The sequence below is a fragment of the Paenibacillus sp. FSL F4-0087 genome (assembly GCF_038020215.1).
GTDB classification, from domain to species: domain Bacteria; phylum Bacillota; class Bacilli; order Paenibacillales; family Paenibacillaceae; genus Paenibacillus; species Paenibacillus taichungensis.
This window is the reverse complement of sequence record NZ_JBBODJ010000001.1, coordinates 6,459,207-6,516,877: the sequence shown is the minus strand read 5'-3', so window position 1 is coordinate 6,516,877 and position 57,671 is coordinate 6,459,207. Positions and strand designations below refer to the sequence as shown.

53 protein-coding genes and 1 pseudogene (2 of these 54 cut by a window edge) are annotated in these 57,671 nt (G+C 44.7%); 45 read left to right on the top strand and 9 right to left on the bottom strand.

The genetic code is table 11. The annotated features are described in order from the left end of the window. From MHB84_RS29530 to MHB84_RS29520, 3 genes are all read left to right on the top strand, one after another. On the top strand, positions 1 to 75 hold the end of the coding sequence (locus tag MHB84_RS29530) for an antibiotic biosynthesis monooxygenase (RefSeq protein WP_053782285.1). Its footprint begins 255 nt before the window's first position; only the last 75 of its 330 coding nucleotides appear in the window; its start codon lies beyond the left edge, outside the window; it ends in the stop codon at positions 73 to 75. A 205-nt stretch (positions 76 to 280) separates the two neighbouring features. Next, positions 281 to 1,057: a class I SAM-dependent methyltransferase gene (locus MHB84_RS29525; RefSeq protein WP_083678832.1), complete on the top strand. Its 777-nt coding sequence runs from the start codon at positions 281 to 283 to the stop codon at positions 1,055 to 1,057. 131 nt (positions 1,058 to 1,188) lie between these two features. After that, positions 1,189 to 1,539 (top strand): MmcQ/YjbR family DNA-binding protein, encoded by a 351-nt coding sequence (locus MHB84_RS29520; RefSeq protein WP_076288445.1) that lies wholly within the window; start codon positions 1,189 to 1,191, stop codon positions 1,537 to 1,539. A 150-nt stretch (positions 1,540 to 1,689) separates the two neighbouring features. On the opposite strand, the gene MHB84_RS29515 is transcribed toward MHB84_RS29520, so the two are convergent. Continuing rightward, entirely contained in the window at positions 1,690 to 2,238 is a 549-nt protein-coding gene (locus tag MHB84_RS29515; protein ID WP_076288446.1) for a TetR/AcrR family transcriptional regulator, read from the bottom strand. Positions 2,239 to 2,442: 204 nt separating this feature from the next. Here MHB84_RS29515 and MHB84_RS29510 point away from each other — a divergent pair, with 204 nt between their 5' ends. Further along, positions 2,443 to 3,618 (top strand): MFS transporter, encoded by a 1,176-nt coding sequence (locus tag MHB84_RS29510; protein ID WP_076288447.1) that lies wholly within the window; start codon positions 2,443 to 2,445, stop codon positions 3,616 to 3,618. Between the two features lie 86 nt (positions 3,619 to 3,704). Continuing rightward, positions 3,705 to 4,175 carry a GNAT family N-acetyltransferase gene (locus MHB84_RS29505; protein ID WP_076288448.1) on the top strand — a complete coding sequence of 157 codons (471 nt, stop codon included), beginning with the start codon at positions 3,705 to 3,707 and terminating at the stop codon, positions 4,173 to 4,175. A gap of 93 nt (positions 4,176 to 4,268) precedes the next feature. On the opposite strand, the gene MHB84_RS29500 is transcribed toward MHB84_RS29505, so the two are convergent. Beyond that, the gene (locus MHB84_RS29500; RefSeq protein ID WP_240321389.1) at positions 4,269 to 4,865 is read right to left on the bottom strand and encodes a TetR/AcrR family transcriptional regulator; all 597 of its coding nucleotides are present in this window, start codon (positions 4,863 to 4,865) and stop codon (positions 4,269 to 4,271) included. Positions 4,866 to 4,994: 129 nt separating this feature from the next. Between MHB84_RS29500 and MHB84_RS29495 the strand changes: the two genes are divergently transcribed. The 10 genes from MHB84_RS29495 (at position 4,995) to MHB84_RS29450 (ending at position 16,269) form a co-directional block, all read left to right on the top strand. Beyond that, positions 4,995 to 5,576 (top strand): cysteine hydrolase family protein, encoded by a 582-nt coding sequence (locus tag MHB84_RS29495; RefSeq protein WP_076288449.1) that lies wholly within the window; start codon positions 4,995 to 4,997, stop codon positions 5,574 to 5,576. Positions 5,577 to 5,611: 35 nt separating this feature from the next. Continuing rightward, entirely contained in the window at positions 5,612 to 6,874 is a 1,263-nt protein-coding gene (locus MHB84_RS29490) for a cytochrome P450 family protein (protein ID WP_076288450.1), read from the top strand. A 227-nt stretch (positions 6,875 to 7,101) separates the two neighbouring features. Next, positions 7,102 to 7,317 (top strand): hypothetical protein, encoded by a 216-nt coding sequence (locus MHB84_RS29485; protein ID WP_076288451.1) that lies wholly within the window; start codon positions 7,102 to 7,104, stop codon positions 7,315 to 7,317. A gap of 105 nt (positions 7,318 to 7,422) precedes the next feature. Continuing rightward, positions 7,423 to 8,352, top strand: a complete 930-nt coding sequence (locus MHB84_RS29480; RefSeq protein WP_076288452.1) for an ArsR/SmtB family transcription factor — start codon at positions 7,423 to 7,425, stop codon at positions 8,350 to 8,352. A gap of 198 nt (positions 8,353 to 8,550) precedes the next feature. Further along, positions 8,551 to 9,843 (top strand): ABC transporter substrate-binding protein, encoded by a 1,293-nt coding sequence (locus MHB84_RS29475; protein WP_076288453.1) that lies wholly within the window; start codon positions 8,551 to 8,553, stop codon positions 9,841 to 9,843. An 87-nt stretch (positions 9,844 to 9,930) separates the two neighbouring features. Continuing rightward, complete coding sequence (locus MHB84_RS29470; RefSeq protein WP_076288454.1) at positions 9,931 to 10,821, top strand: carbohydrate ABC transporter permease; 891 nt, start codon at positions 9,931 to 9,933, stop codon at positions 10,819 to 10,821. Continuing rightward, positions 10,821 to 11,627 (top strand): carbohydrate ABC transporter permease, encoded by an 807-nt coding sequence (locus tag MHB84_RS29465; RefSeq protein WP_062318999.1) that lies wholly within the window; start codon positions 10,821 to 10,823, stop codon positions 11,625 to 11,627. The genes MHB84_RS29470 and MHB84_RS29465 overlap by 1 nt, the downstream gene beginning before the upstream one ends. Before the next feature lie 50 nt (positions 11,628 to 11,677). Beyond that, positions 11,678 to 13,444: a glycoside hydrolase family 2 protein gene (locus MHB84_RS29460; RefSeq protein WP_076288455.1), complete on the top strand. Its 1,767-nt coding sequence runs from the start codon at positions 11,678 to 11,680 to the stop codon at positions 13,442 to 13,444. A gap of 17 nt (positions 13,445 to 13,461) precedes the next feature. Next, positions 13,462 to 15,246, top strand: a complete 1,785-nt coding sequence (locus MHB84_RS29455; protein WP_076288456.1) for a glycoside hydrolase family 2 protein — start codon at positions 13,462 to 13,464, stop codon at positions 15,244 to 15,246. A 12-nt stretch (positions 15,247 to 15,258) separates the two neighbouring features. Next, complete coding sequence (locus MHB84_RS29450; protein ID WP_256716774.1) at positions 15,259 to 16,269, top strand: aldose 1-epimerase; 1,011 nt, start codon at positions 15,259 to 15,261, stop codon at positions 16,267 to 16,269. Between the two features lie 105 nt (positions 16,270 to 16,374). On the opposite strand, the gene MHB84_RS29445 is transcribed toward MHB84_RS29450, so the two are convergent. Genes MHB84_RS29445 through MHB84_RS29435 form a run of 3 tightly spaced genes read right to left on the bottom strand, consistent with a single transcriptional unit; the run spans position 16,375 to position 19,114 of the window. Further along, the gene (locus MHB84_RS29445; RefSeq protein WP_076288457.1) at positions 16,375 to 16,905 is read right to left on the bottom strand and encodes a chromate transporter; all 531 of its coding nucleotides are present in this window, start codon (positions 16,903 to 16,905) and stop codon (positions 16,375 to 16,377) included. A 24-nt stretch (positions 16,906 to 16,929) separates the two neighbouring features. Beyond that, positions 16,930 to 17,583 (bottom strand): chromate transporter, encoded by a 654-nt coding sequence (locus MHB84_RS29440; RefSeq protein WP_076288458.1) that lies wholly within the window; start codon positions 17,581 to 17,583, stop codon positions 16,930 to 16,932. After that, the gene (locus tag MHB84_RS29435; protein ID WP_076288459.1) at positions 17,576 to 19,114 is read right to left on the bottom strand and encodes a sulfatase family protein; all 1,539 of its coding nucleotides are present in this window, start codon (positions 19,112 to 19,114) and stop codon (positions 17,576 to 17,578) included. Before MHB84_RS29435 ends, MHB84_RS29440 begins: the two co-directional genes overlap by 8 nt. Positions 19,115 to 19,237: 123 nt before the next feature. On the opposite strand from MHB84_RS29435, the gene MHB84_RS29430 reads away from it, so the two are divergent. The 7 genes and pseudogenes from MHB84_RS29430 (at position 19,238) to MHB84_RS29400 (ending at position 29,342) form a co-directional block, all read left to right on the top strand. Further along, positions 19,238 to 20,092, top strand: a complete 855-nt coding sequence (locus MHB84_RS29430; protein ID WP_076288460.1) for an AraC family transcriptional regulator — start codon at positions 19,238 to 19,240, stop codon at positions 20,090 to 20,092. Between the two features lie 74 nt (positions 20,093 to 20,166). Next, a complete protein-coding gene (locus MHB84_RS29425) occupies positions 20,167 to 21,966 on the top strand; it encodes a sensor histidine kinase (protein WP_076288461.1) in 1,800 nt (599 codons plus the stop codon). A 3-nt stretch (positions 21,967 to 21,969) separates the two neighbouring features. Continuing rightward, on the top strand, positions 21,970 to 23,661 hold the full coding sequence (locus tag MHB84_RS29420) for a response regulator (RefSeq protein ID WP_076288462.1): 1,692 nt from the start codon (positions 21,970 to 21,972) through the stop codon (positions 23,659 to 23,661). A 158-nt stretch (positions 23,662 to 23,819) separates the two neighbouring features. Continuing rightward, positions 23,820 to 25,388, top strand: a pseudogene (locus tag MHB84_RS29415) (extracellular solute-binding protein). A 33-nt stretch (positions 25,389 to 25,421) separates the two neighbouring features. After that, a complete protein-coding gene (locus MHB84_RS29410) occupies positions 25,422 to 26,384 on the top strand; it encodes an ABC transporter permease (RefSeq protein WP_076288463.1) in 963 nt (320 codons plus the stop codon). 16 nt (positions 26,385 to 26,400) lie between these two features. Continuing rightward, a complete protein-coding gene (locus MHB84_RS29405) occupies positions 26,401 to 27,294 on the top strand; it encodes a carbohydrate ABC transporter permease (protein ID WP_076288464.1) in 894 nt (297 codons plus the stop codon). A gap of 32 nt (positions 27,295 to 27,326) precedes the next feature. Further along, positions 27,327 to 29,342 (top strand): alpha-L-arabinofuranosidase C-terminal domain-containing protein, encoded by a 2,016-nt coding sequence (locus tag MHB84_RS29400; RefSeq protein ID WP_076288881.1) that lies wholly within the window; start codon positions 27,327 to 27,329, stop codon positions 29,340 to 29,342. A gap of 138 nt (positions 29,343 to 29,480) precedes the next feature. On the opposite strand, the gene MHB84_RS29395 is transcribed toward MHB84_RS29400, so the two are convergent. Together MHB84_RS29395 and MHB84_RS29390 are read right to left on the bottom strand one after the other, a co-directional pair. Continuing rightward, on the bottom strand, positions 29,481 to 30,716 hold the full coding sequence (locus MHB84_RS29395) for an MFS transporter (RefSeq protein WP_076288465.1): 1,236 nt from the start codon (positions 30,714 to 30,716) through the stop codon (positions 29,481 to 29,483). A gap of 150 nt (positions 30,717 to 30,866) precedes the next feature. Then, positions 30,867 to 31,340, bottom strand: coding sequence for a MarR family transcriptional regulator (locus MHB84_RS29390; protein ID WP_076288466.1), 474 nt, complete (start codon positions 31,338 to 31,340; stop codon positions 30,867 to 30,869). 199 nt (positions 31,341 to 31,539) lie between these two features. On the opposite strand from MHB84_RS29390, the gene MHB84_RS29385 reads away from it, so the two are divergent. The 8 genes from MHB84_RS29385 to MHB84_RS29350 all read left to right on the top strand — a co-directional run bounded on the left by MHB84_RS29385 (position 31,540) and on the right by MHB84_RS29350 (position 39,728). After that, positions 31,540 to 32,886, top strand: a complete 1,347-nt coding sequence (locus MHB84_RS29385; protein WP_076288467.1) for a spore germination protein — start codon at positions 31,540 to 31,542, stop codon at positions 32,884 to 32,886. Further along, positions 32,879 to 33,949: a GerAB/ArcD/ProY family transporter gene (locus tag MHB84_RS29380; protein ID WP_076288468.1), complete on the top strand. Its 1,071-nt coding sequence runs from the start codon at positions 32,879 to 32,881 to the stop codon at positions 33,947 to 33,949. The genes MHB84_RS29385 and MHB84_RS29380 overlap by 8 nt, the downstream gene beginning before the upstream one ends. Beyond that, positions 33,946 to 35,046: a Ger(x)C family spore germination protein gene (locus tag MHB84_RS29375; protein ID WP_076288469.1), complete on the top strand. Its 1,101-nt coding sequence runs from the start codon at positions 33,946 to 33,948 to the stop codon at positions 35,044 to 35,046. Before MHB84_RS29380 ends, MHB84_RS29375 begins: the two co-directional genes overlap by 4 nt. Positions 35,047 to 35,371: 325 nt before the next feature. Further along, positions 35,372 to 36,097 carry an SAM-dependent methyltransferase gene (locus MHB84_RS29370; RefSeq protein ID WP_076288470.1) on the top strand — a complete coding sequence of 242 codons (726 nt, stop codon included), beginning with the start codon at positions 35,372 to 35,374 and terminating at the stop codon, positions 36,095 to 36,097. Between the two features lie 58 nt (positions 36,098 to 36,155). Beyond that, on the top strand, positions 36,156 to 37,310 hold the full coding sequence (locus tag MHB84_RS29365; protein ID WP_076288471.1) for an NAD(P)/FAD-dependent oxidoreductase: 1,155 nt from the start codon (positions 36,156 to 36,158) through the stop codon (positions 37,308 to 37,310). Positions 37,311 to 37,501: 191 nt separating this feature from the next. Continuing rightward, a complete protein-coding gene (locus tag MHB84_RS29360) occupies positions 37,502 to 38,686 on the top strand; it encodes an aminotransferase-like domain-containing protein (protein WP_076288472.1) in 1,185 nt (394 codons plus the stop codon). A gap of 16 nt (positions 38,687 to 38,702) precedes the next feature. Beyond that, the gene (locus MHB84_RS29355; protein ID WP_076288473.1) at positions 38,703 to 39,011 is read left to right on the top strand and encodes a hypothetical protein; all 309 of its coding nucleotides are present in this window, start codon (positions 38,703 to 38,705) and stop codon (positions 39,009 to 39,011) included. 213 nt (positions 39,012 to 39,224) lie between these two features. Continuing rightward, positions 39,225 to 39,728: a GNAT family N-acetyltransferase gene (locus MHB84_RS29350; RefSeq protein ID WP_076288474.1), complete on the top strand. Its 504-nt coding sequence runs from the start codon at positions 39,225 to 39,227 to the stop codon at positions 39,726 to 39,728. A 107-nt stretch (positions 39,729 to 39,835) separates the two neighbouring features. Here MHB84_RS29350 and MHB84_RS29345 read toward each other — a convergent pair whose 3' ends face one another. Beyond that, positions 39,836 to 41,110 (bottom strand): stalk domain-containing protein, encoded by a 1,275-nt coding sequence (locus tag MHB84_RS29345; protein ID WP_076288475.1) that lies wholly within the window; start codon positions 41,108 to 41,110, stop codon positions 39,836 to 39,838. Positions 41,111 to 41,292: 182 nt separating this feature from the next. Between MHB84_RS29345 and MHB84_RS29340 the strand changes: the two genes are divergently transcribed. The 13 genes from MHB84_RS29340 to MHB84_RS29280 all read left to right on the top strand — a co-directional run bounded on the left by MHB84_RS29340 (position 41,293) and on the right by MHB84_RS29280 (position 53,612). Beyond that, entirely contained in the window at positions 41,293 to 42,522 is a 1,230-nt protein-coding gene (locus tag MHB84_RS29340; protein ID WP_411836163.1) for an aminopeptidase, read from the top strand. 50 nt (positions 42,523 to 42,572) lie between these two features. Continuing rightward, positions 42,573 to 43,247 (top strand): TetR/AcrR family transcriptional regulator, encoded by a 675-nt coding sequence (locus MHB84_RS29335; protein WP_076288477.1) that lies wholly within the window; start codon positions 42,573 to 42,575, stop codon positions 43,245 to 43,247. 182 nt (positions 43,248 to 43,429) lie between these two features. Next, positions 43,430 to 44,206: an ABC transporter ATP-binding protein gene (locus tag MHB84_RS29330; RefSeq protein ID WP_076288478.1), complete on the top strand. Its 777-nt coding sequence runs from the start codon at positions 43,430 to 43,432 to the stop codon at positions 44,204 to 44,206. A gap of 54 nt (positions 44,207 to 44,260) precedes the next feature. After that, positions 44,261 to 45,271, top strand: a complete 1,011-nt coding sequence (locus tag MHB84_RS29325; RefSeq protein WP_076288479.1) for an aliphatic sulfonate ABC transporter substrate-binding protein — start codon at positions 44,261 to 44,263, stop codon at positions 45,269 to 45,271. Between the two features lie 42 nt (positions 45,272 to 45,313). Next, positions 45,314 to 46,159 carry an ABC transporter permease gene (locus tag MHB84_RS29320; RefSeq protein WP_076288882.1) on the top strand — a complete coding sequence of 282 codons (846 nt, stop codon included), beginning with the start codon at positions 45,314 to 45,316 and terminating at the stop codon, positions 46,157 to 46,159. Beyond that, a complete protein-coding gene (locus tag MHB84_RS29315; RefSeq protein ID WP_076288480.1) occupies positions 46,156 to 46,968 on the top strand; it encodes an ABC transporter permease in 813 nt (270 codons plus the stop codon). The genes MHB84_RS29320 and MHB84_RS29315 overlap by 4 nt, the downstream gene beginning before the upstream one ends. Before the next feature lie 32 nt (positions 46,969 to 47,000). After that, positions 47,001 to 48,362: an LLM class flavin-dependent oxidoreductase gene (locus MHB84_RS29310; protein WP_076288481.1), complete on the top strand. Its 1,362-nt coding sequence runs from the start codon at positions 47,001 to 47,003 to the stop codon at positions 48,360 to 48,362. A 239-nt stretch (positions 48,363 to 48,601) separates the two neighbouring features. After that, a complete protein-coding gene (locus MHB84_RS29305) occupies positions 48,602 to 49,132 on the top strand; it encodes a sigma-70 family RNA polymerase sigma factor (protein ID WP_179087141.1) in 531 nt (176 codons plus the stop codon). Next, positions 49,129 to 49,980 carry a hypothetical protein gene (locus MHB84_RS29300; RefSeq protein WP_076288482.1) on the top strand — a complete coding sequence of 284 codons (852 nt, stop codon included), beginning with the start codon at positions 49,129 to 49,131 and terminating at the stop codon, positions 49,978 to 49,980. Before MHB84_RS29305 ends, MHB84_RS29300 begins: the two co-directional genes overlap by 4 nt. Before the next feature lie 319 nt (positions 49,981 to 50,299). Continuing rightward, positions 50,300 to 51,454 carry an alanine racemase gene (gene alr, locus MHB84_RS29295; RefSeq protein WP_076288483.1) on the top strand — a complete coding sequence of 385 codons (1,155 nt, stop codon included), beginning with the start codon at positions 50,300 to 50,302 and terminating at the stop codon, positions 51,452 to 51,454. After that, positions 51,420 to 52,226: a D-alanyl-D-alanine carboxypeptidase family protein gene (locus MHB84_RS29290; RefSeq protein ID WP_076288484.1), complete on the top strand. Its 807-nt coding sequence runs from the start codon at positions 51,420 to 51,422 to the stop codon at positions 52,224 to 52,226. Before alr ends, MHB84_RS29290 begins: the two co-directional genes overlap by 35 nt. 52 nt (positions 52,227 to 52,278) lie before the next feature. Beyond that, the gene (vanG, locus tag MHB84_RS29285) at positions 52,279 to 53,331 is read left to right on the top strand and encodes a D-alanine--D-serine ligase VanG (protein ID WP_076288485.1); all 1,053 of its coding nucleotides are present in this window, start codon (positions 52,279 to 52,281) and stop codon (positions 53,329 to 53,331) included. Positions 53,332 to 53,450: 119 nt separating this feature from the next. Beyond that, positions 53,451 to 53,612, top strand: a complete 162-nt coding sequence (locus MHB84_RS29280; RefSeq protein WP_326101752.1) for an alpha/beta hydrolase — start codon at positions 53,451 to 53,453, stop codon at positions 53,610 to 53,612. A gap of 130 nt (positions 53,613 to 53,742) precedes the next feature. Here the strand turns inward: MHB84_RS29280 and metE are convergent, their stop codons facing one another. Continuing rightward, positions 53,743 to 56,034, bottom strand: a complete 2,292-nt coding sequence (gene metE / locus MHB84_RS29275; RefSeq protein ID WP_076288486.1) for a 5-methyltetrahydropteroyltriglutamate--homocysteine S-methyltransferase — start codon at positions 56,032 to 56,034, stop codon at positions 53,743 to 53,745. A gap of 197 nt (positions 56,035 to 56,231) precedes the next feature. On the opposite strand from metE, the gene MHB84_RS29270 reads away from it, so the two are divergent. Together MHB84_RS29270 and MHB84_RS29265 are read left to right on the top strand one after the other, a co-directional pair. Further along, on the top strand, positions 56,232 to 57,227 hold the full coding sequence (locus tag MHB84_RS29270; protein WP_076288487.1) for an MBL fold metallo-hydrolase: 996 nt from the start codon (positions 56,232 to 56,234) through the stop codon (positions 57,225 to 57,227). A 208-nt stretch (positions 57,228 to 57,435) separates the two neighbouring features. After that, positions 57,436 to 57,671: the 5' end (the start) of an AraC family transcriptional regulator gene (locus MHB84_RS29265; protein ID WP_076288488.1), read on the top strand. The gene runs 643 nt beyond the window's last position; only the first 236 of its 879 coding nucleotides appear in the window; it begins with the start codon at positions 57,436 to 57,438; the stop codon falls past the right edge of the window.

Below are 57,671 nucleotides of genomic sequence, written 5' to 3'. Positions count from 1 at the left end.
GAGTATCTGATTAGCACTACGGTAAATATGTACGAAGTGCAGAAAGTGAAGACAGCTAGAGTATCGAATGCATAATTCGAATGATGAAAACCGATCTCATGAATTATTTCATGAGATCGGTTTTTTTTTTTTTGTTTGTATGTCCATAGAAGCTTTGTCGCATCATTTCTATGTAGAGGTTCATTATAAATACTATAATACGGAGTTAAGAACGCAAGTTGACAGGTTTTAAACATTGAAGTTATTATAGATATCTAAGATCTATAAAGGAGGTTGAGCCATGTCTGGTGAACCATTTAAAAACAAGCACAATTCGGTACCCTACATTTATTCAATGGATTTCTTATCTAATCTGGGAGTGGATATCCTGTCCTTATTGCAGCCGCAAACTGGGGAACGTATTCTGGATATCGGTAGTGGCAACGGAGATTTGACAGCCAAGATCGCAGCTGCTGGAGCGATACCGACAGGTATCGATCTATCGGAGAGAATGGTGACACTTGCCCAACAGAAGTACCCTGACCTGAATGTTCAGGTGAAAGACGCTTCTCAATATCGTACAGATGAACCCTTTGACGCTGTATTCTCACATGCAGCTTTACATTGGATCAATAACCCTGCGGCAACAACCCGATCCATCTGGTTGGCCCTGCGCGAAGGTGGCCGATTCGTAGCTGAATTTGCCGGAAGCGGAAATATCGCCATCTTGATCACTGCGATGAAGCAGGCTCTGAAGGAGCATGGTTATACGTGGGCAGGACGGAATCCCTGGTATCATCCCACTCTTGGTGAATACGCCAACCTGCTGGAGCAGAACGGTTTCCGCGTCACATTCGCTCAGCATTTTGACAAGCCTGCTCCGCTCAAAGGAGAAGAAGGACTTCGGAATTGGCTAAACAGTTTCGCTGATTATTTCTTTAAGGACGTTTCCTCCGCAGACCTGGAATCAATTTATCAAGCCATCTTGACTGAGGTTAAGCCCCATTTGGAGCGGGAAGGTCAATGGTTTCTCGACACAACCCGATTACGTATCGTAGCAATTAAGGAAGCTGTCTGAGAAGATAATTCCTGTTCTACTGAAAGAATAGTTGAAATGAAATGCTTGATATTTACATGCAAACGTACATTCGGTATCATTAGATTGGGTAGGGAAAGTTGTTGTCTTCTGCGTAAAGGAGAGATACGGAATTGAAGAATAAGATTATAGAGTACTGTTTGAAGAAAAAAGGTGCAACGAAGGATTATCCCTTCGGAGCTGATCCTGTTGCTATGAAAATTGCAGGCAAAATGTTTGCGCTTATTTTTGAGGACAAGGCGGATAACGTTCGCTTGAACTTAAAATGTGATCCGATCATTGCGGAAAACCTCAGAGAGCAGCATGAAGCTGTTCAACCGGGGTATCATATGAACAAAAAGCATTGGAATACCATTGTTCTAGATGGTTCCTTGTCGGAACAGGATATCTTTGTCATGATTGACCATTCATACGATTTGGTTGTCAAAACGCTGTCCAAGAGTCTTTTGGAATCCATATCGTAATTAGGCCACATGCAATAACAATTCAGACAGCAGATGTTCGGCGCCAATTGCAGAAAAATCAGCTTTTTTCAAAAAGTAATAGCGGTATTCTCAGGATGTTAACTTCATATCCTGAGAATACCGCTATTTTAGTTACGTGCATATTGCACGTTACCCCAAATTCATTTTGATTAGTTCTCCTAATTGTTCAGACATGACCTCGGGTGGATGGGGCATTTCGTTCTTGATCCACCACTCAACGACCCCTACATAAGACATGACCACATATTGGAGAAGGATATCCTCACTTAATCCGGACTTTCTTGCCTGAGATAAGTGTACTTCCTCTTTAAAATCCTCATTAAGAAACTCAACCAAGCGGTTGCGGAATTGTACCGCTCCCTTACTGGCCATCATCGTCGAGAAGAACAAGTAATTCTTTTCCAAATAGGTAAACCAGGGAACGATGGATTCTTTCCATTCCAGGTCGGCAACCGAATGGCAAATTTCACTTAATTCTTGGATATGCCCGTCAATGAGCTTGTCCAACAGATCATACTTATCTACGTAATGAAGATAAATGGTACCTCTGCTAACGTCTGCCCTATCGGAAATATCCTGTAGAGTAATATCATCGAAATTTTTTTCTGACATCAATTCAATCACTGCTGCTTTGATGGCTTCTTGTGATTTTCGAATTCTTCGATCCACTTTGGTCATGTGATTCTCACCAAACTTTCTAAAGATAATAAACAAATTTATGTTTAATGTTCACTAATTAACGAAATGCGTCCAATTAACAATGGTAACCTTAATCATTCTGTTTATAATTATTAACAGATGTTCATTAATATATCAATATTTGTTTTTGTACAAGATCAGATCGCATCATAGATATCATAACAACAGTTGGGGGGATGAATGATGCAACGTTTATGGACAAAGTCATTTATTCTAATGACGCTGGGTTTGCTTTTTTTATTTACTGCATTTTATATGCTGTATCCCACACTGCCGCTCTTCATTAAAGAGATGGGTGGCAATGAAAAACAGGTGGGCTTGGCCATGGGAGCTTTAATGTTATCTTCCGTCGTCCTTCGTCCTTTTGTCGGTGGACTACTGGATCGGTTTGGCAGACGTCCGTTTATGATCGGTGGTTTGCTTTTATTTATATTGGCGATGTACATGTACAACTGGGTTGGTGGAATTATCATGCTGATTGGACTTCGTATCGTGCATGGAATGAGCTGGGCTGTATCCACAACGTCCATGATGACAGCTGTGACTGACATGATTCCCTCCGCTCGGCGCGGGGAAGGTATGGGGTGGTTTAGCACCTCCATGACGCTGGCAATGGCGGTTGGCCCCATGATTGGTCTGGGGATTATGCAAGGCACATCATATCAGACGATGTTTCTCTTTGCTGTTGGTTTGTCCGTCGTGGCCCTGCTTTTGACGCTGGGAGCTAAAATGCCATTTCAACCACATACGGACAGAAAGAAAATCCAAATCTTCGAAAAATCAGTTTTGCCTGTGATGGCGCCAATCTTTTTTCTTTTCATTGCATATGGGGGAATTACTACATTTGTACCCTTGTTTGCGGAGCAGATCAAAGTCAATTCTGGCACATTCTTTCTGGTTTATGCTGCGACACTTGCGCTATCCCGGCCCATTGCGGGAAAGCTGTCCGATAAGAAAGGAGAGACAGCAGTCATTCTCCCGGCGCTTATCATTACGATCATTGCTTTGATTGTGCTTAGCTTTGCAACCACCTTACTTGGCGTGCTCGCTTCAGCAGTTCTGTACGGGATCGGCTTTGGTTCCGCTCAGCCAGCTCTTCAGGCCATAACGCTTCGCCTCGCTCCCGAGGATCGGAAAGGGGCGGCCAATGCTTTCTTTTCAACGGCGACTGATCTCGGTATCGGACTGGGTGCCATGGCCCTGGGTCTGGTATCCGAATACATGAGCTATCACATATTGTTTATGGTTAGTGCTTTGTCGGTCCTGGTTTCTTTTCTGCTTTTCATGATCTACGTAAGACGGTTGTTGAAAATCAAGCAGACGTTGCCTGCCAAAACGAGTGATTCCGTCTCACTGTAGTTGAATGGTAGTGTGTTAAATCAGATTTGTAGTATAATTTGTGCAGTTAAGAGCAGCAATTATTTCATGATGCGGAGGCTTACTGCATGTTCATTAGAGAGATAGAGGAAAAAGATAATCAAGAAGTAGAGTCTTTAATTCGAAGTTGTTTGATCGAATTCGGGGCCAATAAGTCAGGAACAGCGTGGGCTGACCCGAATCTGGGCGATTTTTATCATCTTTATCAGCGCGAGGGCTCCAGGTATTGGGTGGTTGAGCATAACTCCACCGTTGTAGCTGGCTGCGGTATCGGACCCGTGGAGGGATTTTCACATATTTGTGAATTGCAGAAGATGTATGCCTTAAAAGAAGCACGAGGCACCGGAATCTCATATGAATTGCTTCAGATTTCCCTTGATTTTGCTAAAGAACACTATGAACAATGTTATCTTGAGACGCTTAACAACATGGTCGCAGCCAACAAGTTCTATATCAAGAACGGTTTTATTCCATTAGATGAACCGTTAAATGCAACAGAGCATTTCGCTTGTGATGCATGGTATATCAAAACATTATAATATTCACACCTCACGATGCACCAAAAGCCTAGTTCTAGCGGCAGATTGCCGACGTTGAATAGGCTTTTTTTGCATTTTATATATCCATATATGTTAAAGAAACGTCAAACAGAGCTGCTCCACAATGCGGTCGGGAGAGTTGCCGCGCACGTTTTTTTGAAACAGATATGAATCATTACTCATGGCGGTCAGGAGCATGTCCGTTTTGAACAAGCTGATGGCCTGCGATTCGCCATTCCCTGTTGCCATCTCTTCGAATAATCCGAATAGCTGTTGATGCAATTGCTCATAAAGAGGACTTGAGGTTCTGGACTCTGATCCTTGATATACCTCATTCTCGATACCTGAGAGCAGCTCCGCATTTTTTTCTCTAAACTGGATAAACAACGTCAGCAGACCCCGCAATCGCTCAGATGGTGGATGCTGTGCATTCTCCTGCAAGTATATTTCTACTTCCTCGAAGAACAGCGTTGCGTTATCTTTGATCAAGTCCATACATAACTCACTTTTATTGCGGTATCGGCGGTATAAGGTACCCGCTCCAATCTGCGCTTCGGAAGCGATCTGATTCATGCTGACCCGCTCCACGCCGTGCAGCTCGAATAATTTGCTAGCTACATCCAAGATACGTTGGCGATTCTCGGCAGCATCCCGGCGCTCCGAACGAGAGGTTGTATTGGTTTTATCCACTATCTGTCACTTCCTATCCTTAGACGTCCAAAATTTGACAAGGGGAGAACCCTCCGTTTAATATCAAGAAGAGATTAAGCGGAGAGTTCTCCCTTTAATCTTAATCAAAATGAGAGGGATGTGCAACCCATGGAGAGTCATCATAACCAAGCTGCACTTCTGGTCATGGATATGCAGAACATCATTGTTTCGCATTATGCGAAGCACGAGGATGCACTGCTCCCATTTCAGAAAGCGATAGAAGCAGCTCGCAGACATAACGTACCTGTGATTTTTGTGAAGGTTGGTCATCGCCAGGATTCCCCTCCAATCAGTGAGCGTAACAAATTGTTTGGAAAAAAGTCGAGCCGTGGTGGAGAGAACGCGGCCAATCCGGCAATGAAAGTGGCAATGGACATTCACGAATCGGTACAGCCACTCCCAGGAGAGCTCATTGTGGACAAGTTCCGCGTCAGTGGATTCTCGGAAAGCAACCTGGAGACCATTCTTCAATCCCATGGCATTAATACACTTATTCTTAGCGGTATCGCAACAAGCGGAGTAGTGCTGTCTACCTTATGTGAGGCAGCGGATAAGGATTATGCGTTGACTGTACTTTCTGATGCATGTCTGGATAGGGACCCGGAAGTTCATCGAGTTCTCGTAGAGAGCGTATTCCCCCAACAAGCTGATGTGCTGGCTGTAGATGATTGGATAAATGCATTAATGTAAACCAATAAAATGGTCGAAGCGAAAGGATGGTTATGATGAGTGAGCCAGATCTTAATGTTTCACAAAAAGCAGCGCTGAGCCTGTTTAGTGGAGATAGTGGTAAAGACCCGTTTTCACTGATCAAGCAGTTGCGTGACACAGGCCCTGTTATTCCAGTATCTTTGCCAATGGGGGGTACAGATCGCGGGCAGTGGTTGGTCACACGAATGGAAGAAGCGTCACAAGTACTCAAAGATCATGCCCACTTCACGGTAGACCCACTCTCCATCGACGGAAATGAGAATATCCTGAAAGCCTATGTGGAAAACATAGATCCAGATGCTCCTCCAACGTTCTTTACCGGAAAATCCATGCTCTCTGTAGATGATCCTGATCATCGGAGATTACGCCGACTGGTCTCCAAAGCCTTTACCCCAAAATATATGGAAAGTCTTCGCCCACGTGTGCAGCAGATCGCTGATGAATTACTGGATCAGGTTCAAGCCCAGGGCGAGATGGATTTGGTCAAGGACTACGCCTATCCCTTACCGATTCATGTGATATCCGATATGCTGGGAGTACCTAAAGCGGATCGCCTGCAGATCCAGACTTGGTCCTCCGCGATTGCACACGGTCTGGGTCTCGGAGTGCGCGAACCGGGAGTGGAGGAGCATCTCAAAGCTTTTGGTGACTATACAGCACAACTGGTAGCTGAGAAACGCAAACATCCTGCAGATGATTTGATCAGCCAATTGATTGCTATAGAAGAAGAGGGCGATCGACTCAGTGAGCCAGAACTGCTATCCATGATTACGTTATTGATCTTTGCTGGCCATGAGACGACATCCAATCTGATTGCTACGGGTGCAATGATGTTGTTGGATCATCCTGAACAATTGGAGAAGCTCAAGGCTGATCTTAGTCTGGCACCTTCTGCTGTAGAGGAATTACTGCGTTTTAACGGGCCTGCAACCATTGCCGGACCTCGTTTTGCAACTCAGGATTTAGAGCTGGCAGGTCAACAGATCAAAAAGGGAGATATGGTCATCCCCGTGCTGAAATCAGCCAATCGGGATGAACATCAATTTGAACAGTCAGAGGATCTGGATGTTGCCCGTCATATTAATCGTCATCTGGCTTTTGGCCATGGCATTCATTCCTGCTTGGGAGCTCCACTTGCTCGTGTGGAGGGAGATATCGCCTTTACAACCTTGTTAAAACGCATGCCTAATCTGCGACTTAATATTCCTCGGGAAAACATTGAGTGGCATTTGGCGTTAAGTTCACAGAGCTTGGCTGCCTTGCCTGTCGCATTTTAGCAGCAAGAGTAGAGCTAAGCCTGTATTGGCAAGAAAAAAATATGTACTCCAAAAAATCCGCCATGTTTGGCGGATTTCTTGTGTTAAGCTATTAGTTTCATTACGATTAGATAAAATCAACAATTTCAGTATCTGTTTGCAGGATCTGATTGGGGAAAACACGAATTAAATTCCTCACATCATCTCGATCTTGTTGCTATAAGTTTTTTCATCGAAGGAGGTAAATGATGAAAACATTTTCCAAGATAAGCATTGGCATCGTACTACTGATCTATGCTGCGCTCATCAGTATCTGTATTTATCAAGGAAACTTAAGTATGACAACGTTAGTGTGGATAACGGCCATTTCTGCGGGGATTATTGGCATTTTAGTTGGTTTACCGATATGGTTTGCGCACATTAACCGGAAATTGTATGAAAAACTAAGAAGAATGATGAAGTAAAAAGCAATTTGATACAAAATAAATGATTTGTTACAATATTATCGACTGAATTAAACTTTACGTTTAAATTTCTTGTTTCATAAATACATAAGAGGTGGTGAACGAATGCTTGAGCTGAGTTTTGATAATCCAGATGAGCTGGTCACGGTCACGCATGCGTTATCGACTCGATCCAGAGTGGATATTCTCCGACTACTGATCTCCCAAAACCTGAATATCGTTGAAATCGCGGAAGCTCTCAAGCTTCCCGTATCCACGGTAGCCAGCAACATCAAGGTTTTGGAAGCAGCAAGGTTGATTAATACAGAACTGCTGCCTGCTTCTCGCGGGGCGATGAAAGTATGCAGCCGCAATTACGATGATATTCATATTGCTCTTAATCTGGAGAAAGCAATTCCCAAAGGCGACATCCAGGTTTACGAAGTCGATATGCCTATCGGTCATTATAGTGATTGTGAAGTGTCACCCACTTGCGGTATGGCGAATGGCGAGGGCATGATCATTCGAGAGGATGAACCTTCAAGCTTTTATCATCCGAAGCATGTCGGAGCGCAGATTATGTGGTTTCGTAAGGGATATGTCGAATATTTAATGCCACTGGAGATTCCGGCTGAAGCGGTCATCGAATCGCTGGAACTGTCCATGGAGATATGTTCTGAAGCACCAAACTATGATCATAATTGGCCTTCCGATATCTCCGTATGGATTAACGGTGTGGAAATTGGCATGTGGACATGTCCTGGTGACTTTGGAGATCGGCGCGGCAAGCTCAACCCGGCATGGTGGTTTGAATGGTCAACACAGTATGGTTTATTAAAGACATGGCGGGTGGACAAAAATAAGACGACGCTGGATATGGAGAAAATTTCAGCAGTTGATCTGGCTCAGCTTAACCTTCAAAACAGCCATAAGTTAAGGGTGCGAATAGGTATTAAACCGGATGCAGTTCATCAAGGAGGCGTAAATCTCTTTGGGCGACAATTTGGAGATTATGACCAAAATATTAAGATGACTGTACATTATGCCATTCATTAGAATGAGATGAGGAAGATAGGCCTTGGTTGCAGATATTATGTAACTAAGGTCTTTTTTTATTTAATAATTACATTAAATATGTTTGAAAGCGTTGACAAGATAGAAACTCCCTTATATAATCCCCTATAGATACAGTAATAATGTAATAAAACAATTATATCGTTTGTATCTACAAATTAGAGTAAAGGGGATACTCGCATGAAAAAGAAGATCGGCAGGTTAGCACTGATATTATTGCTCTCATTCTCAACCGTTTTAAGTGCATGTAGCGGAGGCAGTAATGAGGCGGGTGAGAGTGGCTCTGGTGATGGAAAAGTGACATTGTCCTTCTGGACATTGTTCGATGGTGGTGATGGCGCAAACATGCAGACATTGGTCGATGAATTTAACAAAACCCATCCGGACATTGAAGTGAAGAATACCAAATTGGCCTGGGGCGAGTATTATACGAAGCTCGTAACTGCTGTGGGTAACGGCAATGGACCCGATATTGGGATTTCCCATTCCTCCAGACTGCCCGATCTGATCAATCAGGGGGTTGTCACAGAGCTTGATACTCCGGCTACGGATGCAGGTGTGGACTGGAGCACTTATAACCAGAATCTCTTGGATGCGGTTACTGTAGAAGGTCAACATTATGCAGTCCCCATTGACACGCATCCCTTTATTATGTTCTACAACAAAAAATTGCTAAAAGATGCAGGTTTGCTTGGTGAAGACGGAAAACCGATTCTGGAGCAATCGGCTGACGGGTTTGTGAGTTTCCTTCAAACTTTAAAGGAGAAGTTGCCTGCCAAAACGACCCCGTTTGCATTGTCCAATAATAATGATGACCCTTACCGCCTGTGGTGGTCGCTGTACTCCCAGTTGGGTGGTAACGACGTGGTGTCGGACGATCTGAAGTCCGCAGCCATTGATAAAGAGAAAGGCATCAAAGCCGCTGACTACATCCAGAAGCTTTATACCGAAGGTTATATCAAGAAAAATGATCCGGACTTCTATAAAAATTTTCAAAGTGGAACAGCCGCTATTATCATGACAGGGGTTTGGACGACAGGAACGTGGGAATCCACCAAAGGACTTGAGTTTGGAGCTATGCCAATTCCGAAATTCTACGACCAGGAAGCAACATGGGGAGATTCCCATACTATTGTTTTACCACTGACTAAGGATGAGGACCCAGCTAAGCGCAAAGCGGCGATGGTTTTTGCCGACTGGGTTGCTGACAATGGTCAGGTCTGGGCCAAAGCCGGACATATTCCATCCAAGCCATCCGTGCTGGAGAAACAGGAATTCAAGGATCTGCCATACCGCAGTGATTATTCCGAAGTGGCAAGTGTAGTTAAATTCAGCAAACATTCCACCAAAAATGCACAAATCCGCGATGAAGCTGCCTTTAAATTTCTGAATGAAGTATGGATGAACAAAATGACGCCAGCAGATGCAATGAACAACATGGAGACAGCCATTCAGAAAATAGTGAGCGAATAGAAGGAAGACGGGTCACGCAAGCCTGCGTAATCACCATCTCTAGACAAGAAATCGCCGGCTTGCGTGCCAATCAAAGGGGAGACGCATATGAAGATCAAAAAAATGAGAGCGGATATGCAAGCGTTGGTATTTCTGCTTCCATTCTTAATTATTTATGGTTTATTTACGATCTGGCCCATGATTAAAGGTGTGGAGATGACCTTCTACAAATGGACGCTGATCAAGAAAATGGATTTTGTTGGCCTGGATAACTTCCGAAAAGTTTTTCAGGACAGAGAGGTTTGGGAAGCGATCTGGCATTCAACCTTCTTTGTTTTCTTGAGTACACCGACCATGATTATACTCGCGATTCTGCTGGCTTTAATTGCCAATCGAAAATCGTCTTTACAAAAGTTCTACCGCATCATCTTCTTTATACCAAGCGTACTCTCCGTTGCCGTCGCAGCTTATCTGGGTTTATTCGTATTTCAGCCTTATACGGGATTCGTCAATTCCGTCCTGCATCTTGTCAGGTTATTGCCTCAAAATTCCGAAATATTCTGGCTGACGGAAACGGGGCTCGCCTGGGTCGTTATTACCGTAATTACCTTGTGGTGGACAGTCGGATTTAACTTTATTTTGTATCTTTCCGCCATGCAGGAAATACCGGATGAAATTTATGAAGCAGCAAGGCTGGATGGTGCGAGTGATACACAAATATTTTGGAGGATTACACTTCCTTATCTGAAGCCACTGACCAAAACCATTACCATGTTGCAGATTATCGCTTCCTACAAGGTCTTTATGCAGATTTATGTCATTACAGGCGGGGGACCGCTGGATCAGACACGTCCGATTATCCAGTTAATCTATCAGACGGGATTCAAGAACAATAACCTGGGCTATGCCGCAACGATGTCCTACATTTTATTCGTGATCCTGCTGGTGCTGTCGGCGCTGCAATACTGGATGACTAACCGGAAAGGGGCGGAATACTGATGAAATGGTTATATCGCACAGGTTCTGCGTTGATGGCGGTTATGTTTGCGGCCCCACTTGTGTGGATGCTGATGGTCTCCATCAAAGAAGAAGGCATGAAGATCATTACGGTCCTGGACTGGTTTAAACCGCCATACTCACTTGCCGTCTATAACGAAATTCTGACAACGACAAAGCTATCACAGTGGGTGGTTAACAGTTTGTTCGTCGCTGTAGTTGTAACAGTACTAACTGTGATTTTCGCGGCGATGGCTGGATTTGCTCTGTCCAAAGTACCGTTTCGTTTCCGTACATTTGTTTTTTTCTTCATTCTTGGCGGGCTGCTGATTCCGGGTGAAGCAACCATTATTCCACTTTATCAGGTAGCCAAGGATTTGCATTTGCTGAACTCATACAGTGGATTGATTATTCCTGCTTTGGCTTCACCTGTAGCTGTCATCGTGCTCAAAAGCTTCTTCGATGGGGTTCCGAATGATCTGCTGGAGAGTGTGCAAATTGACGGTGGAGGCTTTTGGCGAATCTTTACCAGCATCATGCTGCCTTTGACACGTCCGGCCATGGCATCGATGGCGATTCTGACATTTATCGGTTCGTGGAACAATTTCCTATGGCCATTCCTTTCCATAACCGATGATAATCTGTTTACGCTGCCAATGGGTATCCCAACGCTAATGGGTCAGTATTCAGAAGATTACGTTAAACCAATGGTTATCAATGCAGTGGCTTCTGTTCCCATCATTATATTGTTTATCATTTTTGAGAAACAGATTGTTAAAGGAATCAGCATGTCCGGTATTAAGGGTTAACACTTTTTCAGGCCTATGAGCCAAATACAGAGGAGATCGGAGAGAACAAGATGACAACTAAATTTTACAACAAGGATTATCCAAGGCCGCAATTTGTACGCAATGAGTGGTTGGATTTGAATGGAGAATGGGATTTTAGTTTTGATGACAATCAGGTGGGTGAAAGCGAGCAGTGGTACGACCAGAATCAGTTTCCGGAAGGGACGAAAATCAAGGTTCCCTTCACGTATGAGACCCAAGCGAGCGGTATCGGAATCGAGACATTTCATCCTCTGATCTGGTACCGCAGAAGTGTTCAGATTCCCCAGGAAGCAAAAGGAAAACGGAGCATTCTACATTTTCAGGGAGTGGATTATCACGCAAAATGTTGGGTGAACGGAACGGTTGTTGGTGAACATGAAGGAGGGTACGCAGCGTTTTCATTCGACATTACCCCTTATGTCACTTACGGTTCGGAGAATAACATTGTGCTTGAAGTAGAAGACAGTCAGAGCGCGATGCAGCCTCGGGGGAAACAACGCTGGGTGGATGACAATTTTGAATGTTTTTATGTGCAAAGCACCGGGATATGGAAAAGTGTTTGGCTGGAGCATGTGAGCGAAGCAAGGGTTGAAGCAGTTAAGATGACACCGGATATCGATCGTCATATGATTCGTGTGGACTTTCAATTGAATGGGATTGAAGGCAAGAACAACTTGCGTTTGGAGACACGGATTGAGCTGAAGGGTCAGCATGTGCAAACTATTAGCCTATCTCCAGACAGACCCTGGATGACCGTGGAAGCTAGTGTCAAACATGAAGCAGGCGGTCCGTGGAAACAGTCGTTATGGTCACCGGGCTCACCGAACCTGTACGATATCGAGTTTGTGATGTATGAAGATGAGAAAGAAATTGATCGGGTTCATTCCTATTTTGGTATGCGAAAAATATCGATTGAAAATGGGCAGATTCTACTGAACAATGCTCCGTTGTACCAAAGAATGATTCTGGATCAGGGCTATTGGACAGAGAGCCATTTGACCCCACCTTCAGTGGAAGCGCTGATTGAGGATATCGATAAAATTGCCGAGATGGGATATAACGGAATCCGTAAACATATGAAACTGGAAGATCCACGCTTTTTGTATTGGTGTGATGTAAAAGGCATGTTGGTCTGGTCTGAGATGGCAGCAACCTTCGAGTTTAATGATGAGGCAGTGAGCCGATTCACCAAAGAATGGCTTGAAATTGTACCTCAGCAATACAATCATCCCAGCATCATTACCTGGGTGCCATTTAATGAATCGTGGGGAATACCGACGATTGGTCACGAGGTAAGGCAGCAGCAATTCACGCAATCCATTTACCATCTCACCAAAGCCATTGATCCGTATCGTCCGGTCATTACCAACGACGGATGGGAGCATACGGTATCGGATATTTTGACAATCCATGATTATGTGGAGACGGGAGAAGCCTTTCTGGAACGGTATCAGGATAAGGACTTGATCGTAAATAACAAGATTGCTTCCAATCGATGGAAGTTTGCATTTGCTGAAGGTTACCACTATAAAGGACAACCCATTATCATCAGTGAATTCGGCGGTATTGCTTTCCAATCGGATAAAGGCTGGGGTTATGGCAATCAGGTGGACTCGGTTGAAGCCTTTATTGAACGTTTCCGTTCCATCACCGAAGCGATCAAAGCCATTCCCTATATCTCGGGCTATTGTTATACACAGGTCACCGATGTGCAGCAGGAGATTAATGGTCTGTTGACGGAAGACCGTAAACCGAAAGTGCCACTGGAAGTGATTCGTAAAATTAATCTGGGGTGACAGGAGAGCTGAACATCATGCTGCGACAGGATTATCCAAGGCCTCAATTTGTACGTAAAGATTGGCTGAGTTTGAATGGGGAATGGGAATTTGAATTCGATGATGATAACAAGGGACGTTCGGAAAAATGGAGTGAGGGCAAGAAAGCATTCAGCCGCCGAATCCAAGTGCCATTTGCTTTTCAAAGTCAACTTAGTGGCATTGCAGATCCGGAATTCCACGATAATGTATGGTACAAACGAACCTTTGACATTCCGGAGAGCTTCACTGGCAAACGTCTGCTGCTGCACTTCGGAGCCGTGGACTATGAAGCCTCTGTCTGGGTCAATGGACAGCTTGTGGTTCGGCATGAAGGGGGACACACCCCTTTTCATGCCGACATTACGGATGCTTTGCTGGAAGGAAACAATACGCTGACCGTACAAGCGATAGATTATAGCAGGGATGTAACATTACCGCGCGGGAAGCAGTTCTGGCAGGAGCAATCTGCCCAAATTTTCTATACCCGAACAACTGGAATATGGCAATCGGTGTGGCTCGAAGCTGTCGCACCCGTTCATCTGCAGAAGGTGCGCCTGACTCCCGATGTTGATCGCAACGAGATCGAAGTTACTGCTCATCTTCAGAGGGAGCAAACAGAACCAAGGGATTGGCACGCACAGGATGTCAGGCTCCGTGTACAAATTGCCTATCAAGGAGAGCAGCTGTCTGAGGATGAATATCGGATTAGCGGCAGGACAGAGACCCGTACCATCGGGCTCCACACCTTTAACGAGCATGGCCTTGGCAGGCTGTGGTCACCAGAGCAGCCCAATCTGTATGACATTCATTTTACTGTATTGGTGGATGGTGTGCCTGTCGATGAGGTAGATAGTTATTTCGGCATGCGCAAAATCTCTATTGAACAAGGTAAGCTGTTTCTGAATAACCGACCTTATTATATGAAGCTTGTTCTGGATCAAGGGTATTTCCCGGATGGAAATCTGACTCCACCGAGTGACGAGGCCATCCGGCGTGATGTGGAATTAACGAAGGAACTGGGGTTTAACGGCGCCAGAAAACACCAGAAGATTGAAGATCCGAGATATCTGTACTGGTGTGATAAGCTGGGACTGCTGGTGTGGGGAGAGATGGCGAATGCGTACGATTTCTCGGATCAATACGTCGCCCAGATAACAAGGGAATGGCAGGAGGCGCTGGAAAGGGACTACAACCATCCATGTGTTGTGGTCTGGGTACCTCTTAATGAAAGCTGGGGTGTTCCGAACATCCTGACCAGCAAGGAACAGCAGTATCATGCCTTGTCGATGTATTATTTGACCAAGTCACTGGATTCTACCCGTCTGGTCATTTCCAATGATGGCTGGGAGATGGTTCAGACCGACTTGTATAACATCCATGATTATGAATGGAGAAGAGAGGTTCTGGAGGAACGCTACCGCACTCGTGAAAATGCGGTAAAAGCCCTTCCGGGCAGTCGAAAGCTTAGCGTGGGTAACTATCGTTATGAAGGACAGCCCGTTTTAATTACCGAATTCGGTGGAATCGGGTATAAGAAAAGTGACTGGGAAGGCTGGGGTTACTCCGGAGCGGAAAATGACGAAGATTTTGCACAGCGATTGCATGCCGTAGTACAGCCACTATTGGATTCTCCAGTAGTAGAAGGATTTTGTTACACCCAGCTGACGGACGTGGAACAGGAAATTAACGGTCTGCTGACGTATGACCGACAGCCCAAGATGCCGATGGAACAGATTCGGGCAATTATTGAAGGACATTATCCATCGTCGGCTGGCGAATAAGGAGGGGAATACGTGTTGAATACAAAGGAGACAAGTAGATCCTGGGAAGGCGAATTTCAAGGGGAAAAGGCCATTTACCTTCGCTTTGGTTCCAGTGAGGCTGTTATGCTGCCGGAGATCGGTGGTAATCTTGTCGCTTATCGTGATCTTGAGCGGGGGCTTCGCTTCCTTCATGAACCGTCACCAGAAGAGATGGATTCATTCAAGGCAAAACCCATGATTCACGGGATTCCCGTTCTGTTTCCGCCAAATCGCTATGAGGACGGGCGGTTTGCCTGGAACGGGCAGACGCTTCAGTTTCCGGTCAATGAGGAAACCACAGGCAATCATTTGCATGGATTTTTGTATAATACGCCCTGGGTTGTGGATGAGTATGGACATACCGAGAATGAAAGCCATGTCTCGGTGTCCATAACTGTTGATGAAACTCATCCGATATACGTATACTTTCCTTTTCAATTCAGTATTACATTACGCTACTCGCTGAGTAGTGATGGACTCATGCAGCATGTCCGCATTCGCAATCATGGAAGCTCCAGCATGCCGTGCCTGATCGCTTTTCATACCTCAATTAACGCTCCCTTTAATCCGGGAGGATCGGCTCGTGATTACAAGCTCAAGTTGACAATTGGAGACAGATGGGAATTGAATCAACGTATGCTGCCAACGACCTGTTTTCAGCCCTTGATTCAGGAGGAAGAGCAGATGCGTGACTCCGGGGTATATCCGTTCTTTGCAGAAATGGATAATCACTACACTGCTGTACCGCAAAACGGGAGAAACCGGATGGAGCTTCAGGATACGAAGGTTGGAATGACATTGGTTTACGATGTGGGAACTTCATATAAACAATGGATGATCTGGAACAATAATGCGGAAGAAGGTTTTTTCTGTCCCGAACCGCAGATCAATCTTGTGAATGCACCAAATCTGGATATGCAGGCCGAGAAAGCTGGATTATTTAGTCTGCATCCGGGAGAAATCTGGGAGGAAACGAGTAGATTGTATCTGCGTCATTCGTAAAAATAAAGATGAAGGGGAGCAGCCAGGACAGCTAATGCTGTGATCGCTGCTCCTTTTAAAAACCAATGAATGCAGTGAATTCAGCCTGTCGTCGCCACACTGAATTTAAAATAAGATAATGCCTGCTGCTCCAGCCACACTGAGAATCAGAAGGGGATGAAGCTTGTACTTTAGCAGGAGAAACAAACAAACTCCGCTAATAAGTAGTGTCGCGATCCATACCCAGCTTATACCTGCCTCTTCAGTTGGATATCCAAAATGAATGGCAGCATAGATAATGAGTCCCGTCGTTACAGGGCGCAAGCCATATAAAGAGGACTTTACCCATGAGTTGTCGTGCATCCGATAAAATAAGGCGGAGAGTAGCACAATTACGACGAGTGAAGGCAAAATCATACCTGCAGTAGAGACAGCGGCTCCGATATAACCTGCCGTCCGATAGCCAATCAACGTTGCGGCATTGGTTGCAATCGAGCCGGGCGCCATACCGGCCAGTGCTACGGTTTGTTGGAATTCAGCGCTTGTGAGCCATCCTTTTTCCGTTACCTCGTGTTGAATGATCGGAATAACGGCGTAACCGCCACCAAATGAAACGAGGCCTACACGTATAAACATCATGAACAGGTCCCAGTACATCTCAATCGCTCCGATTCGTCTTACTTAAATGTAATATTCCAGTTCCGGATAGCTGCCTGTTACAGACTTCTTCTCCATTTTCACTTGAAGGCCCAGTCGTTTTTTGATCCGAATCACGGCCATGCCGCATATCAATCCCGAAATAATAAGATAGAGGGGATGGATTCCTGCAAACAACAGCACGGCTACGGTCACAATGGCAGCTATTGCTGTTGTTGTATCTAAGATAGAATATCTGGCCGTCCGATAAGCTGCCATGCTAATTAATGCAATAATGCCACCGTTCATTCCTTTTAAAGCAGCTTCAACTTTGGGTTGGTTACGAAATAGGATGGCGAACACGCTGATCAGGATCACAATCAAAAACGTGGGACATGTCACGCCGATGACGGCAGATACAGCTCCCGCAATTCCTGCCTGGCGATGTCCGATCATCGCAGCGGCATTGACGCCAACTCCTCCGGGAGCCGAGCCGGCAAGCGATATAAGCTCACCGATCTCGTCCTCTTGCATCCATTTTTTCTTGTTCACCACTTCGCGTTCAATAATTGGCAGCATCGCATATCCGCCTCCAAAGGTGGAAGGACCGATGCAAAAGAAAGTCCAAAAAAGCTGGATCAGTAACATAAATTGTTCGTTCAGGTTCTTAATGCTACCCTTATCCTTTCCATCACGCATGATGAATTCGAGGCATCGGCATGGACTCCTTGCCAAGCTCAGCCCAGATATATTTGAGCAGAAGCTCAGACTTGAGCTCGGTGTACTCAGGTTCATTCCACAAGTTAAAACGTTCATCAGGATCCTGTTCAAGATCGAAAAGTTCACCATAGGTTTGATTGTAATAGACGGTGATTTTATACCGCTGTTCGACATATGTTTTTTGATGAATCGTCGTGGGTTCGTGTCGAAATTCGCAGAGAGCATGATTACGAGCGGCTTCTTTGGCGCCCAGCCACACTTTCTTCTGATCGATGCCCGTCATGGCATGCGGAATTGCAATGTTGCAAAGAGACAAGAAGGTAGGAGCCAGATCGACCAGCGATTGTATGGCATTTGATTTTTTCGCAGCAGGCACCTCACCAGGGTATCTTACGATAAATGGGATTTTGATAAGATCTTCGTAATGGAATCCACCCTTGGCCTGAAGACCATGCTGTCCAAAGAAATGACCATGATCGGTTGTGAAAACGACGATCGTATCGTCTGCAATACCCAACTCATCCAGCTTATCAAGAATTTTGCCAATATATTTATCCATCATGCTGATCATTCCGTAATACACGCTGACCAGTTTTTTCTTGTCATACTTCGTTAGCCGGGATTTGTCGCCATATTCATAATAATGATGCGAACGGTAACCGTGAATGCCTAAGCCGGTTTCAACCAGATGCTCAAAATTCGGATTATCCTCCTGGGTCAGTTGAAAATGTGGTGGGTTACGATCATGCTCTCCAGGTGTTATAGAGGGAATCGTCAGATCATCGGGGTCATACATGGAATCCCAAGGTTCCGGTACCAGATATTCCGGATGCGGGTCGAAAAAGCTGGCCCACAGAAAAAATGGATCATCATCATGGGTGTATTGCTCCAAAAGTGAATTGGTTCGTTCGGCGATCCAGGTGTTGTAGTGATATTTCTCAGGGATGGGCCACGCATACGTTACGGAAGGGTCCATCGTCCCAGTTGGGGGAAGGAAGTAATCCCTCCAGTTCGTACATCCCTGTTCTTCCAGCCATAGCGCGTAATGCTGACCGACATGCGCTTCATTCGTATGATTACGTGTTAACTCTACGTGGTCAAAGCCGTAAAATGGACCGTGGAAATGTCTCCAGTACTCCAAATCCTGCAGAATGGGATACGCTTCAGACGACGGGTATTCCTCTGTAGATTTTAAAGGCTGAAAATGTGCTTTACCTACTAGGGCAGTGCGGTAACCTGCCTCCTGGAAACTTTCCCCGACGGTATGACGATCTTCAAGCAGTTTTGTGCCTAACGTCCAGGCTCCATGCTGACTGGGGTACATGCCTGTAATAATAGAAGCACGGCTAGGGGTGCAGGTAGGGTTTGGGCAATAAGCCCGATCAAACGTTGTTCCTTGCCGGGCAAGCCGGTCCAGATTGGGCGTGGAAATCTCAGACTGAAAAGCCCCGATTGTGTTCCAGTGCTGCTGGTCACTAGTGATTAGCAAAATGTTAGGTGTTCTCGACAAGTGTAATCGCCTCCTAGTAAGATGATATTGAAAAAAACGAGTTATCAAAATAGCCCGGTGTTATATTTTTATTGTCATTTTGTTATGATCGAACAAAATAGGAGAAGGAGGGAACTCTCTACGATGCAGGAATATGAGTATGAGTATGCAGAATTCATCTACTATAAGCCAGGATATTTGGATAAAGAGGAACACATCTGGCCAGTGCGAGCAGGGCGAAGTATAGCCAAATCCAATTACCGGGTTGGCCCCAAACGTATCGAGTGTTACAGTCTTCATTTTGTGCGTGAAGGTATGATTAGGCTTGAGTTTGATGGCAAGCGAGTGGACCTGCAGAAGAATGATCTGTTTTGTCTGTTTCCCGGCAGAACCTATTACTATCACATGCTTGCCTCGGAATCTCCATTGCAAATGAACTGGCTAGCATTGGATGGGCCTAAAGTCAAACCTTTATTGGAGCTGGCCGGCTTGACTCCGGAAAGTCCGTTTGGCAAACAGATGTGTTCTCCACAGGTCCAGGAAACGTCGGAACGTCTGATTCATGCATTAGCATGTGTGGAACGGTGGAAGCCAGCAGTATCGCTGGAGTTGCATGGGTTGGTATATGGATTGTTAGCCAGTATTGTTCCAGACACCAACTATGCACAGCCTACAGAATTGGCTGGCTGGATTCATGAATGCATGGATTACATGGAATTGCATGCAACAGAGGGCATTTCCGTGCAGCAGGTTGCCGACTTTGCAGGGGTTCATCGTTCATATTTCTCCAACATGTTCACCACTCAGGTTGGACTGCCTCCGTTAAAATTCATGCAGAGAATACGAATGGATAAGGCCAAACAGCTTCTAAAGGATACGGATGCTACTGTTACGGAGATTGCTTTGTCGCTGGGTTATCCGAATTTATATTCATTTACCAGAGCATTCAAAATCTATTATAAAGTACCTCCAATTATGATGCGGAGAACCTCAAGCTGATCCTGAATATACCGATGTCCAGTATGGAGAACGCTTACTTTTTTTAATGGATCATGAAAAAGGAGACTCCCACAATGAAGCTCTCTACATTGCAGAGATGGATTTCACCGAAACGCAGCATTCAAGGCAAAATTTTTATCGCTTTTATTGCCGTTACGCTAGTATCCATTATTTTGATTACGGTCATTGTTTATATGAGCATGCGTGAGACGATTACGCAAAATGCCATTACGTCGGTTTCGGACAGCATCAGGCAGGCAGATGAATCATTGAATATAATGCTGGAAGAGATCGACCGGCTGAATACGGTCGTGGTGACTAACAAAAACACGGTCATTGACACTTTGCTCAGTCCGAATGAAGAGATCAGCTATGAGTGGTTTCAGGAGCAGAAGCGGATGGATGAATTTCTATCGTCGCTGATCGATTATAAAGCTTACATTTCACGGATAGCCGTTGTGGGCCTGAGCGGGAAAGTTTTTTTCTCAGGTGGACCTTGGCTGGACAGGACCATCTTGGGTACACCAATGATGAATTACATGCTGCAAAATGGATCAAAGCACGCATATTTCAAGCAGACAGGGGTGTCAAATGCCGTCACCATCGGTCGGGAAATCCGTTATAACCGTGCGACTATTGGGTTTGTCATGGTGGATCTTAATTATGAATTTATCCAGAAAACATATGACGTGAGACCAACTACAGATAGCATGATCTATGTACTCGACAAGGGAAATCAATTCATCTATGAAACCCGAACTGACTCACCTCTTACTCCATCTTATCAGCAAATTAAGGAGATCAATCAGCAATTTAAAACGGATGGTGAAGCAGTCAGGCGGTACATTGATGGAAAAGAATATATCGTTGTTTGCCGTCAATCCGACTATACTGGGTGGAGTACTATTTCTTTGGTTCCGATGGATTCTCTGCTGACCGAATCGGTGAAGCTGCGCAACCTGCTGGCAGAGGTGTCCATTATTGTGTTTGTCGTTGTTCTGATCGTTTCTCTTCAAGTCTCTTCCCGAATTACCCTGAATATCCGGAAACTAAAATCACTAATGATGTTGGTTAAGGATGGGAACCTGACACTTCCCAAAAACGAGATTAACAGTGAAGATGAGACAGGACAACTGTACCATGTCTTTAACGGCATGGTGGAAGAATTGAAAGATCTGCTCGAAGGAATCCGCGTCAGCGAGAAAGAGAAGCGGGAAGCTGAGCTAACTGCGCTCCAAGCACAAATCCATCCTCATTTTTTATACAATTCGCTCAATACGATCAAGTATCTGGCCAGGATGAACGGAGTGCCAAACATTGAAGCGGTCTCGGGATCGTTGATTGAGCTCATGCGAAGTGTCCTCGGTAATTCAAGCGAATTCCTTACGGTTCGTGAAGAATTGGCATATGTTGAGCACTACATCTCCATCATGAAGTACAGATATATGAAGCCAATTCGGATGATTACCGAAATTGAAGATGACGAATTGCTGGATTGTCGGGTGTTGAAGCTGATGCTGCAGCCCATGGTTGAAAATGCAATTATTCATGGAATCGGACCACTCGAACAGGATGGATTCATATTGATACGGGTGTATGAAGAAGGAAACAATCTCCATATTGATGTGGTGGACAACGGAAAGGGGATCACGGAGGAGCAGCGGGAGTATTTACTGAAAGGTACGGGTACAAACGGAGAAACCTCACGTTTTAGTGGAATGGGTGTACGTAATGTACACGAACGAATCGTTCGCACGTACGGCGACTCGTATGGCGTCCATTTGTGCAGTGAACCCGGGGTGTACACTAAAGCTGAAATTCGGCTCCCCAAACTGGAGAAAAGTGTGGAAAATAACAAACGAGAGGTGATATAAGCCATGTTTCAGGTGCTACTCGTCGATGATGAACCGTTAGTACGCCATAATCTATGGACCTTATTGGACTGGGCTGACTATGGATTTGAATTATGCGGTCAGGCGCATAATGGGTTAATTGCTTTAACGATGATTGAGCAGTCGCCACCGCATATTGTCATTATTGATGTAGATATGCCTGAAATGAGCGGTGTAGAGCTCAATCGGACAATCAAGGAACGTTTTCCAGGGGTTAAGACGATTATGCTTAGCAGCTATGACGATTATGATTATGTGCGGGATTGCCTGAACAATGGCTCCATTGATTATTTGCTTAAACATCGATTGGACGAGTCAACACTGCTCAACATCCTGAATAAAGCCGTATCGGAATTGCAGCAGGAGAATCGGTTGCGGGAGAAACAGTTCGCCGAGAGCGTCATAGCCGAGAAAGTGAGTCCCGAGGATATGCGCGATTATTTGTTGTATTTGCTCAAAAGACAGACGAAGACAACGTACGGGTTTGAAGACGTTTCCCAGAAAGACAATCTATATCCGCATGCGTCCAGATATGCAACAGCAGCTTTACAGATTGTTCCGTTCCTGCTGCTGACAGAGTCGTACAGTGACGTGCAGACCAATGGCCTGGTTCAGCAGGTCGTCGATATGATGCAGCAGAGCCTGGGTGATATCCATGAGCGGACAGCGGTGTACGTTGAGGAAGGGCGATTTGTTATCGTGTTTTCTTTCAGGGAACGAAGCGAGCACATCATGCAGCGTGAGGTAGACGGACAACTGCGGAAGATTCAGCATGCATTGGAACTGTTCCTGAATTTACAAAGTGTAACCGCAGTAGGACCTATATGCACCAGTCTGTCACAGCTGGCATCCAGTTACTGTTCAGCCGAATACGAACTCGATGGATCTTCGTCTGTGAAAACGTTCAGAAGTCATACCCTCCAAAATGAAACTCCATGTTCGGACAAGCATTCACATGAAAAAGATCAGAGTCAGCGAGTTTCACTGACCATTGAGGAGCAGAAGCAGCTTCTGTTATCCATAGAAAGGTTTGATAAGCAAGGCGTGCATCAATTGATTTCCTCCATTTTTGCTTCAATAGACCACCTACCTATCCATTCACATACGGTTCAGATGGTTGTCAGCGAGCTCATGCAAACGGGTGATAAAGCATGGAGGACCTGCTTGCCTTCTACAGATCCAGAGGTAGCTAATCTGCCTTCAAGAAGCGAGCTTGGGCGCATGAAAACGATAAGAGAGCTGGAGCAAGGCCTGCAATCCTTTTTCTCCAGCTTGTTTCATTTGCTGAATCAACATCGTGTGATCGGTTCCTATTCTCGCCATGTCACGCAGACGATCCATTTCATTCTGGAGAGGTATTCCGGTTATGTCACATTGGAGCTTGCGGCAAGCGTAATTGGCCTGAATGCCTCCTATTTAAGCAGAATATTCAAGGAGGAGACGCAGCGGACTTTTTCAGAATATGTGAATCAGGTTCGAATTGATGCAGGGTGCAAGCTGTTGGACAGCGGCCGATACTCGATTAAAGAAATAAGCATGCAAGTGGGATTTACGACACACAACTACTTTTTCAAAGTATTCAAAGAAATAACGGGTTTAACACCACAAGCGTATTTGAGCAATCCAGGAAAAAGGAAGAACGAAACGAAACTCCCGACTTTGCACATGGGAAACTAGGCAGATAAGAGCAGAACTCTAAACTCGTAAAATATGTGGAGTAAAGGGTCATATTATTGTAATTACCTTCCATGCCCGGTGAATTATAATGAGCACACACCAACCGTGAACGCTTACAAATTACGTTGGTGATAAAGAATTGTGGGGGGCACAACTTTATGCGCAAACGCTGGGGAAGAAATATGATCATGATGATGATCGCTTCCAGTTTGATGCTGGCTGGATGCAATTCCGGTGGAACCAATAACGAAGCTTCACCAGAGGTTTCGAAGGACGACGTTCATACGACCGGGTTTCCGATTGTGGACGAACCGGTGAATCTCAAGATGTTTACCCGAATTGCACCCGTAAATGGCCCTTTCAAGGAGATGCCGGTTTTCCAGGATTACGAGAAATTAAGCCATGTGAAGGTGGAATTCATTGAAGCGCAGACAGATGGTTTTCAGGAGAAAAAAAACCTATTGTTCGCTTCGAATGAATTGCCGGATGCCCTGTTCCGTTCAGGTATTTCCCCGCTTGAAGCCATCCGCTATGGCTCTGCCGGCCAATTGCTCCCACTAGAAGGTCTTATCGATGAATATGCTCCGAATTTGAAGAAATTAATGGAACAATATCCCGAAATTCGCTCGGGTATTACTACACCAGAGGGCCACATTTATACGATTCCGGGTATTGTTACGCTAAGTGCGGCGCGTACGGATAAGAAATGGATCAATCAGATGTGGCTGGACAAGCTGAATCTGAAAGTGCCGGAGACCACCGAAGAACTGTACAATGTGTTGCTTGCCTTCCGTGATGGTGATCCGAATGGAAACGGCAAACAGGATGAACTTCCGATGACAGCCCGTGTAGGATTGGCTGTGGTTAACGCGATGAGCGGATCATTCGGATTGGATTCACAGCTTGGCTATAACATCAATATTGAAAACGACAAAGTAAGTATCTGGATGGGCAGTGACCAGAATAAAGAAATGCTGATGTACTTAAACAAGTTGTATAAGGAAAAGCTGCTGGACCAGGAAATATTCTCACACACAGAAGCGCAATACCTGGCCAAGCAGGGATCGGGAAATACAGGTTTCTTCTTTGACCAGACGAACAATAACTTCTTGTCGATCAAAGACCAATATACCGGTATCGCCCCACTGGAAGGTCCGTAAGGTGACCGATTGCAAAGTCAGGCTCTACCAATCGCCAGAGATTTTGGAGCCTTTGCAATTACATCCGTCAATAAATATCCGGAAGTCACAATGCGTTGGATTGATTATTTCTACAGTGATGAGGGCTCTACCCTGCTCCGATTCGGAAGAGAAGGCGAGCATTACGAGATGAAGGACGGTATTCCTTACTATAAAGAGGACTTTTTGAAAGAAATCAGTAACCAGGCCAAAATTACGCCTTATGCCGGCGGAGGCGCGCCACATCTGATCAGTGAACAGGTGGCTTCCTTTATCAATCCACCTCAGGTGCAGGAGGCGCAGCAAAAGCTCGATCCGTTTATGCCAAGAGTCCGCTATGCAGCTCCGATGTTTGATGAGCAAACTGCCCAGGAAGTCAATATTCTGCGAAATGATATTGATAAATATTACGAAGAACAGAGTACAAAATTTATTGTGGGTGCAATCGGTTTTGACAAGTGGGAGCAATTCCAGACCACGCTCAAAAAGATGAGAGTTGAGGAACTGGAGAAGTTGTATCAGGATGCCTTTGACAAGATGCAGAAATAATGCTGAAACATCATGGATGAGGAGCAATTGCCTATGAAAAGCGTCAAAACCGATACAACGATGACGATGCCACGAAGCCATCCAAAAAAGAGTTCAGGCGTGTTAAGGCAAATGGGTAAAAGATTGGACCTGTACCTTATGCTGCTTCTGCCAGTCACTTGGTATGTGGTATTCCATTATGCCCCGTTGTATGGACTGCAAATTGCGTTCAAAAACTTCAATCCGGCTAAAGGGATTCTGGGCAGCAGCTGGGAAGGCTTTGGCCACTTCGAACGATTCTTTGATTCCTATTATTTCTGGAGACTTCTATGGAATACATTATCGATTAACTTGTTCTCCTTATTAATTGCTTTTCCGATTCCGATTCTGCTAGCACTAATTATTAACGAAATTCGCAATAAAACCTTCAGCAAGTGGCTGCAAAATATTACGTATATTCCCCACTTTATTTCAGTGGTCGTTATCGTTGGCATACTGAATGTGTTTCTCTCGCCTCATACGGGTCCAGTCAATCTGTTGATCGAGGCTTTCGGAGGTACACCGATCCGTTTTCTTGAGGAAGCAGGTTGGTTTAAAACCATTTTTATCAGTTCGAATATATGGCAGAACATGGGCTGGCAATCCATCATCTATATTGCAGCTTTGAGCGGAGTGAATCCGCATCTGTATGAAGCTGCCAAGATGGACGGAGCATCAAGGCTGCGGCGCATTTGGCATATTTCGCTGCCTGGCATCGCTCCAGTCGTCATCATTTTGCTCATATTGGATATCGGTCATTTCATGAACATCGGGTTTGAGAAAATATTGTTGATGCAAAACAATCTCAATCTGGAATCAAGCGACGTCATTTCCACGTTTGTCTATACGACAGGTATCCTCAAGGGAGAATACAGTTATACAGCTGCTATCGGGCTTTTTAATTCAATCATTAATCTGCTGTTACTTTTACTGGTCAATCGGATTGCGCGCAAGACGTCTGAGACGAGCTTATGGTAAAGGAGGGCAAGATCCCATGTCCAAGCAGGCGACAATACAAACCAGTTCCAATGAACGGATTTTCGATGTAATCATCTACATCATAGCCTCAATCATTATCATCGCTGTGCTGTACCCACTGATTTTTATCGTGAGTGCTTCGTTCAGTGATCCCACAAAAGTATTAAACGGAGAAGTCTGGTTACTGCCCAAAGGACTGACGCTGGATGCTTACACGAATATTCTACACAACGAGAAGATTTGGCTGGGGTACCGTAATACGATATTTTATACGGTTGTGGGCACTGTGATTAACATTATCATGACCGTATTGGCCGCATATCCTCTTTCCAGACCTGACCTTCCTGGACGTAATGTAATCATGGTTTTCATCACGCTAACAATGTTCTTCAGTGGCGGATTAATTCCAACGTATCTATTGGTCAAAAATCTGGGCATGGTGGATACGATGTGGGCTCTGATCATTCCCGGCGCAATCGCCACGTACAATCTGATCGTGATGAGAACATATTTTCAGTCGAGTATTCCTTGGGAGCTGCAAGAAGCTGCCCATATGGATGGGTGCTCCAATTGGCGGTTGCTTGTGAGCATTATCCTGCCCCTGTCCAAGCCGATTCTGGCCGTAATGGTGCTGTTCTATGCCGTAGGCCACTGGAATTCGTTTTTTAACGCGCTCATCTATATTCGTAACGAAAATCTGCATCCACTTCAGTTGGTACTGCGCGAAATTCTGCTAATCAGCCAATCCGATGCCGTAGATGGTAGCCTTGGATTGGAGGACAAAATCCTGCTCGCGGAGAGCATCAAATATGCGGTAATTATCGTCTCCAGTTTACCTGTACTGTTGATGTATCCTTTTGTGCAGCGCCATTTTGTTAAAGGGGTCATGATTGGATCGATTAAAGGTTAATCCAGATCAACCACAATGATGGAGGACTTATGTTGAAATCAAACGCCAAAATCAGTATAGATTGTAGTCGCGTAAGCGAGCACACGGTCAACCCTTATTTGTTTGGGCATTTTGTGGAAGACATCCGGGACCATATGGAAGCGATGCTTGCCTTTCCATTGAAGGATATGGACTTTGAAAGCGAGGCTGAATTAAGGACTTCTGTATCAGGAAGCTGGTACGCTTATACCAACGGGAGAAATACGCAATATGCGATGGAAGCTCCAGCCCCCAGACATTCAGGCCGCGCTCAGCGTATTCGTATCTATAGTGATGATGAAGCATACTCGGGGATTGCACAAAAATCCGCCTTGAAAGGCCCCATGGATTACACCGTACGTATAGTTGCGCGTGCCTCCATTGAACTCCAGTATTTGATGGTGGAGGCGGTCGATAGACGTACGGAAGAAGTGCTCGGTCAGTTGAAAATCGAATTGCACAGCCATAACTGGCAGGATTATGAAGGACGGCTGACGATCCTACGTGCTTGTCCTGATGCAGAAATTCGGGTGTATGTTCCGGAGGAGCATCCTAGATGGATCGACCATGTCTCCACGGGAATGCTCTGGCTGGACCATGTGTCTTTATTACCTGTGGATCATATTGCCCTGGTAAAACGCGAAGTAGTAGAGATGACCAGAGCTCTAAACGCAGGCATGATGAGACTTGCAGGGAACTACATTAGTGCCTATCACTGGGAGCATGGCATCGGGCCGGTTCTGGAGAGACCAGTCATGTACAACGAGGCATGGGGAGGCTGGACCAGCAAGTATTTTGGAACGGATGAATTTATCCGCTTTTGCCACGAACTGCAAGTAGAACCTTTAATTTGTGTGAACGATGGATCAGGTACACCTGAAGAGGCCGCCCAATGGATTGAATATTGTAATGGAAGCGTAGATACCCCAATGGGAGCCCTTCGGGCGAAGAATGGATCGCCGGAACCATATCATGTCAAGTATTGGGAGATCGGCAACGAGGTGTGGGGGCAATGGCAGGTGGGTGCCTGCTCAGCGGAGCAATTTGCGGAGAGGACTGTACAGTTTGCCAAAAGAATGAAGGAAGCAGATGCTTCCATTGTGTTGCTGGCTTGTGGACATTATGAACAGGGTTGGAATAAAAGCGTGCTTGCTCTGGCAGGGGAGCATATCGATTATCTAACGTTACATTTGTATCATGGTTACGGTCCCTTTGGCATGAATCGGGATACGTCGGCTGAGGATCGATATAAAGCAATGGCCAGTTACCCCGAGTGGACCCGGCACTATATACGTCAGACAATGGAGGCTATCCATTCCGACATCAAACATCAGCATGTGAAGCTGGCCATCACCGAATATAACACGATGTATTATCCAAACACTGTGCGAAAAGGACTGCCAGATGAGCATACCCTTGGAGCAGCCGTGGCGAATGCCGCCAATCTGAATGAAATGATTCGTTGCAGCGATAGCGTACACATCGGCAGTTTCTCTGATCTGGTCAACGGTTGGCTCGGGGGATGCATCCGTGTCGGTGATTTCTATGCCGATCAATATCGGGGCAAGCAGGCTGGATGGAGTGGACACCCGCTCACGATCTATGGAACACCAACCTATGAAGTATTAAAGCTTTACGCGAATCGGGATATTCGTCATATCCTACACGTAGAAGCTGAATGTGGGACATTCTCGGTGACTTCAAACCAAAAAACGCCTGTAGAGCTGGACGCACTCCCCGATCTGGATGTTGTAGCCGGAACGAATGATGATCGGAGCAGGATCACTTTGTTTATTGTGAACCGAAGCTTGGAAGAGGTAAGGGTTGAGCTGGATTTACGATCTTTCGACGCGAGCGAAGAGGGGACCTTATATGAGATTACCAGCAATTCGCACAATAACATTAACTCCGTCTTTCAACCTGATCATATCAAGTGCACAGAACGGAGTGTTTTGACCGAGAATTGGCAGCATGGTTACGTATTACGTCCTTCATCCATCTATGTGATGGAGTTTGGAAAGGCAGACTAATTGAATTGAAATCCTGGGGTGTAGACAAATAGGGTTTCAGAACTTATACCTAAGTTCTGAAACCCTATTTCTGTTCTAGACTGTGTCTCGTGAACACTTAACAATCTATTACTTAGCTAATGAAAGCAAGCAGGCATTTTAAATCGTTACTTGCGTTCGCTTATACAATACAGGTATTGCCGCTGCTATAAGGATCACACCCATAATGGCGGGTGCAGCATGACCAAGTGATACATAGATTTGACCTCCAATAATAGGACCAATCATTCTTGCTAAAGCCTGAATAGATTGGCTACCCCCTTGAATCCTGCCTTGTTCACTAGAATCGACAGATTTGGAGAGCATACCATTGAAGGAAGGCCCAAAGATCGAATCACCAAAACCAAAGATAAACATACCAACGATAAACAGTGGATAGAATGAGAACAAAGTAGACAGTGCAATGAGACTGTAGCCTATAATCTCTGAAACCATTCCAAGAATGGCTATCTGTTTATCACTCAGTCTTTTCAAAAGCTTAGGCATGATGAGACCTTGTGAGATGATATCCTGGACACCCATAATCGAGAACATAAGTCCGATGATTGCAGGCTTCCAATTGAAAGTATCCATTGAAAATTGTGAGAAAACGGCCTGTAAAGATCCGTTGGGTATCCAAAGTAAGAAGGCTGAGATCAGTAATCTGTTTAAGTTTTTCATGGAAAGCAGGTTCGCAAGTTGTATGAAAGGATTAAGTCTCACCAAAGTAATTTCTTTCAGTCTATTTTTCTTGTCAAGACTCTCAGGCATAAAAAAGAATCCATATATAACATTCACCAAAGTTATGATTGCTCCAAAATACATGGGGGCAGAATAATCAATCTTGGCGAGCAATCCGCCTACAGTGGGGCCAATGACGGTGCCTACACCTACAACCGCACTCACCCACCCAAAGTATTTGGTTCTCTGTTCGGGTGGGATGATGTCCGCAAAATACGCAAAAATGGTGCCTATACTTCCGCCTGTTATACCTTCAATTATACGCCCCGCAAAGAGTATCCATAGAGCTCCACCAATGCCGAAAACAAAGTATCCGATTGCGGAACCCAAAAGGCATACCAGGAGCAATGGACGACGACCATATTTGTCGCTCAGAGCTCCAAGTACGGGGGAAGCAAAAAATACGCAAAAGGCATAAACAGAGGTCAGCAGCGTAACAACGATAGCTTGTTGTCCTGGACTGCTTATATAAGGCTGTACTAAGAATGGGACGACTGGTGCAATGATACTGAATCCTATTCCGCAAAGGAACACAGAGATCAGACCAAATAATAAAGCGTGTCTGTCTATGGTTTGTTCGGTGTTCTGTGTATGTTGTGATCGGGATTTAAACATTCAATTCTCTCCTCAAATATTGTGGTTTTATTTCCTTGGAAACATTAATATCGTACAATCACTTTGTTTCCTTGTCAACAAAATAATAACAACAAAAAAACAACCTGTCCTCAAATAGAGTCCGGCTGCTTTTAGTTTAATTATTCAGATTTATTCCGACTTCAGATCTGTACCCAGCTTCTTTATTTCTGCATCCAGATGCCGATTATACTTGTCCACGAATTGAAGCATACTGTCGAATTGATCATCGGTTACCTGTTCAAATACCGCTTTATCTCGCTCGTGAAACTCGTTGTGCAGGTCCTCATGAATTTGATAAATGACTTTCCCTTGCTGCGTAAGCCTAAAATAGATTTCTTTTTTGTTATCCGACTTCTGGTAGCTTTCGATCAGGCCTTTTTCGATGAGCTTCTTCGTTAATTTACTTATCGCACCGCGAGTCATATAAAAAGACTCCGCCAGCTTTGTCACATTGGAATCTGCATTCTTTTCAATATATTCGATGCAATGTACCTCAGAAGGCTTATAACCCTTAAGACTTTCTTCCATCTTATCTTTATTAAGCCAAACCAGCTTATTATATAAGTCCCTGAAACCCAATAGGACCTGTTCTTCTTTGTTCATGACCTATCCTCCCACCCGTTGGTGCATTACCATATTATATTCAATTTTGGTTTCCAGTTCAAAAATATTAACATAATTTATTTGATAATGGATCAATTTCAATCCGCTATTAAGGTCAATAGAGGCGCGGAAAATCAAGGTGATTACCTGAATAAACTTTTTTCTTAACGACATACTACTTCAGAAGAGGTGGTAAATTTTGCAGCGAATCCATGAACAAGATCTTCACGAGTTAGAGAAGCAACTCTATGATCGTTTCGAAAAGAGCACGGATTTCTTAAGCAAGAATGTGGTTATCGCGGATCAGGAATTCAGAGCGTATTACATGGAGACCCTTGTCGATCTTCCAACAACATTGTCTACAATTAACCAGGCGGCGAGTGGCGATGAGAACGGATCATTTCAAAATATGTTCAGGCCATTTGAAGAAGAGGCCTCCATGTCAATGGACGAGATACGCAATCATATTTTGCATGGAAAGCTTGTTCTGTTCAGCACAGAAGGGATGGCAGCTGTTATGGAACCGGAGCATACTGATATTTCACGATCTGTCAGTGCACCGGAGAGTGAGAATCCCCTTCAATCCGCGTACGATGCTTTTACAGAAGATATTAATAAAAACATCGGTTTGCTGCGGAAAAAGATGATTTCCGAAGATTTGGTTATTGAACGACGAGAAACGGGGACCCGATCTACCAAGAAAATTGCTATGGTGTATTTGGAGGGAGTTGCTCAAGCCAAAGTCATCGAGTCTATTCGCGAGAAACTGGAACAAAATAAGGACGAGGAATTGACTACGGTAAGGGACCTGATACGTATACTGGGGCATCCAAAACTCTCAATAACACCAACGTATATTTCTTCGGAACTACCTGGGGAGATGGTACAGAATCTGATGAACGGAAAAGTGGTTATTCTAATTGATCAATTTTCGTTTGCTTTTGCTTTTCCAGCCATCATCACGGATCTATGGTCAACAACACTGGACGTTAACTACCCTTATTTGTTTCAAGTGTTTTTACGAACCGTACGGGCCATTGGGGCACTTTTGGCCATTACGCTCCCAGGTCTGTATATCGTGCTAAATTCGGTGAATCCGGAACTGTTGCGAATCCAGTTAGCCATCACGGTTGCCAAGAGCAGAGAAGGGGTTCCTTATCCTTCGTTGATCGAAATGCTTTTAGTTATGCTGCTTTTGGAGATGATTATCGAAGCTACCATTCGACTACCAAAGAATATCGGACCCACTATTACTATGATTGGCGGTATTCTGTTGGGACAAGCCATTGTTCAGGCCAAACTCGTTAGTAATTTATTAATTATTATTCTGGTTGCCTCGGCAATTGCCAACTTTGTATTGGCAGGCTATATGAACACAACGGGCATACGAATGTATAAATACGTTGTCATGCTCATCAGTTCCTTTTTCGGGATATGGGGTCTTGAGGCTGCGATGATTTGGATCATACTGTATTTTGCCACGTTGAATACTTTCTCCGTTCCCTACTTAAGTTTAAGTGTGAAAGGAAAGGCTTCGGATGAATAAAGCCCAGATTCTAACCATGTTTGTGCTGCTTCACTTCGCTTCGATCTTTGCCATCTTCCCTGAACGTATCATATCTGCGACTTCCAAAGGACACTGGGAATCCATAACGATTCTCTTTTTGGCAGAGCTACTGGTTCTATGGATGTACTTAAAAGCGTTGTCGCAGTTTCCAGGGAAAACAGTGGTGGACATCTGTAATGAATCACTTGGCAAATGGGTAACTAGACTGATCGTTCTGCCGATGTTGATCTTCCTATATATCGAGCTTCTATTACTTATGTATTTTCAGTCTGTTGAAATCAAAGCTGTATTACTACAGAGAACACCGCCAGCGGCTACATCCGCTCTCTTTATCGTTCTGTGTTTCTATGCTGTTTGGAAGGGACTGGAGGTAATGATCCGGGCCAGCATCGGATTATGCATTCTCTTGATGCCATTCATTTTTTTCTCCATGATGATCAGCATCCAGAATTTCAGAATCAGCTATATTTTTCCGATTTGGGATAGTGGAATGTCGTTTTTCTCCAATTCGGATTTCTATGTATGTACGGTCATTTCAGCCGGTTTTTTATTCCTTGGCATGATTCCTTCCAAACAGCGACTTAGTTTTGGCAAAGCTGCTACTGCGGTGGCCATCATATTTGTGTTTGCTTTGGGATCTGTATATGTTCCGCTTCTTGTATTCGGGCAGGAAACGGTAATCCATCTGCAATATCCCATGCTCATGGCGTCGGATACCATTGATCTGGAGTGGGTTGTATTTGACTGGCTTCCAAGCTTCTACGTGGTGGCCTCCAGTGCTCTCGGCGTGTTGAAGGTTTCTGTGCTACTCTGGATTCTGGTGGCACTGTTGCATCAGCTATTTATGCCGAAAATCAACCGATTATGGGTTCTTTTCGTGATGTGCTTCTCCTTGTACGTGATTAGTCTGTTGATACCGGATGTTAACGCATTGAATTCATACCTGTACCTGAATTCTTTCTTTTGCGTTTATAGTGTTATCGGTTTTCCGATCATTGTATTCCTCGCCGCGCAATGGCAGCGAAAGAAGGTGAGTACATGAACATGAACATGCGCTCCATAAAGACTCTGATTGTTGCTCTAACCATGTTAATGTTACTTCCGGGATGCTGGGATACAAAGGATATTAACAAGCAATATCTGCCTGTTGTCATGGGCGTGGGAAAGGGGAAGACGGAGAAATACAGGATTATTCTTCAAATACCTGATGCAACTGGCAAAACTCAAATTCTTGACAAAGAGGCGAAATCCATTAGTAAAGCGATTGATTTGATACGTACGGATTCCGAAAAAAGCATCGAATTGGTACATTTGAGGCTGTTGTTGATCGACAGGAAAGTTGCAGAGCAGGGGATTGATAACATTATCGATTTTGCTGTGAGAGCGAATGATATTTCGATTAAGGGCTTGGTGGCGGTGATTGACGGTGATTTTGAGAAGACGATGTATCATCAAATCTCGCCAACACCTGAAATTTCTTCTTACGACTTTTTTAGCCAGGATGCCGGATGGACGCCGAATCAATCCATTGTCCGAATATGGGAAGCCTATCAAAACCAGAATTCATATACGGAAGACATGGCTATCCCAATGCTCAAAAACGGTGATCGAACCTTGTTCACTTTTAAAGGCACGGCTGTTATGCGGGATGATCGCATGGTAGGAACACTGAATCAGGAAGAGACGCTTTTGTTTAATTTATTTAAAGGGAAATATTCAGGGGGAACCATTGAAGTGGCTCAGAACACAAGTGTTCTTATTCAGGATGCCAAAATCAAACATAGGACCCAGTGGTCGGAAAAGGGCCCTTCAATCCAGACGGATGTTACTCTTGACGTCGTCATTACAGAAAGTCCTGAAGGAAAAGGCAACGCGGTGATTGAGAAAGAAATGAAGGAACAATTGAGCAGTCAATTCAATGAAACCGTGAGAAAAATTCATTCCTTAAAATCAGATGTACTCGGAATAGGCATGATATTCCGTCCGAAGATGTCGGAGGGGAAATTAAAGGAATGGAAAACCAAGTGGTTTCCGAAGTTGGAGCAAAAGATCAACGTTCGTGTAAACGTTCTGAACGAAATTTATTTTAAAGAAAATGCCAACGATAATGAGAGTCAGGGACAAATGTTAAAAAAATAGCGTAGCACTGTTCACCTGCCATAAGAGAGGAAATGCTTTACCGTTATGGAGTCGCCCTGGTGGCGACTTTTTTTATAATATCAGAAAGGTTTATCATGACGCTTTATTTATGAAAGATTCAGTTCCAATATTTTATTCACTTGCTCTTCCATTCCCGTAAAAAACAATATGTAGGCTACGGTGCAATGAAATTAAGCATTCTGAGATTGGATAACTCTTCGTAAAATAACATATCGCAGCTCTTACGATTATAAGGGCGGGTTAAGGGGATAACTGTTAATTGGAGAAAATCATTCACAATATATAGCTGTAAAGGAGCGGGATCATGTCCTTCTTTAGAACACTATCCGTACGGGCAAAGGAAGACGAATTGATGGATGATTTCTCCATGGGGGGAGAAGAATTGAGCGAAGCGCTCAAACATTTGAGACGGCTAAACAAAATATTTGCTGCTCCCGCTCCAACCCGTGCAGGGGTGGAGAAGTTATGGAAAGCGATTGGCCGACCAACTACGCTGACCCTTCTGGATGTGGGAGCAGGTTCAGGCGATGTAAACCAGAAGTTATTGCGCTGGGCGGACCAGAAGGGCGTTAAGCTTGAGATTACTCTGGTCGATCTGACAGAGGAGGCATGTGAGGAAGCGAGAAACCTTTTCCGGAATGAAACGAGAATCAAGGTTCGACGTGCCGATGTCAGGGAATTACCGGATGCCTCAGCAGATATCGTGACCGGCTCGCAATTTGTCCATCATTTTGAAGGAAAGCAACTCGTGGAGATGGTCTCGCATATGCTGCGTGCCTCCAAACATGGCGTTGTCATTAACGATATCCATCGGCATCCCATATCTTATGCGGCTGTCTGGGTAACCACTCGAATAATCTCACGCAATCGGTATATTCGTCATGATGGACCGCTGTCTGTTGCAAAAGGCTTCACGGGAAGGGATTGGCGGGAATTGAAACAGCAGTTGAACCATGACACGCTGACCTATGAATGGAAGCCATTGTTCCGCTATTCTGTCGTGATACCCCATCATGGGACGTTATCATAACATCATTACATCAATAGGCAGTTATCTTAAATGGACAATGAAAGGCGGGTGTTCTTACGTGTCTACATCAATGGATGCCATAGTCATCGGAGCGGGAATTGCCGGCAGTACCTGTGCGTTGCAGCTTGCCAGGCAAGGGCATCGGACACTAGTGCTGGATCGGCAAGAATTTCCACGTCACAAAACATGCGGTGAATTTATGTCGCCTGAGACAACGGAGATGCTGGATTATTTGGGGATTAACCTTAGTGAACAAAAGATAAAGCCGAGTACCCTGGACCATGCCAAGATTATTATGCCTCAGGGCGGGGAGATCGTGGCACCTTTGCCGGGATTGGCCTATGGCATTAGCAGATATGAGCTGGATCGGATTTTACACGAGCAGGCCACAGCTGCAGGCGTTGAGATCGTTACGAGGGCAACGATAACCAACATTCAGCAGTTAGATGATTATAGTTATGAAGTCGAAGCCAAACAAGGAAATGAGCGGATTCATTATAGTGCAAAAACCGTTATCGGAGCCCATGGCTCGAAGAAGCTGAGGGGGATGACCTCGCCAGCAGAGCTGCGGGATAAAACAGCATATGTTGGTGTCAAATCGCACTATCGGGGGATCACCATCCCGCAACGGGTAGAGTTATATTTTTGCAAGGGAGGGTATGTCGGCATTTCACCGATTGAGGAGGGTATCGCAAATGTAGCTGCATTGCTGACACTTGATACGGTGCGGGGAAGCGGCAAGTCTGTAGAGGATATTTTGCAGTCTGCTTCCTTGACTAACGAAAGATTGGCAGCGAGGCTAGCCGAGGGAAGACCAGTTCAAGGAACACAGGTCTCGATTGCACCACTCCATCTATCCAATGTTCCTGAACCGTGGTCCCAATATCCTCATATTGGGGATGCCATGCTGATGATCCCTCCTTTGTGTGGTGACGGGATGTCTATTGCGCTTCGTTCCTCATTGCTGTGTGCTGAATGGACTGACAGGTATCTTCAAAGGAAGATCAGCTTTGCGCAGTGGCAGCACGAGTATTCGAAGGAAGCCAATCTTGATTTCTCCCGACTGCTCCGGCGTGCACGACGGATTCAAAAGCTGGCTTTTGCCAAAACGAATAAATTCTATCCTGGTTTGGCCCGCATGGTCCCTGGTCTGGCGACTTATCTGGTGAAGGCAACACGGTTATCGGAAATTAATCTTGTCCACCGATCATAGATGGCAGCAAAGTGACATCCATAAAGTGAAATCCGTAGGAGTATGGGGCGGCTTATGTCAGCCTCTTTTTGTTGTTTCTCTGCCAATTTTGTCGAGACCGTTTAGAAATCTGCCAAATACTCGTATAATAGAATCTAATTGTAGTTATAGAGACAAGAGTCTGATTTGAATTCGGGAGGCATTATTTTAAGATGAACTATTCATTTTCCAACCGGATTGCTGCATTACAGCCATCCATCATTCGCGAGATTCTGAAGGCTTCTTCGGGTCAAAATGTAATTCCGTTCTCTGCGGGAAATCCCGCTCCGGAGACTTTCCCTATTGAGGCCATTCGCACATTCACCCAATCAATTCTGGAACAGGACCCGGTAACAGCACTGCAATACGGAATTACCGAAGGTTATGCCCCACTGCGGGATACATTGACTACACATCTGAAGACAGGCTTTGACACAGGCAAAGCATCGGATGAACTGTTCATCGTGTCTGGAGCACAACAAGGAATTGAACTCGCATGTAAAGTATTCTGTAATGAAGGGGATACGATTATCTGTGAGAGCCCAAGCTTTATCGGTTCACTGAACTCTTTCCGGGCTTCAGGAGCAAACCTGGTCGGCGTTCCGATGGAGACGGACGGTATGGATATCGGGAAGCTGGAACATGCCCTGCAAACCGAGCAGAATGTAAAGCTGATCTATGTCATTCCGAGCTTCCAAAACCCTACAGGTTTTACCACCAGCTTGGAGAAACGCAAGGCGATCTATGATCTTGCCAAGAAGTATGGAGTCATGATTCTGGAAGATAATCCATACGGAGAACTTCGGTTTAGCGGAGAAGATGTAGCGACGATTAAGTCGATGGATGATGAAGGTCTGGTTATTTACGTAGGCTCTTTCTCCAAGATTCTGTCCGCTGGCTTGCGTGTTGGTTATGTTCTGGCTCCTTCCGAGGTTGTTCAGAAGATGGTTGTTGCCAAACAGGGAGAGGATGTACATACAGCCATGCTGCCACAGATTCTGGCACACAAGTTCATGACTGAGTATAACTATGCAGAGCATATCAGCAGTATCCGTGCGATTTATCGCAGGAAGTCTGCCTTGATGATTGACAAGCTGCAGGAGCATATGGGTGAGTCCATTACCTTTACTCAACCGGATGGAGGGCTGTTCCTCTGGTGTGATCTGCCGGCTCATATCCCGATGCTGGATTATGCCAAAACAGCTGCTGCGGAAGGTGTAGCGGTTGTTCCGGGCACTGCTTTTCTCGTCGACGAGAACGAACCCTGCAATGCGATCAGACTTAATTTCTCAACACCTTCCGATGAGCAAATTGTGAAGGGCATCGAAATTCTGGGACAGGTTCTGCACAAATTCTAATTGGAGGCATATTTTTATGAATCAACGTTTTCGGATCACTCGATCCATGCAAGAAAATAACGAGGAGCAATCCATCTCCTTGGAAGAATGCAAACAGTATTTTGCATCCAAACCCGACTTTACGTACTCACCTGTTCTTACCGTCCAGGGACCGGAGAGCGTCATGTCCATCGATGGGGATTTCTTCATGTGGGCGTATGAAAACCTGCAGATTCCATTTCGTCTGTATATGGGAGATCTGTATGTTGCCATTGTCAATGAAGCTGTTGTTCCGCAAATGATCGAGGTTGCTACGGATTTGCGAGCCGATGTGGTTGAAGGGTAAGCAGAGGCTTGGAATGAAATGCATCCGTCCAATTGTAACCATATAAGTGTCGGGAAAGTCGCCAATCTGGCGACTTTTTTGCTCTGAATCTATTCGTCAGTTTGCTTATTGAAATATTCAATCGATTGGGAATTGACGCTAAGGACCTGTTCGTGATAATTTATATAAATCACAAAATCCAATAAATCCAATGAGGGAAAGGGGTTTTACGCAATGTCGTCAATCGTGCTTGCAGCTGCCGAAGATATACGAAGCGAGGATTCGGAACTTTTAATCAAGGAGCTGAGCGAAGAACTGGGATTGTTATATGGCGGCGATGGTACAGCGGGATTTCAGCCGTCCGATGTGGAGACACCACGAGCAGCCTTTATTGTCGCGCGTTTGGATGGATATCCGGTAGGCTGCGGAGCCATCAGACCCCTTGATGATACATCCGTGGAGGTCAAGCGCATGTATACACGTTCGGATTTCCGTCGCAAGGGTGTGGCCCAGGCCATTCTCGCCGAAGCCGAGCGTCTTGCGCTAGAATTCGGCTACACCAATCTGAAGCTGCAAACTGGCCCCAAACAGCCTGAGGCGGCTGCCCTTTATGAAAGAGTTGGGTACTATCGGATACCGATTTTTCACGGGGACTGGGATCGAGTGCTTGCTTATCAAAAAGATCTGGTACTCAGTGAAACTCACAGAAATGAACATTCTTCCTCATTGAACGCATAGATATCATTTATAAAAAACGAACCGAAATCTCTTGTCAGCATCCAGAGATTTCGGTTCGTTTTTTTGGTGTATGAAAAGCTAATGGATTCAAGAATAACGGAATTCCTTTACTCTTTTATAACAGAGGCATTGACAGCGCCTTCCATCTGATTATTGTAGGTACGGAATAAACCAAGGCGCCAGAAGGCAGCTCCTTTGAGATCATACCGCTTGGCAAGACCCAGTTTGTCATCTATGGAAGATGAGGTTTCACTATTTAAGCTGATACCGAGCAAAAGCTTTTGTTTGGAAACACCAGCATCTAACGCAAGCTGGATGGCCTGATCCACAAGACTGTTCGGCTCGGGAACCTGCGCTTTGGTGCCGACCGGATTATATTGATAAGCCATAATGATGATGTCGTCTGCCAATGAAGCGAGCGTTTTGTAATCATAACCTTTATATGCACTATTTAATGGAGGTACGGCCAAAGATAGAGCGATGTCTTTAGGCAAGGAATCTTTCAATTGCTTGACGTAATTGTTCAGCAGCTTCTGCTGCTCTACAGCATCCAACTTAAAACCTAGTCCTTCAAAATCAAGAACAACCCCTCCGAAGCCATTCTCAGCTATGGCAGCAGTTATGCCCTCAATGGACTTCTTGCGCATACTGCTGTCACTCAGCACCTTGGTCAGTTCTCCGTTTCCATCCAAAGAATAAACCATAAGATACGGTTTAATACTCTGATTCGCTGCATCAGAAACGATGGATTGAGGTGTAACGTCACCGGCAGCAGCAGGAATTTGATACTCATCACCCTGAAGCGTAAATTGACCTTCGCGATCGATGCGACTCCAGCCAAAAGCGATCGAGTTCATGGATGACACCAAATCGATTTCCTTATAGGATTGCAGCGCATAGAAGGCTCTCAAATGCATTTCACGTTGAGGTGAAACAAGAGAAACGGTACGAGTTGACTGGTTCCAGCCTACATTAACACCGAACTGACTACTGAACGAACTGAGTGGAATAAGCACACGACCTTCCCGCTGAACAGGTGGCGCTGCGAGCTTTACTTTTTCTCCATTAACGGTTGCTGTAGTGCTTCCCACTTGAAGCAGGACTTCCGTCGCCTGACCTTTTACATTTCCAATCGCTTTCACGGTTTGCGTTTTACTGTTCCATGTAATGCTAATTCCCAGGGCTTCGCCAACTGTCCGGAAAGGGACATAGGTGACACCTTTATCAATCAGAGGGGCAGCATCGAATTTCAGAGGAACATCATCCAGCAAGACCGAAATGGCTGGTGCGGCGTAGGCATCATTAAGGTTTGGAGTGGTTCCGAGCAAGGATATGGCAAGAATAGTGGCAGCAGCAGTTTTTCCTATTCGCGTATGAAACATGTTTTTTGTATTCCTCCAACTCATCAAATATAGTAGAATTGCATCTTATCTGAATCATGATCTAGTATAAAATAGTATAGCAAAATTTTCATAGAGTTCCAATTACAAGATATGATGGACTTTTGCAGAGTAATAATTAAAACAAGCGATATTAATTTTAGTGAAGCAGGAGGAGAATGCGATTGGACTTGCGTGAAAAATTGGAGCGTTATGCAGCACTTGTGGTCAACGTTGGTGTTCATGTTCAGAAGGGACAAACGCTTGTCATAACCGCGCCAATATCGGCTGCACCGTTTGTTCGACTAGTTGTAAAACATGCTTATGAGGCCGGCGCTCATGATGTCTATATCGAGTGGAACGACGATGAGATTACGCGTTTAAAGTATGAACTTGCACCTGATTCGGTGTTCCACGAATACCCGGCGTTCCGGGCAGCCGGTTGGGAGAATTTTGCCGAAAAAAATGCAGCTTTCCTGACGATCACGGCACCCAATCCCGATCTTCTGCATGGAATAGACCCACAGCGGATCATGAATTTGAATGCAGCCAAAGGTAAGGCATTAGCCAAATTTTGCAGCTACGGCATGTCCAACAAGGTCAGTTGGTCTATAGTTACGGTTCCATCAATGGCTTGGGCTTCCAAGGTGTTTCCTGATGTTGAGGAGGAGCATTTGATTGATACGATGTGGGAAGCTATCTTTAACGTTACGCGGATTAATTCGGCTGATCCCGTTGAGGCATGGAAGACACATCTTGAGCTGCTTAGAAACAAGACGGATCAGCTTAATCGTAAAAAGTATCGAGCACTGCGATACCGTGGACCTGGTACGGATCTGCGGATAGAATTGTCGCCTAAACATATCTGGGTTAGTGATGCAGATAACATTAATGAAAAGGGTGTTTCATTTTTGGCAAACATTCCGTCAGAAGAAGTATGGACTACCCCGTTAAAGCAGGGGGTGAACGGCACGGTTCGCAGTACTAAGCCGCTAAGTTATGAAGGATATCTAATCGATGATTTCTCCTTGACGTTTGAAAATGGGAAAATTATTAATATTCAAGCAGCGCAAGGGCATGAGGTGCTAAAAAGATTAATAAGCATTGACGAAGGGGCGGCCTATCTGGGCGAGATTGCGCTGGTGCCCCATCATTCTCCTATTTCGGAATCAGGGCTCGTTTTTTATAACTCTCTTTTTGACGAAAATGCATCCAACCATCTCGCGATCGGTAATGCTTATCCCTTCTGTCTTGAGGGAGGGAACGAGATGACTGAAGCGGAAAAAGCGGCAAACGGTGTGAACTCAAGCCTCATTCATGTCGATTTTATGATTGGATCGGCTACTATGAATATTGATGGAGAACTTGCAAATGGGAACTTGGAACCTGTGTTTCGTAACGGTAACTGGGCCTAGAATTAATAATCATAGATCAATAATTGGTAATAAAACGGAGGAGGATTCAAATGTCACCCAGAAACATTTTGAAGGACCAACAAATGAGAAAGGAACGCATTGAGCATATCTTAAATTCAGCCTTACAAACCATGGCTAAACGTGGGATAGATTCAACCAATATTAAAGATATCGCCAAGGAAGCAAAACTTAGCGTAGGCAATATTTATACCTACTTTACATCGAAGGACGAAATTTTCAGTGAGGTTCTGCGTCGAGGACAAACGATGTATGGGAGGACAATTGCACAGATAGCAGACATGGATATAGATCCTCGTGAAAAACTATTCGAGATTAGCAAAGGGTGGTTATCAAACGAGAGTAATTGGGCCTTCACCATCATGCTCCAAAGTATACGAACGAATCAGGCGGTCAGCACCGAAATAAAACAAGCTGCAACTCAGAGATTTACCGACAATCTGGAACCTTTGGCAGAGATTTTTCGCCAAGGACAGGAGAGAGGCGGCATCATACATGGAGATACTCGACAACTTGCATTTTATTTTGTAAGTCTGATTCAAGGTCTGACCTTGCAGCTCGCTCCAGGTTATGAAATACAAGTAGATATTGACCCGGAAAAAATTGTTCGTCTTTTTATGATACCAGAGAAGGAGGGTTTAACAAGCGATCTGTTCAAGAAAAACAATGATTTAAGTTACATAAATAAAAAAATGTTTGACAGGTAAGAATTGGTATTGATAATATATCGTATAACAAAACGAACCGAAATTCACTTTGTTGATTTGCAAACACTGAGATTTACACTGCACCGCTCTATATGCTGTGGGAATGGGTAAATCTCTTTTTTTGGCCTCAAAACCAAGTAAACATGTAAGTATTATTGATTAAATGCGAAAGGGTGTCTTTAATGTCTGGGGATATGCTTATGATCAGTGACCTGAACAAAACGTTTGTCGCCCCTGTAGGCGAAATCATTGCGTTAAACAACATTCAGCTCAACGTTCGAAAAGGTGAATTAGTAACCATCATTGGTCCAAGCGGATGCGGGAAAAGCACGTTGCTTAAAATTGTGGCTGGCTTAGATACGCAGTATACGGGAACCGTCTTGCTTAACGGTAAACCAATTGTCGGCCCCAGCATAGAGAAAGGATTCATTTTTCAGGAGCCCCGGCTATTCCCATGGTTAACGGTGGAGAAAAACATTGCAGCCAATCTCTCTCTTAGAGATATGAATGTCCGCCGCAAGGTAGAGGAACTAATTGATCTGGTCCGCTTAAAAGGGTTTGAAAAATCATATCCTCGCGAATTATCAGGTGGTATGGCTCAGCGCGTCGCCATTGCGAGAGCTTTGCTGCGTAATCCGGACGTATTGTTGCTGGATGAGCCGTTCGGAGCGCTCGACGCTTTTACTCGGTCTCATTTGCAGGAAGTGCTGCTTGATATTTGGCAACGTAATGGAACAACAATGCTGTTTGTAACCCACGATCTCGATGAAGCCGTCTTCCTAGGGGAACGAGTCGTCATTATGAATCCGCGTCCAGGTCATATTCGGAGTATTCTTTCGATTGATTTACCTTTTCCCCGAAAAAGATCAGGTAGTGCATTTCAGGAGATGCGAAGACTGGTATTAAATGAGTTCGAAAAAGTGGATGAGCCTTTATATGACGTGGGCGGCGGTATATAGCGTTATCCATAGACGAAGAAGGAAGTACAGCATATTAAAGGGAGAGTGGATTATATGAAAAAATCTCATCTGGTTCTTGTTATGGTACTCGCGTTGTCTTTATTGACAATGGCTTGTGCATCCAAGAGTTCAAATGAAAATGCAAGTGGTTCAGGTACGAGCCAAAATGTAACTGTCAAAATTGGGATTCAGGGAAGCGGTGGCTTGTTCGGTAAAGCACGCGAAGAAAAATGGTTTGAACAAGAATTTGAAAAAACAGGTGCCAAAGTGGAATGGATTGAGTTTCAGAGTGGACCGCCTATGACAGAGGCGATTGCTTCCAATAAGCTGGATATCGCCAGCCTGGGGAACATGCCTATTATCGCAGCACAAGCTGCGAATATTCCTTTTAAAATCGTATCGCAAGTTCTGGACGGAAAAAATAACGTTGCGATTATTGTACCTGCCGGTAGTACCGCCCAGTCACTTAGTGACCTGAAAGGCAAGAAGATTGCCGTGACAAAAGGAAGCAATGCATATAACTTTTTATACCGTGGTTTGGAGAAGTCCGGTCTGACGGATAAAGATTTTGAAATCATTCAGTTACAGCCTGATGAGACACAGTCTGCGTTTGAAACCGGCAGTGTCGATGCCTGGGCGACATGGGACCCTTACATTACACTCAATACCTTAACTGGAAAAGGAAAAGTGCTATCCGACGGAGAGCAGCTTGGCGTATTGTCCCCTTCGTTTACGATCGCGGGAACTGGTTTTGCAGAGGAGCATCCAGAGCTTGTGACTCTGTACTTGAAGGTAGTTAATAAAGCATTGAAGTGGGAAAGCGAGAATGAAACCGAAGCGATCGACAGATATGCAGCTGAACGTAGTGTACCTGCCAGTGTTATCAGTGAGACATTCGAACGTTCCCGCATGATTAACACACCAGTTAATGAAAATATTGTAGGAGAAATGCAGCAAACAGCGGATTTCCAATATAAAGTGAAGAACATTCGGAATCAGGTTGTTGTTAAAGCAATAACGGACAATCAATATATCGACGCAGCTCTCAAGGATCCACTGAAATAAACATAATGACCCCTATAGAAGAGAGGTGTTCACTACATGCAAATGCGTGCGGAAAAGGCGGTTATCCCGCCTTTAATTCAAAAGAAAAACTCGGTTAAGCGGCGAAAACTTTACTTAAGAGCTAGCAATATGGTACTAGGGCTTATCGTTCCGCTGTGTCTGTTAATCGCGTGGGAGGTAGCCGGGACTATGGGATATTTGAACCCCGTTCTGCTTCCAACGCCAAGCAGTATATGGAAAGAGCTCGTCAGCATGACGGAGACAGGTGAACTTGTAAGGCATTTGGGCATATCGACGTGGAGAGCTCTGCTTGGTTTTCTGATCGGAGGCGGTCTTGGTCTAACAATGGGCTTGTGGGTCGGGTTTTCTTACAAGACAGAGCGACTGCTGGACCCTTCCTTTCAAATGCTGCGGACGCTGCCTCACTTGGCCATTGCTCCCTTGTTTATTTTGTGGTTCGGTTTCGGTGAAACTTCAAAATTGCTGCTGATCGCTAAAGGCGCTTTCTTTCCGCTGTATGTTAATACTTTTCTGGGTATCCGATCCGTTGACAGCAAGCTTTTTGATGTAGGACAGGTGCTGCAATTCAGCAAATGGCAGATGATCACGAAGTTAATTCTTCCAGCATCTCTGCCGAATATCTTTCTGGGTATACGTTTATCCGTTAGTGTCGCCTGGTTGGGTCTGGTCGTTGCCGAATTGATGGGTTCTAGTGCAGGCTTGGGATACCTGATCAATGATGCTAGATCGTTCTCACTCACCACCGTAGTGTTTGTGGGAATTATTGTTTTTGCTGTCGTGGGCAAACTGTCAGATTCCATCATTAAGCTTCTGGAAGCGAGAGCACTACGGTGGCAAGACGGTTTTAAAGGAGAAGAAGCAAAATGAGCAAGCTGGAGATTGGTAAACAAACCGAACGAGCAGGAGACTGGCTGAGCAGAATTCCGGGTCGTCTTCACGGGTGGATTATTCCGTTGGCTATTCTCCTCATCTGGGAATTGGCCTCTGCCCTTCAGCTGGTTTCAGCGACCATGCTACCCGCTCCTTCCAAGATTGCAGAGCAGTTCATCCGTCTAATCTTGAACGGCGAGTTGCTGGAACATCTCGGGATCAGCTCCTATCGAGCGGGCCTGGGATTTCTGCTTGGAACAGCTGCCGGGCTCATGCTCGGCCTATCCACAGGGCTTGGGAAATTGGCGGAGCGCACACTTGACCCTTCATTACAGATGCTGCGGATGATCCCGCTTCTTTCCCTCATTCCATTATTCATTTTATGGTTTGGTGTAGGAGAGTTTTCAAAAATTCTAATGATCTCGCTAGGTGCGTTTTTTCCTGTATATGTGAATACATTTCTCGGTATACGAAACGTTGATATGAAGCTGATTGAAGTCTCCCGGATTTACGAGTATTCAAGATGGGAGTTACTCGGCAAACTCATTATTCCTGCGGCACTTCCCAATATTCTGCTTGGAGTCAGACTGTCTCTGGGCGCGGCGTGGCTAGTCCTTGTTGTGGCTGAAATGATGGGAACCAGCGCAGGTGTCGGCTACATGATACAGGATGCTCGTGCTTACTCGCAAACGGATATTGTATTTGTCGGTATTGTAGTCTTTGCGGTTGTAGGAAAGCTCTCGGATTCGACTGTCCGGCTCCTTGAAAACAGATGGCTTCGCTGGCGAGATACGTTCAAGGGGTAATCCGATAATTGAAACAAGAAGGGGAGATTTATATGGGGACGAGACAAGAGCAACTTCATCTAGGAGCATTCATTTATTATACAGGTCATCATCACTATGGCTGGCGGCGCTCGGATTCAGGAGCGGAACAGATTTTTGATTATAAGTTTTACAGGTCCATCGCACAGACGGCTGAACGAGGCAAGTTTGATATGATGTTTCTGGCTGATCTTCTCTACGTGATGGGCGCTGATCAATCGGCTGCAGGGATGCTGGACCCGCTAACGCTCCTGTCGGCCTTGGCTACGGATACAGAAAAGCTGGGTTTGACCGCCACCGTGTCGACTACCTATAACGAGCCATATAACGTAGCTCGAAAATTTGCCACATTGGACCATATCAGTGAAGGACGCGCAGGATGGAACATCGTGACATCCCAATTGGATGTTGAAGCAAATAACTATGGAAGAACAGAACATCCCGAGCATGGGCTTCGATATAAAATGGCCCGGGAATTTGTCGAAGTAGCCACCCTGCTCTGGGATAGCTGGGAAGATCAATCCTTAATTGTGGATCGGCAGGCTGGACTATTTGCGGACCCGTCTAAACTAAAGGAAGTTTCATATAAAGGGCAGTGGTATTCTACCCAAGGTACAATCAATGTTCCTCGTTCCCCGCAAGGATATCCTGTACTCATCCAAGCCGGATCATCCGAACCGGGACAGGATTTTGCAGCCAACTATGGTGAAGTGATTTTCACGGCCCAACAGTCTCTGAATGCTGCGAAAGAGTTCTATAATAACGTCAAATCCAAACTCGCTCTATATGGACGCGAACAAGGCAGCATGAAAATAATGCCTGGTTTATCACCGATTTTGGGTAAGACGGAGCAGGAAGCTCAGCGGAAATATCAAGAACTACAGGAGTTAATCCCTCCGGCGGCTGCAGTTGGTATGTTATCCGGTATGCTTAAGTTTGACCTTTCGGAGTATCCTGTTGAAGGCCAGTTGCCTGATATTCCAGATCCCGTAGAAGCTTCCAATGGCATGAAAAGCCGGGTACAGCTGATTATGGACATGGCTCGAAAAGATAAGTTATCCATTCTTGAGCTGGGTCGGAGGCTGATAGGGGCAAGAGGGCATATGCAGTTTGTTGGGACCTATGAACAACTGGCTGATTTGATGCAACAATGGTTTGAAGAATATGGTTGCGACGGATTTAACATCATGCCACCCGTTTTGCCGGGAGATTTGAATGAATTTGTGGATTATGTGGTTCCGATTCTTCAAGCGCGGGGACTCTTCCGTACGGATTATACGGGCAGCACGCTTCGTGATCATCTTGGGCTGGATCGCCCGGGTATAAGTCATTTTCAAAAAGAGAAGACGTTAGATAAGACCTCCATAACAATATGAGCATACCCGTTTTAGTCTGATTTTCAATTAATGGTCTTCCTAAAGAAGAAAGAGAAAAGAAGTCGCCTATTGGCGGCTTTTTTCGTTTGGGACGATATAAGTTCTTGTTCCCAGATAAAAAAATTCAAAAAATTCATCTTCTTTAAAACTATTTTCGACTCTCAGCTGTCTAACATGCGAAACAACATACAAAGTAAGCTTTATTAAAAATGCGGCAATAATCAAAATATACAGTCGCAATGGGGGTGGACAAACTGAGCAAGGAAAGTACAGCACTAACTGAACAGCAGTTCAGTGATCGTCTGGAGGCATGTAAAGAAAAGCTTTATCGCTTCGCGTTCTCTTATGTGAAAAATGAACAGGAAGCATTGGAAATCATATCTGAGGCCTCTTATAAAGGTTTTCTATCTTATGAAAAAGTGAAAACTCCTGATTATTTTGAAACCTGGATGACCCGAATCGTCATCAACTGCTCTCTGGATCACATCAGACGAAAGAAGAAATACACGTATATGGAAGACAGTACAATACCGTTTGCAGCCGAAGAGAGTTCCATGGGGCTTGAAGAACAATGGGATTTATACGAAGCACTTGATCATCTGCATCCCGAAGATAGGGCATTTATCGTTTTGAAATTTTTCCAGGATCAGCGATTCAAGGATATGGCGGAGGTATTGTCCCTGCCGGAAAGCACGGTGAAGACCAGGTTCTATAAGATCTTAAACAAACTCAAAAAACATCTGACCAAGGAAGAGGTTGATTTTACATGACAGGAAAAGAACGATATGAACAGATCAATATTCCATCCGGCCTTTCCGGAGTTATTCAGCAAGCCCGTCAGCGCGCACGAAACCAAAAGCGAAGAAAAATGATGATCTGGCGTAGCTCCTCCCTGGTTGCTGCCTGTGCTGCGGTGATGATAACAGCTAACGTTCCAGGTGTAGCCAAGGCATTATCCGATGTACCTGTTATAGGTTCTGTCGTCAAAATTTTGCAAGTTGGTGGTGGCGGGGAGCGCACAGATGGGGTTTCGGTTACAACGACCAAAGAATCGGATACACTAAACATTCATTTTCAGATCGATGGTGAACAGATCACCTCTGCTCCATCGTATACTGTGGATTACAAAGAAGGGCCGAATCGTCTGATCTTCACCTTCAATGGGGTACGTCATCTGGATTATGACAAGTTGGAGAAGGATATTAAAGCACTTAAGAATGTAAAAGATGTCTATCAAAATATCATTTTGGATGATTCTGCGATTGGCTTTGTGGTTGAACTGAAGGATGATGTGGATTATTCCGTGTCAGAGTATCAGCAGCCTGGATATATTCAGTTGAAGCTTTTTTCCGACGGGAAGAAAACGCAATCGCATGAGCTTTTCTTTGTCCGTAGCGAAGACATGGAGCAGGGTGAATCACTGGCCATGTTGGCTGAACAATATTCAGCCGATGGCAGCAGCGTTGTGCAGACCAAAAATGGAAAATTCACCGTCGTTATGGGTGCCTTCGATAACCGTGCAGATGCAGAGAAACACCTGAAAGAATTTACTGACCGGGAGGACTACAGTGAACCACTGCATGTCGACAGTTGGATGAGTAATGAAAATCCGCAATAATGAAAGAGGCCTGCCTTAGCGCAGGCTTCTTCTTGTAGACTTTATTATCGAAGTTCATTTCCGTTATCTTTTACGAGTCGCCCTTTTGGCGACTTTTTTTGTTGTAACTATGAGAAGTGTAAATTTGTAATCTTACATCGTTGTCAGTTTTGTGTAAGTTTGATCGATAGGAGCTGAAGTGGCCTTAATATACACTTAAATCAATTCAACGCACTACATTCACACCTTTAGGAGGCCAAACAATGAAAAGTGCATATGCGGATCTACTGAAAATAGGAAGTAAAAACAAGTCATCTATTCAGTTGAGGAGATCCCTCGAATGTACCGAGATACTTGGGCTGAAATAGATTTAACGCAAATTCGCGAGAATATCATAGAGATCCGCAAATTTCTACCCCGTTCGACCAAATTAATGGCCGTTGTTAAAGCAAATGCATACGGGCATGGAGATATCGAGACAGCCAAAGAAGCAGTAGAGGCAGGCGCGGATTATTTAGCGTGTGCCTTCATTGAAGAAGCCATTCGCATTAGAAATGCCGGCTTACACCAACCGATTCTTATTTTGACTCCGATTCGTCCCGAACTTGTACCTCTGGCTCTTGAACATGATTTGATGCTTACCGTTACACAGGCGTCATGGTTTCATGAGATGAGAAAATACAAGCCTATTCATACCCCACATAAGTTATCTTTGCATGTGAAAATGGATACTGGACTTGGGCGAATAGGTATACGCACGCAAGAAGAGTGGCTTGAAATGGTTCCTTGGCTCAGAGCACCAGATGTAGTAGTAGACGGGTTCTATACTCACTTTGCGACTGCAGGTGAGGCAGACAACCGTTATCTACAGCTTCAGATTCAACGCTTCCTGGAAATGAAAGAATGGAGCAGTATATCACGGATTCCGATCAATCATTATCACTGTGCGGGAAGTGTAGCAGCACTTCGATTCCCGGAATTGTGCATGGATATGGCTCGAATAGGAGCTGCAATCTATGGCTTTTATCCTGAAAAACTAGTACCTAACATCCAACTAAAGCCGGCATTCAGTATGCACAGTAGATTATTGCAAACGAAAAAATTAAAAGAAGGCGAATATGTGGGGTACAACAATGCTTATCAAACAGACTCAGATCAATGGATCGGAACAGTACCTATCGGCTATGCCGATGGATGGTCGCAGAGAATGCAAAATTCGGAGGTGTTGGTGGAAGGGGTTCGTGCAGAAATTATAGGAAAAATCTCCATGGATCAATTGATGGTCAAGCTTCCGATGTATTTTCCGGAAGGATCAAAGGTGACCTTCATTGGCTATTCAGGTGAGCAGGAAATTCCGATTCAGGAGCTGGCCAATCATATCGGTGGTGTCTCTCAAGAAATAACGAGTTCCATCACGGACAGAGTGTTACGAATTTATAAAGAAGGTGGGGAAGTTCATCATGAAATCACGGGAAGTCGTACAAAAACATATTGAAATCAGCGTAAGTAACGAAGAACGGTTTCAAGGACACTTAGTGTTAATCAATGATCAAAACCCAATCAGAAGACAAGTACAAGTCCATCAACTAGAGTCATTGGATTCATTGCCTTCAATAAAGAAGTTAAATAAGAAGATGCTTCTGGAGAAGCAGTGTTTCAATCAATTTCATGCTCTGCTTAAAGCTTGTGGGGGGACGGATGATATTGTCGCTGTCAGCGCATATCGAACAAAAGAAGATCAAGTCCAGATCTATCAAGATTGTTTGATTGAACAGGGTTCGGAATATACTTCCAAATACGTAGCCTTGCCTGACCATAGTGAACACCAAACGGGGTTGGCTATCGATGTGGGTAAATTGAAATCGAATATCGATTTTATTGCTCCTTCCTTTCCGGATACGGGCATTTACAAGTCCTTCAGACAACAAGCCATACAATTCGGTTTTATCCTTCGATATAAACAAGAAAAAGAATCAATCACGCGTATTGCTTATGAGCCATGGCATTTTAGATATGTAGGATATCCCCATTCCAAAATCATGGAAGAGAACAATCTATGTTTAGAGGAGTATATCGATTTTGTACAGCAGTATCGGTACCCTGGAGAGCAGCTTACGATTAAAGAAAAGGACATGACAATCCAGATATATTACGTTCCCGCGGATAAAGGGACATCTAGCCATATCCCGATCTTGAGTTGTGATTCTTATCGGATATCAGGAACGAATCGTGAAGGATTCATTGTTACGACATTCTCTAAAAATTAACTTATAGCAATAAGGATGATTTAGACATATCACATTTTAGGAGGATTTTACGATGCAGAAGAAGTCGATTGCGGTATTGTTTGGCGGATGTTCAGGTGAGTATAACGTATCTTTGAGCTCAGCCGCTTCAGTGATTGAAAATTTGGATACCGAAAAATACAATCTTGTATTAATTGGAATTACACAGCAAGGCTCTTGGCTCCGATATAGTGGAACGGTTGAAGATATTCGCAATGATCGGTGGCATTTGCATCCGAGTTGTATCCCATCCTTTTTCTCGCCGAGTAGAGAAGTCAGAGGACTCATTGAGCTTGTGCATACAGAATATCATGTAACACCGATTGATGTTGTGTTTCCAGTGCTTCACGGCAAATACGGTGAGGATGGAACCCTGCAAGGATTATTGGAACTGTCGGGTATACCGTTTGTTGGATGTGGCATGTTATCCTCTGCGTTATGTATGGACAAGGAACTGGCTCATAAACTGGTGCAGGCAGCAGGCATAGATACGCCGTGTTCCCTTACAATACATAGGAGTGAACGGATGGAAGATGTGTTATCAGAAACAGAAGCACTGGGCTTCCCACTCTTTGTTAAGCCGGCTAGATCAGGATCGTCATTAGGCATATCGAAGGTGAACAATAGGCAAGAGTTGATTACCGGAATTGAACACGCCTTCATACACGACAGCAAAGTAGTCATTGAGCAAAATATTAACGGTTTTGAAGTGGGTTGTGCTGTATTGGGCAATTCTGATCCCATCATCGGCATGATTGATGAGATTGAACTACAAGGCCACTTTTTTGACTTCTCGGAAAAGTACTCCTTGATCAGTTCGAAGATTCACTTGCCAGCCCGCATTGATGAAGACACTGCAACGAAGGTTAAGGAGAGCGCTCTGACTATTTATAAAACGCTTGGATGCAGAGGGTTTGCCCGAGTAGATATGTTCCTGACCGCTGACGGAAGAATTGTGTTCAATGAAGTCAACACGATACCTGGTTTCACATCGAATTCCCGCTATCCCAACATGCTCCAAGCTAGTGACATGACTTATGCAAATATTCTTAACCAGCTCATCGAGCTCGCCATTGATGAGAACTGAGAGCGTGGCTTAACTCGATGAGGAAAATCAAAAAAAGATCGGATTCAACAGCGGGGGAAAGACATCGACGGTTTACAGTGTAGTGAAGAGTGGAATGATTGTTATGATCCCTTTTATGGATGAAAAGCCATGTGAAAGAACTTGGGAATAGAGAAGATCAACTCATGGTAGGCGGAGAAAGCGCTGGAGGAGGACTTACCGCCACACTTACTCTTTACGCCAGGGATAAGGGAGAAGTGAACATTGCATTTCAAATGCCGCCAGCATCCTATGATCGATGACAGAATCCGCTAAGGTCAATAATGCCCCCATTTGGAACTCTGCTTATAATGATATTAAAAGGCGGACATTCCATAGCATAGGAATGTCCGCCTTTTATAAAAGAATTCTTGAATTATTTATCTATTCAACTTAAACTGTTGCTGCAACGTGCTTTTCACGAGCAATCTTGGTTGCATCAACCATGTTGCGCAAGGAAGCAACGGTTTCTTCGAGTCCACGAGTTTTGAGACCGCAATCCGGATTAATCCAGAACAATTTAGGGTCCAATACACGCAAGGCGCGTTCAATCATGCTCGTCATTTCATCCACACTTGGAACACGTGGGCTATGGATATCGTATACGCCAAGTCCAATGCCCAGTTTATAAGTGTTCAACTCAAAGCTGTGAATCAGTTCACCGTGACTGCGGGATGTCTCGATCGAAATAACATCGGCATCCATCGCTTCGATGGAATCGATCATGTCATGGAATTCGCAATAGCACATATGTGTGTGAATTTGAGTCGTGTCTTGAACCGTGCAAGTGGAAATACGGAAAGCTTTGACAGCCCAAGCCAGATAATCGGCTTGCTCGTTTTCCTTCAACGGCAGTCCTTCGCGAACCGCAGGCTCGTCGACCTGGATCATGCCAATACCTGCTTGCTCCAACGCTTCGACTTCTTGTCTCAGTGCATACGCCAATTGATATGCGATATGCTCGCGCGGGATGTCTTCACGCACAAATGACCAGTTCATGATAGTGATCGGTCCAGTAAGCATACCTTTTACAGGACGTTGTGTCTGGGACTGTGCATATTTGGTTTCTTCAACGGTCATTTCTCCAGTAAATGCAACGTCTCCGAAAATAATTGGTGGTTTGACGCAACGGGAACCGTATGATTGTACCCAGCCAAATTGTGTGAAGGCAAACCCAGCAAGTTTTTCGCCAAAGAACTCTACCATGTCGGTACGCTCAAACTCACCATGTACGAGAACATCGATCTCGATCTCTTCCTGAATTTTGATCCAGATATCAATCTGATCCCGGATGAACGCAGCATACTGCTCATTGTTCAACTCACCCTTACGCCACAATTGACGTGCTTTACGCACTTCTGCGGATTGTGGGAAGCTGCCGATAGTCGTTGTCGGGAAAAGTGGCAATTTCCATTTGTCTTGCTGCGCGATATGACGCTCGGCAAACGGTCGGGAACGTTCCGGCTGTTGAACGCTGAGTGTTGCCACGGCTTCTTGAACAGCAACACGATTGCGCTCTTCGGATTGCTGGAGAGCCTGGATCGTACGATCGGAATTTTCAATTTCAGCGATGATTTCAGCGTTTCTTGAAGACAATGCTTTCGTCAACAGAACGATTTCGTCCAACTTTTCATCTGCAAATGCCAGAGCATTTTTCAGTTCGGATGTGAGTTTAGTTTCACGCTCTGTCGTTACCGGAACATGAAGCAAGCTGCATGAGGATTGCACGATTAAACGTTCAGGTGTTACGAGTTCAGCCAGTTCATCCAACAGCTTCAGTTTTCCTGGCAAAGAGGCTTTCCAGATCCCGCGGCCGTCAATAACCCCAGCACCCAAAACTTTATCCGCTGGGAAACCTGATGCTTTAATGGATTGAATGTTACCGGTAGCGCCGTGAACAAAATCAAGTCCGATACCTTGAACCGGTAGGGCAACAATGTTGCTATAGTTCTCTACGGATTCAAAGTAGGTTTGCAGCATAATGTTCAGACCTGGTACAGCAGCTGCAAATGTCTCATAAATTTTGTTCAGCAGCTCTAGGTCAGCGTCACTTGTTTTGGTAACGAGGATGGGCTCGTCAATCTGTACCCACTGAACTCCTTCATTTGCAAGCTCTTGAAGCACTTGTACATAGAGCGGAAGCAAGCGGTCCAGCCAAGCGTTTGTTTCGGACTTATCATATCCTTTGGATAGTTTCAGGAAGGTTAACGGTCCAACAAGAACCGGTTTGCCTTCAATACCGAGCTTCTCTTTAGCTTCGCGATAAGCAATAAGTGGTTTATTTTCCGTAAGGGCAGGGGAAGCACCGTCCAGTTCAGGTACGATATAGTGATAGTTCGTGTTAAACCATTTTGTCATTTCACTTGCTGCTGCATCTTTTGTTCCCCGAGCAATTCCGTAATAGACTGACAAAGGTACAGCGCCACCGTCATATGCAAACCGTTTTGGAACAATGCCGAACATAACGGCAGTATCCAGAATGTGATCATAATAACTGAAGTCATTAACAGGAATAAAATCGATACCTTTTTCTTGCTGCTTGCGCAGGTGATCTAAACGAATCTCCTGCAATTTTGCTTGAAAATCTGTTTCTTCGAGCTTACCTGACCAGAATGCCTCCAAGGCTTTCTTCCATTCCCGATCCGCACCAATTCGTGGATATCCCAATACACTGCTTTTTGCCATGACGTAAAACTCCTCTACAATATGTTACCAAAAAGTTATCACATATCCGGAGTTATAATGTAATTCCATTAAGTTATATCTAGCTATAGCCTATGGCTATACCCGCAGGGTCGAGAAGACCGCTGTTGGATTCAAACTGGGTTAATCGATCGTTTTAGTATATAATGACGTTTGATTCAGGAAGGGAGAGGTATTCGATGATACGTGGAATAGAGGCATTCACAGGTTCAAGGCATTTCCGATTGAATGAGGTTGCTGAGGGTGTATTTGCTGCGATTGCAGTTCCCGGTACAGGTTCATTGGGCAATGCCACAATCATTGATTTAGGCGATGCAACGCTAGTTGTGGACACATTCACGACGGTGCAGGCAGCAGAGGATTTGCAGACAGCGGCTGAGTACCTCACGGGAAGAAAGGCTTCTTATGTAATCAACACACATTGGCATAGTGACCACACATGTGGCAATCAAGTATTTGTCCCTGCAGCTCAGATTATTTCCACATCGATTACTCGCGAAATTATGGATACTTTTGTTAGGAACAGAATAACGCAGCAGTTGGCAAAACCAGAAGCGATATATGATGCTATAGACGAACTCGATGAAAAAATACAACGAGAGACAAACGAAAAGTTAAGGCAGGAAATGCAATGGGATAATGCCAGTGATCGTGAATATATGAAGATGCTCCCCGATCTAGTATATTCATTACCGAACTTAACTTTTGATCAGCACATGACTATTCACGGCAGTAAGCGCAGTGTTGAACTTATTACTTTTGGCGGAGGTCATACCCAGAGCGATGCCCTGGTCTTTATTCCGAAAGACAGAATTGCCATAATGGGGGATCTGGTGTTATCTAAACATCATCCGGTTCTCATGTATGCCAATCCTCAGCAATGGCTGGATATTTTGAACAAAGTCGAACAGCTGGATATAGAAATCATCGTACCGGGGCATGGAGAAGTGTGCTCATTAAATGCATTGCATGAAGTCAAAGCCTACATAACGGATCTATTGGAAATCGTGACCGACGCTGCTCAAAGAAACGAAAACTTGGACGAAATCACTGTACCATCAGCCTATCAGGACTGGTTCTTTACTACGTATTTCAAGTCCAATGTGCAAAGCATCTATGAATGGATCGAGAAAAGTGGTAAAAGTAGAACCGATCAAAGGCAGCCAAACGATTGAATGTCATGCTCGTTCAACATTTCTATTTATCTCGGAGAATTCGTAAAGTTGATAGACTCATAATAGGGGCTTCTTAACAAATGTTGAGAAGCTTTTTTGTTTGTCCGACCGTTTTTTTTAAGCTCGATTAGAAGGGACAGCTATACTTGATGCATAATAATGATAACTAGATCATGATTGAACTGGAAAATGTGGAAAGGGTGATTCAATGGGTGTACCTACTTTTCTTGAAACAGGTCATATGACAGAGGGTCTTCCAATCCGGGTGATTCATACCGAGAATCAGTTTAATTTTGCCGCCCACTGGCATGAAGAGGTGGAAATGGTAGTGGTGGATGGAATGAACGGAAGAATAGGCGTGAACAACCATGTGTATGAGCTGAAACAAGGAGATGTGTTGCTTATCAAACCAGGGGATGTTCACTGTTTCTTGCCGGGAACCAA

Coding starts and splice junctions, on each gene's coding strand:
- metE (WP_076288486.1), bottom strand. CDS start 56,034: ATGGCAAAAAGCAGTGTATTGGGATATCCACGAATTGGTGCGGATCGG.
- MHB84_RS29430 (WP_076288460.1), top strand. CDS start 19,238: ATGCAGGAATATGAGTATGAGTATGCAGAATTCATCTACTATAAGCCA.
- MHB84_RS29305 (WP_179087141.1), top strand. CDS start 48,602: ATGGGGGTGGACAAACTGAGCAAGGAAAGTACAGCACTAACTGAACAG.
- MHB84_RS29505 (WP_076288448.1), top strand. CDS start 3,705: ATGTTCATTAGAGAGATAGAGGAAAAAGATAATCAAGAAGTAGAGTCT.
- MHB84_RS29320 (WP_076288882.1), top strand. CDS start 45,314: ATGCGTGCGGAAAAGGCGGTTATCCCGCCTTTAATTCAAAAGAAAAAC.
- MHB84_RS29290 (WP_076288484.1), top strand. CDS start 51,420: ATGAAATCACGGGAAGTCGTACAAAAACATATTGAAATCAGCGTAAGT.
- MHB84_RS29315 (WP_076288480.1), top strand. CDS start 46,156: ATGAGCAAGCTGGAGATTGGTAAACAAACCGAACGAGCAGGAGACTGG.
- MHB84_RS29330 (WP_076288478.1), top strand. CDS start 43,430: ATGTCTGGGGATATGCTTATGATCAGTGACCTGAACAAAACGTTTGTC.
- MHB84_RS29440 (WP_076288458.1), bottom strand. CDS start 17,583: ATGCGTGATGGAAAGGATAAGGGTAGCATTAAGAACCTGAACGAACAA.
- MHB84_RS29485 (WP_076288451.1), top strand. CDS start 7,102: ATGAAAACATTTTCCAAGATAAGCATTGGCATCGTACTACTGATCTAT.
- MHB84_RS29270 (WP_076288487.1), top strand. CDS start 56,232: ATGATACGTGGAATAGAGGCATTCACAGGTTCAAGGCATTTCCGATTG.
- MHB84_RS29335 (WP_076288477.1), top strand. CDS start 42,573: ATGTCACCCAGAAACATTTTGAAGGACCAACAAATGAGAAAGGAACGC.
- vanG (WP_076288485.1), top strand. CDS start 52,279: ATGCAGAAGAAGTCGATTGCGGTATTGTTTGGCGGATGTTCAGGTGAG.
- MHB84_RS29405 (WP_076288464.1), top strand. CDS start 26,401: ATGTCCAAGCAGGCGACAATACAAACCAGTTCCAATGAACGGATTTTC.
- MHB84_RS29475 (WP_076288453.1), top strand. CDS start 8,551: ATGAAAAAGAAGATCGGCAGGTTAGCACTGATATTATTGCTCTCATTC.
- MHB84_RS29355 (WP_076288473.1), top strand. CDS start 38,703: ATGAATCAACGTTTTCGGATCACTCGATCCATGCAAGAAAATAACGAG.
- MHB84_RS29495 (WP_076288449.1), top strand. CDS start 4,995: ATGGAGAGTCATCATAACCAAGCTGCACTTCTGGTCATGGATATGCAG.
- MHB84_RS29280 (WP_326101752.1), top strand. CDS start 53,451: ATGAAAAGCCATGTGAAAGAACTTGGGAATAGAGAAGATCAACTCATG.
- MHB84_RS29300 (WP_076288482.1), top strand. CDS start 49,129: ATGACAGGAAAAGAACGATATGAACAGATCAATATTCCATCCGGCCTT.
- MHB84_RS29420 (WP_076288462.1), top strand. CDS start 21,970: ATGTTTCAGGTGCTACTCGTCGATGATGAACCGTTAGTACGCCATAAT.
- MHB84_RS29515 (WP_076288446.1), bottom strand. CDS start 2,238: ATGACCAAAGTGGATCGAAGAATTCGAAAATCACAAGAAGCCATCAAA.
- MHB84_RS29310 (WP_076288481.1), top strand. CDS start 47,001: ATGGGGACGAGACAAGAGCAACTTCATCTAGGAGCATTCATTTATTAT.
- MHB84_RS29410 (WP_076288463.1), top strand. CDS start 25,422: ATGAAAAGCGTCAAAACCGATACAACGATGACGATGCCACGAAGCCAT.
- MHB84_RS29445 (WP_076288457.1), bottom strand. CDS start 16,905: ATGTACTGGGACCTGTTCATGATGTTTATACGTGTAGGCCTCGTTTCA.
- MHB84_RS29455 (WP_076288456.1), top strand. CDS start 13,462: ATGCTGCGACAGGATTATCCAAGGCCTCAATTTGTACGTAAAGATTGG.
- MHB84_RS29370 (WP_076288470.1), top strand. CDS start 35,372: ATGTCCTTCTTTAGAACACTATCCGTACGGGCAAAGGAAGACGAATTG.
- MHB84_RS29375 (WP_076288469.1), top strand. CDS start 33,946: ATGAACATGAACATGCGCTCCATAAAGACTCTGATTGTTGCTCTAACC.
- MHB84_RS29395 (WP_076288465.1), bottom strand. CDS start 30,716: ATGTTTAAATCCCGATCACAACATACACAGAACACCGAACAAACCATA.
- MHB84_RS29425 (WP_076288461.1), top strand. CDS start 20,167: ATGAAGCTCTCTACATTGCAGAGATGGATTTCACCGAAACGCAGCATT.
- MHB84_RS29525 (WP_083678832.1), top strand. CDS start 281: ATGTCTGGTGAACCATTTAAAAACAAGCACAATTCGGTACCCTACATT.
- MHB84_RS29465 (WP_062318999.1), top strand. CDS start 10,821: ATGAAATGGTTATATCGCACAGGTTCTGCGTTGATGGCGGTTATGTTT.
- MHB84_RS29345 (WP_076288475.1), bottom strand. CDS start 41,110: ATGTTTCATACGCGAATAGGAAAAACTGCTGCTGCCACTATTCTTGCC.
- MHB84_RS29350 (WP_076288474.1), top strand. CDS start 39,225: ATGTCGTCAATCGTGCTTGCAGCTGCCGAAGATATACGAAGCGAGGAT.
- MHB84_RS29360 (WP_076288472.1), top strand. CDS start 37,502: ATGAACTATTCATTTTCCAACCGGATTGCTGCATTACAGCCATCCATC.
- MHB84_RS29460 (WP_076288455.1), top strand. CDS start 11,678: ATGACAACTAAATTTTACAACAAGGATTATCCAAGGCCGCAATTTGTA.
- alr (WP_076288483.1), top strand. CDS start 50,300: ATGTACCGAGATACTTGGGCTGAAATAGATTTAACGCAAATTCGCGAG.
- MHB84_RS29470 (WP_076288454.1), top strand. CDS start 9,931: ATGAAGATCAAAAAAATGAGAGCGGATATGCAAGCGTTGGTATTTCTG.
- MHB84_RS29490 (WP_076288450.1), top strand. CDS start 5,612: ATGAGTGAGCCAGATCTTAATGTTTCACAAAAAGCAGCGCTGAGCCTG.
- MHB84_RS29390 (WP_076288466.1), bottom strand. CDS start 31,340: ATGAACAAAGAAGAACAGGTCCTATTGGGTTTCAGGGACTTATATAAT.
- MHB84_RS29380 (WP_076288468.1), top strand. CDS start 32,879: ATGAATAAAGCCCAGATTCTAACCATGTTTGTGCTGCTTCACTTCGCT.
- MHB84_RS29480 (WP_076288452.1), top strand. CDS start 7,423: ATGCTTGAGCTGAGTTTTGATAATCCAGATGAGCTGGTCACGGTCACG.
- MHB84_RS29510 (WP_076288447.1), top strand. CDS start 2,443: ATGCAACGTTTATGGACAAAGTCATTTATTCTAATGACGCTGGGTTTG.
- MHB84_RS29325 (WP_076288479.1), top strand. CDS start 44,261: ATGAAAAAATCTCATCTGGTTCTTGTTATGGTACTCGCGTTGTCTTTA.